The organism is Desulfocastanea catecholica, from assembly GCF_054657295.1.
The window spans coordinates 1-57,671 of sequence record NZ_BAAHYZ010000005.1 but is presented as its reverse complement, the minus strand read 5'-3'; the positions used below and the strand labels follow the sequence as shown (position 1 = coordinate 57,671).

The 57,671-nt window shown below is 54.9% G+C and carries 50 protein-coding genes and 1 pseudogene (1 of these 51 running past the window's edge); 30 read left to right on the top strand and 21 right to left on the bottom strand.

All coding sequences use genetic code 11. The features are described from left to right. From ACYQ8U_RS06155 to ACYQ8U_RS06125, 7 genes are all read left to right on the top strand, one after another. Window positions 1–1,082, top strand: the 3' portion of a protein-coding gene (locus ACYQ8U_RS06155; RefSeq protein WP_459944649.1) for a TolC family protein. It extends 268 nt beyond the left edge of the window; only the last 1,082 of its 1,350 coding nucleotides appear in the window; the start codon falls outside the window, past its left edge; its stop codon occupies window positions 1,080–1,082. Further along, window positions 1,079–2,428, top strand: coding sequence for an efflux RND transporter periplasmic adaptor subunit (locus ACYQ8U_RS06150; protein ID WP_459944648.1), 1,350 nt, complete (start codon window positions 1,079–1,081; stop codon window positions 2,426–2,428). The genes ACYQ8U_RS06155 and ACYQ8U_RS06150 overlap by 4 nt, the downstream gene beginning before the upstream one ends. Before the next feature lie 30 nt (window positions 2,429–2,458). Continuing rightward, the gene (locus ACYQ8U_RS06145; protein WP_459944647.1) at window positions 2,459–5,632 is read left to right on the top strand and encodes an efflux RND transporter permease subunit; all 3,174 of its coding nucleotides are present in this window, start codon (window positions 2,459–2,461) and stop codon (window positions 5,630–5,632) included. A gap of 48 nt (window positions 5,633–5,680) precedes the next feature. Beyond that, complete coding sequence (locus tag ACYQ8U_RS06140) at window positions 5,681–6,196, top strand: hypothetical protein (RefSeq protein ID WP_459944646.1); 516 nt, start codon at window positions 5,681–5,683, stop codon at window positions 6,194–6,196. Window positions 6,197–6,372: 176 nt separating this feature from the next. After that, entirely contained in the window at window positions 6,373–8,646 is a 2,274-nt protein-coding gene (locus ACYQ8U_RS06135) for a heavy metal translocating P-type ATPase (RefSeq protein WP_459944645.1), read from the top strand. 243 nt (window positions 8,647–8,889) lie between these two features. Beyond that, a complete protein-coding gene (locus ACYQ8U_RS06130) occupies window positions 8,890–10,596 on the top strand; it encodes an aldehyde ferredoxin oxidoreductase C-terminal domain-containing protein (RefSeq protein WP_459944644.1) in 1,707 nt (568 codons plus the stop codon). After that, a complete protein-coding gene (locus tag ACYQ8U_RS06125; RefSeq protein WP_459944643.1) occupies window positions 10,590–10,808 on the top strand; it encodes a MoaD/ThiS family protein in 219 nt (72 codons plus the stop codon). Before ACYQ8U_RS06130 ends, ACYQ8U_RS06125 begins: the two co-directional genes overlap by 7 nt. A 16-nt stretch (window positions 10,809–10,824) precedes the next feature. Here ACYQ8U_RS06125 and ACYQ8U_RS06120 read toward each other — a convergent pair whose 3' ends face one another. Further along, a complete protein-coding gene (locus ACYQ8U_RS06120) occupies window positions 10,825–10,968 on the bottom strand; it encodes a hypothetical protein (protein WP_459944642.1) in 144 nt (47 codons plus the stop codon). A 149-nt stretch (window positions 10,969–11,117) separates the two neighbouring features. On the opposite strand from ACYQ8U_RS06120, the gene ACYQ8U_RS06115 reads away from it, so the two are divergent. From ACYQ8U_RS06115 to ACYQ8U_RS06105, 3 genes are all read left to right on the top strand, one after another. Beyond that, entirely contained in the window at window positions 11,118–12,242 is a 1,125-nt protein-coding gene (locus tag ACYQ8U_RS06115) for a PQQ-dependent sugar dehydrogenase (protein WP_459944641.1), read from the top strand. A gap of 25 nt (window positions 12,243–12,267) precedes the next feature. Then, a complete protein-coding gene (locus ACYQ8U_RS06110; RefSeq protein WP_459944640.1) occupies window positions 12,268–13,065 on the top strand; it encodes a 4Fe-4S binding protein in 798 nt (265 codons plus the stop codon). A 104-nt stretch (window positions 13,066–13,169) separates the two neighbouring features. Continuing rightward, a complete protein-coding gene (locus tag ACYQ8U_RS06105) occupies window positions 13,170–13,574 on the top strand; it encodes a hypothetical protein (protein WP_459944639.1) in 405 nt (134 codons plus the stop codon). A 24-nt stretch (window positions 13,575–13,598) separates the two neighbouring features. On the opposite strand, the gene ACYQ8U_RS06100 is transcribed toward ACYQ8U_RS06105, so the two are convergent. Then, a complete protein-coding gene (locus ACYQ8U_RS06100; protein WP_459944638.1) occupies window positions 13,599–14,495 on the bottom strand; it encodes a pseudouridine synthase in 897 nt (298 codons plus the stop codon). A gap of 256 nt (window positions 14,496–14,751) precedes the next feature. Here ACYQ8U_RS06100 and ACYQ8U_RS06095 point away from each other — a divergent pair, with 256 nt between their 5' ends. The 5 genes from ACYQ8U_RS06095 to ACYQ8U_RS06075 all read left to right on the top strand — a co-directional run bounded on the left by ACYQ8U_RS06095 (window position 14,752) and on the right by ACYQ8U_RS06075 (window position 17,697). Then, window positions 14,752–15,180, top strand: coding sequence for a universal stress protein (locus ACYQ8U_RS06095; RefSeq protein WP_459944637.1), 429 nt, complete (start codon window positions 14,752–14,754; stop codon window positions 15,178–15,180). A 142-nt stretch (window positions 15,181–15,322) separates the two neighbouring features. Further along, entirely contained in the window at window positions 15,323–15,640 is a 318-nt protein-coding gene (locus ACYQ8U_RS06090) for an ArsR/SmtB family transcription factor (protein ID WP_459944636.1), read from the top strand. A 58-nt stretch (window positions 15,641–15,698) separates the two neighbouring features. Continuing rightward, entirely contained in the window at window positions 15,699–17,000 is a 1,302-nt protein-coding gene (locus tag ACYQ8U_RS06085) for a permease (RefSeq protein ID WP_459944635.1), read from the top strand. 20 nt (window positions 17,001–17,020) lie between these two features. Next, window positions 17,021–17,275, top strand: coding sequence for a thioredoxin family protein (locus ACYQ8U_RS06080; protein ID WP_459944634.1), 255 nt, complete (start codon window positions 17,021–17,023; stop codon window positions 17,273–17,275). An 83-nt stretch (window positions 17,276–17,358) separates the two neighbouring features. Beyond that, window positions 17,359–17,697: a thioredoxin family protein gene (locus ACYQ8U_RS06075; protein WP_459944812.1), complete on the top strand. Its 339-nt coding sequence runs from the start codon at window positions 17,359–17,361 to the stop codon at window positions 17,695–17,697. Window positions 17,698–17,881: 184 nt separating this feature from the next. On the opposite strand, the gene ACYQ8U_RS06070 is transcribed toward ACYQ8U_RS06075, so the two are convergent. The 3 genes from ACYQ8U_RS06070 to ACYQ8U_RS06060 all read right to left on the bottom strand — a co-directional run bounded on the left by ACYQ8U_RS06070 (window position 17,882) and on the right by ACYQ8U_RS06060 (window position 19,444). After that, window positions 17,882–18,733 carry a DUF169 domain-containing protein gene (locus tag ACYQ8U_RS06070; RefSeq protein WP_459944633.1) on the bottom strand — a complete coding sequence of 284 codons (852 nt, stop codon included), beginning with the start codon at window positions 18,731–18,733 and terminating at the stop codon, window positions 17,882–17,884. Window positions 18,734–18,911: 178 nt separating this feature from the next. Continuing rightward, entirely contained in the window at window positions 18,912–19,184 is a 273-nt protein-coding gene (locus tag ACYQ8U_RS06065) for a type II toxin-antitoxin system RelE/ParE family toxin (protein ID WP_459944632.1), read from the bottom strand. After that, entirely contained in the window at window positions 19,184–19,444 is a 261-nt protein-coding gene (locus tag ACYQ8U_RS06060; protein WP_459944631.1) for a type II toxin-antitoxin system RelB/DinJ family antitoxin, read from the bottom strand. Before ACYQ8U_RS06060 ends, ACYQ8U_RS06065 begins: the two co-directional genes overlap by 1 nt. 352 nt (window positions 19,445–19,796) lie before the next feature. On the opposite strand from ACYQ8U_RS06060, the gene ACYQ8U_RS06055 reads away from it, so the two are divergent. From ACYQ8U_RS06055 to ACYQ8U_RS06035, 5 genes are all read left to right on the top strand, one after another. Continuing rightward, the gene (locus tag ACYQ8U_RS06055; RefSeq protein ID WP_459944630.1) at window positions 19,797–21,785 is read left to right on the top strand and encodes a tetratricopeptide repeat-containing protein; all 1,989 of its coding nucleotides are present in this window, start codon (window positions 19,797–19,799) and stop codon (window positions 21,783–21,785) included. 27 nt (window positions 21,786–21,812) lie between these two features. Continuing rightward, window positions 21,813–22,658, top strand: a complete 846-nt coding sequence (locus ACYQ8U_RS06050) for a caspase family protein (RefSeq protein WP_459944629.1) — start codon at window positions 21,813–21,815, stop codon at window positions 22,656–22,658. Window positions 22,659–22,747: 89 nt separating this feature from the next. Continuing rightward, window positions 22,748–28,435 carry a CHAT domain-containing protein gene (locus ACYQ8U_RS06045; RefSeq protein WP_459944628.1) on the top strand — a complete coding sequence of 1,896 codons (5,688 nt, stop codon included), beginning with the start codon at window positions 22,748–22,750 and terminating at the stop codon, window positions 28,433–28,435. 377 nt (window positions 28,436–28,812) lie between these two features. Further along, window positions 28,813–29,556, top strand: a complete 744-nt coding sequence (locus ACYQ8U_RS06040; protein WP_459944627.1) for a hypothetical protein — start codon at window positions 28,813–28,815, stop codon at window positions 29,554–29,556. 313 nt (window positions 29,557–29,869) lie between these two features. Beyond that, window positions 29,870–30,931: a toll/interleukin-1 receptor domain-containing protein gene (locus tag ACYQ8U_RS06035; RefSeq protein ID WP_459944626.1), complete on the top strand. Its 1,062-nt coding sequence runs from the start codon at window positions 29,870–29,872 to the stop codon at window positions 30,929–30,931. 117 nt (window positions 30,932–31,048) lie between these two features. Here ACYQ8U_RS06035 and ypfJ read toward each other — a convergent pair whose 3' ends face one another. The 3 genes from ypfJ to ACYQ8U_RS06020 all read right to left on the bottom strand — a co-directional run bounded on the left by ypfJ (window position 31,049) and on the right by ACYQ8U_RS06020 (window position 34,153). After that, window positions 31,049–31,957 (bottom strand): KPN_02809 family neutral zinc metallopeptidase, encoded by a 909-nt coding sequence (gene ypfJ, locus ACYQ8U_RS06030; RefSeq protein WP_459944625.1) that lies wholly within the window; start codon window positions 31,955–31,957, stop codon window positions 31,049–31,051. Between the two features lie 105 nt (window positions 31,958–32,062). Further along, a complete protein-coding gene (locus ACYQ8U_RS06025; protein ID WP_459944624.1) occupies window positions 32,063–32,854 on the bottom strand; it encodes an SIR2 family NAD-dependent protein deacylase in 792 nt (263 codons plus the stop codon). A gap of 96 nt (window positions 32,855–32,950) precedes the next feature. Beyond that, window positions 32,951–34,153, bottom strand: a complete 1,203-nt coding sequence (locus tag ACYQ8U_RS06020; protein WP_459944623.1) for a methyltransferase domain-containing protein — start codon at window positions 34,151–34,153, stop codon at window positions 32,951–32,953. A gap of 468 nt (window positions 34,154–34,621) precedes the next feature. Here ACYQ8U_RS06020 and ACYQ8U_RS06015 point away from each other — a divergent pair, with 468 nt between their 5' ends. Continuing rightward, on the top strand, window positions 34,622–34,921 hold the full coding sequence (locus ACYQ8U_RS06015; RefSeq protein WP_459944622.1) for a hypothetical protein: 300 nt from the start codon (window positions 34,622–34,624) through the stop codon (window positions 34,919–34,921). Window positions 34,922–34,948: 27 nt separating this feature from the next. Here the strand turns inward: ACYQ8U_RS06015 and ACYQ8U_RS06010 are convergent, their stop codons facing one another. The 8 genes from ACYQ8U_RS06010 to ACYQ8U_RS05975 form a co-directional block, all read right to left on the bottom strand. Further along, complete coding sequence (locus tag ACYQ8U_RS06010; protein WP_459944621.1) at window positions 34,949–36,361, bottom strand: CDP-archaeol synthase; 1,413 nt, start codon at window positions 36,359–36,361, stop codon at window positions 34,949–34,951. A 42-nt stretch (window positions 36,362–36,403) separates the two neighbouring features. Beyond that, complete coding sequence (locus tag ACYQ8U_RS06005) at window positions 36,404–37,582, bottom strand: DUF3322 domain-containing protein (protein ID WP_459944620.1); 1,179 nt, start codon at window positions 37,580–37,582, stop codon at window positions 36,404–36,406. Further along, window positions 37,579–40,944 carry an ATP-binding protein gene (locus ACYQ8U_RS06000; protein WP_459944619.1) on the bottom strand — a complete coding sequence of 1,122 codons (3,366 nt, stop codon included), beginning with the start codon at window positions 40,942–40,944 and terminating at the stop codon, window positions 37,579–37,581. Before ACYQ8U_RS06000 ends, ACYQ8U_RS06005 begins: the two co-directional genes overlap by 4 nt. Next, the gene (locus ACYQ8U_RS05995) at window positions 40,937–41,566 is read right to left on the bottom strand and encodes a DUF4194 domain-containing protein (protein WP_459944618.1); all 630 of its coding nucleotides are present in this window, start codon (window positions 41,564–41,566) and stop codon (window positions 40,937–40,939) included. The genes ACYQ8U_RS06000 and ACYQ8U_RS05995 overlap by 8 nt, the downstream gene beginning before the upstream one ends. Before the next feature lie 5 nt (window positions 41,567–41,571). Further along, a complete protein-coding gene (locus ACYQ8U_RS05990; RefSeq protein ID WP_459944617.1) occupies window positions 41,572–43,017 on the bottom strand; it encodes a DUF3375 domain-containing protein in 1,446 nt (481 codons plus the stop codon). A gap of 8 nt (window positions 43,018–43,025) precedes the next feature. Beyond that, window positions 43,026–44,168: a hypothetical protein gene (locus ACYQ8U_RS05985; RefSeq protein WP_459944616.1), complete on the bottom strand. Its 1,143-nt coding sequence runs from the start codon at window positions 44,166–44,168 to the stop codon at window positions 43,026–43,028. 345 nt (window positions 44,169–44,513) lie between these two features. Next, the gene (locus ACYQ8U_RS05980) at window positions 44,514–44,780 is read right to left on the bottom strand and encodes a type II toxin-antitoxin system RelE family toxin (protein ID WP_459944615.1); all 267 of its coding nucleotides are present in this window, start codon (window positions 44,778–44,780) and stop codon (window positions 44,514–44,516) included. A gap of 3 nt (window positions 44,781–44,783) precedes the next feature. Then, window positions 44,784–45,035: a type II toxin-antitoxin system Phd/YefM family antitoxin gene (locus ACYQ8U_RS05975; protein WP_459944614.1), complete on the bottom strand. Its 252-nt coding sequence runs from the start codon at window positions 45,033–45,035 to the stop codon at window positions 44,784–44,786. 176 nt (window positions 45,036–45,211) lie between these two features. Here ACYQ8U_RS05975 and ACYQ8U_RS05970 point away from each other — a divergent pair, with 176 nt between their 5' ends. From ACYQ8U_RS05970 to ACYQ8U_RS05945, 6 genes are all read left to right on the top strand, one after another. Then, window positions 45,212–45,679 carry a flavodoxin family protein gene (locus ACYQ8U_RS05970; protein ID WP_459944613.1) on the top strand — a complete coding sequence of 156 codons (468 nt, stop codon included), beginning with the start codon at window positions 45,212–45,214 and terminating at the stop codon, window positions 45,677–45,679. A 36-nt stretch (window positions 45,680–45,715) separates the two neighbouring features. Next, window positions 45,716–46,120 carry an ACT domain-containing protein gene (locus tag ACYQ8U_RS05965; protein WP_459944612.1) on the top strand — a complete coding sequence of 135 codons (405 nt, stop codon included), beginning with the start codon at window positions 45,716–45,718 and terminating at the stop codon, window positions 46,118–46,120. 27 nt (window positions 46,121–46,147) lie between these two features. Beyond that, entirely contained in the window at window positions 46,148–47,398 is a 1,251-nt protein-coding gene (locus ACYQ8U_RS05960; RefSeq protein ID WP_459944611.1) for a thiolase family protein, read from the top strand. A 48-nt stretch (window positions 47,399–47,446) separates the two neighbouring features. Next, entirely contained in the window at window positions 47,447–48,622 is a 1,176-nt protein-coding gene (locus ACYQ8U_RS05955; RefSeq protein WP_459944610.1) for a YcjF family protein, read from the top strand. A gap of 4 nt (window positions 48,623–48,626) precedes the next feature. Beyond that, on the top strand, window positions 48,627–50,162 hold the full coding sequence (locus ACYQ8U_RS05950; RefSeq protein WP_459944609.1) for a GTPase family protein: 1,536 nt from the start codon (window positions 48,627–48,629) through the stop codon (window positions 50,160–50,162). Window positions 50,163–50,298: 136 nt separating this feature from the next. Beyond that, window positions 50,299–52,770, top strand: a complete 2,472-nt coding sequence (locus tag ACYQ8U_RS05945) for a bifunctional acetate--CoA ligase family protein/GNAT family N-acetyltransferase (RefSeq protein WP_459944608.1) — start codon at window positions 50,299–50,301, stop codon at window positions 52,768–52,770. Between the two features lie 29 nt (window positions 52,771–52,799). Here ACYQ8U_RS05945 and ACYQ8U_RS05940 read toward each other — a convergent pair whose 3' ends face one another. From ACYQ8U_RS05940 to scpC, 4 genes and pseudogenes are all read right to left on the bottom strand, one after another. Next, window positions 52,800–53,060 (bottom strand): acyl carrier protein, encoded by a 261-nt coding sequence (locus ACYQ8U_RS05940; RefSeq protein WP_459944607.1) that lies wholly within the window; start codon window positions 53,058–53,060, stop codon window positions 52,800–52,802. Window positions 53,061–53,153: 93 nt separating this feature from the next. After that, window positions 53,154–53,465, bottom strand: coding sequence for a DUF2442 domain-containing protein (locus ACYQ8U_RS05935; RefSeq protein WP_459944606.1), 312 nt, complete (start codon window positions 53,463–53,465; stop codon window positions 53,154–53,156). Window positions 53,466–53,498: 33 nt separating this feature from the next. After that, window positions 53,499–53,585 (bottom strand): annotated as a pseudogene (locus tag ACYQ8U_RS05930) (DUF4160 domain-containing protein); the annotation flags it as partial. An 82-nt stretch (window positions 53,586–53,667) separates the two neighbouring features. Then, the gene (gene scpC / locus ACYQ8U_RS05925) at window positions 53,668–55,161 is read right to left on the bottom strand and encodes a succinyl-CoA:acetate CoA-transferase ScpC (RefSeq protein WP_459944605.1); all 1,494 of its coding nucleotides are present in this window, start codon (window positions 55,159–55,161) and stop codon (window positions 53,668–53,670) included. A 195-nt stretch (window positions 55,162–55,356) separates the two neighbouring features. On the opposite strand from scpC, the gene ACYQ8U_RS05920 reads away from it, so the two are divergent. Continuing rightward, window positions 55,357–55,977 (top strand): type IV toxin-antitoxin system AbiEi family antitoxin domain-containing protein, encoded by a 621-nt coding sequence (locus ACYQ8U_RS05920; RefSeq protein ID WP_459944604.1) that lies wholly within the window; start codon window positions 55,357–55,359, stop codon window positions 55,975–55,977. A gap of 43 nt (window positions 55,978–56,020) precedes the next feature. On the opposite strand, the gene ACYQ8U_RS05915 is transcribed toward ACYQ8U_RS05920, so the two are convergent. After that, entirely contained in the window at window positions 56,021–56,998 is a 978-nt protein-coding gene (locus ACYQ8U_RS05915) for a helix-turn-helix transcriptional regulator (RefSeq protein ID WP_459944603.1), read from the bottom strand. Between the two features lie 103 nt (window positions 56,999–57,101). On the opposite strand from ACYQ8U_RS05915, the gene ACYQ8U_RS05910 reads away from it, so the two are divergent. Both ACYQ8U_RS05910 and ACYQ8U_RS05905 read left to right on the top strand, forming a co-directional pair. Next, window positions 57,102–57,317, top strand: a complete 216-nt coding sequence (locus ACYQ8U_RS05910; protein ID WP_459944602.1) for a hypothetical protein — start codon at window positions 57,102–57,104, stop codon at window positions 57,315–57,317. A 78-nt stretch (window positions 57,318–57,395) separates the two neighbouring features. Continuing rightward, the coding region (locus ACYQ8U_RS05905) for a helix-turn-helix domain-containing protein (protein WP_459944601.1) at window positions 57,396–57,671 on the top strand (276 nt) is incomplete at its 3' end.

Here is a 57,671-nt window from a genome sequence, read left to right as displayed (position 1 = left end):
TGCAGGACCCGGTGGTCGGCATTGCCTTACTGAGCGTTCCCGTCGACAGTTTTGCTTTTGACCAGGAGCCGATGACCCAGAAACAGCTGTTTGCCTCGCAGAGGTTTCCCTGGTTCGGCACCCTCGATCTTCGTCAGCAGGCCAGTGAACTAAAAGCCCTCGAAGCCGATTTTCAGGTGCAGGGCAAGCGACTGGAGATAGCCCGGAGCCTGGCCGGAGCCTGGTATGACCTTGGTTTTATCCATAAAAGCCGGTCGACGAATGACAACCTGAAGGCCCTGGTTACCCAGGTCCTTCGAGTCGCCGAGACCAGATATGCTACCGGCAAGGGGCTGCAGCAGGACATTCTCGCCGGCCAGGTACAGCACTCCGAGCTTATCGACGAAGGGGTAACTCTGGCGAGCCGTGAACGGGTCGTTCGTGCCGGGATCGGCCGTCTTCTCAATAGAGGTGATTTTTTCGCGGAGGATGGTCCGGTGGCCCTGGATGACCCCGGTGAGATTCCCCCCCGCGAACTACTTGGCCGGATCGCCTTACAGTTCAATCCGCTCGTTCAGGCGAGAAAGACGGCGATCGACCGGGCCAAAGTCGATGTCCAGCTGGCGGAGAAGGCCTATCTGCCGGATTTTGATCTGCGCCTCGCCTATGGCCAGCGTGAAGATCGTCCCGATTTTCTCTCGGCGACGGTGGGCATAACCGTGCCCCTCTGGCAGTCCAAACGTCAGGACAGTCAACTCGCCGCCGCTGAAAAGCGTCTCATCGCCGCGCAAAAGTCGCTGCTCGGACTCAACCAGACTCTGCCGCATACAATTGATCAGGCACTGGCGGAAATCGACGCGGCAAGAGAAAATCACCGGCTGTTTCGTGAAGCCCTGTCCCTGCAGGCGGCCCATCTGGCCGATGCCTCGCTGGCCGCGTATTCGGTCGGCAGGGTCGAGTTCAACACCATGCTTTCCGCCCGGATCCGTCTGTTACGCATTGAACTGATGGCGGAAAACTACAAGTATCAGCTCTATAAGAAAGTGGCGGAGCTGGAAGAGCTGATCGGCACGAATCTGTCTTCTCTAAAGGGGGTACAATGAACCACCTATTCACGGCATTGATTACCGCCTGTGTTCTTTTTACGACAACGTTGTCGGCGACCGCGGCAGGGCTGAAGGCGGGGGATGTCGATCCGAAAACCGGCAAAGTCATCAAGTACTGGGCCGCGCCGATGGATCCTACCTATATCCGCAATGAACCTGGAAAATCCCCCATGGGTATGGACCTGATCCCGGTGTATGAGGAGGAAGATGGCGAGAAGCTGCCTGCATCGACTATTAAAATCGATCCGGTAACTGTGCAGAATATGGGCGTCCGGACGGCGGCGGTGCAACGGATGGAACTGAAGAAATCGATCCGGGCCCTGGGCACGGTGACCTACGATGAGACAAGGATTTATGCCGTCAATCTTAAATTCGATGGCTGGATCGAGAAGTTGTATGTCGATTTCGTCGGCGAAAGCGTGACCAAGGGGCAACCCCTCTTTGAGATTTACAGTCCGGAACTGGTCACCGCCCAGGAGGAGTATCTGCTTGCCCGTGCGCAGGCGAAAAGCCTCGCGGACAGCAGCTATCCAAGTGTGCGGGAAAATGCTGCCAGGCTGCTTGGCGCAGCCCGGCAGCGTCTGCAGTACTGGGATCTTGAGAACGCGCAGATCAGGCAGCTCGAGAAAAAGGGTGAGGTGAGAAAAAATCTGACCATCTATTCCCCGGCAAACGGTGTGGTCATTAAAAAGGATGCCGTTGCCGGCCATTTTGTCAAGGCCGGCATGCACCAATATGAAATAGCCGATCTCTCCAGAGTCTGGGTCGATGTCGAGGTGTACGAATACGAGCTGCCCTTTATTCGAAAAGGGATGCCCGCCGATATGGAATTGTCCTATCTGCCGGGTAAACGGCTGCAGGGAACCGTTCTTTTTATCTATCCTTTTCTCAATCCCAAGACGCGTACGGTGAAGCTGCGGCTGGCCTTTGATAACCAGGAAGGGCTGCTGAAACCGGATATGTACGCCAATGTGTATATCGAATCGCTGATCGACCCGGCAGCGCTGGTTATTCCCCAGGAGGCGGTGATCGATTCCGGCCTGCGCAAGGTGGTCTTTGTCGCTCAGGGTGCGGGCAAATTTGCACCGCGCCCGGTAAAGCTCGGGCTGGAGGGGGAGAACAGCACGTTTCAGGTGCTGGAAGGGTTGCAGGAAGGCGACAATATCGTCACCTCGGCGCAGTTTATGTTCGATTCCGAATCCCGCTTGCGTGAAGCGATCCAGAAAATGCTCGAAGCCCGGACCGGACAGTCCACGGAACTCTCGACAGAAGATCTCGACATGAGCGATATGTCAATGGATGACAGTGATCTCGACATGAGCGATATGAAGATGGATAACTGATTGCGACACGGATGACGGGAGAGGATTGTTATGATTAAGGCAATAATTGAATATTCCCTTCGCAACAAACTTCTGGTTCTGCTGCTGACCGTCTTTGTCGTGACCGCTGGAATTCTGGCTATGTTGCGCATCCCGCTCGATGCGATCCCGGATCTGTCCGATGTCCAGGTTATCATCTTTACCGAATATGCCGGACAGGCACCCCAGGTGGTCGAGGACCAGGTCACCTATCCGCTGACGACGGCCATGCTGGCGGTTCCCTTTGCCAAGGTGGTGCGCGGCTATTCCTTTTTCGGCATGAGTTTCACCTATGTCATCTTTGAAGACGGCACGGATATGTATTGGGCGAGAAGCCGGGTGCTCGAGGCGCTGAGCTCGATGACCGGCAGGCTGCCCGGCGGGGTTTCACCGAATCTTGGACCGGATGCCACCGGCGTTGGCTGGGTTTTTCAGTATCTGGTGGAAAGCGATCGTCACGATCTGCAGCAGCTGCGTTCCATCCAGGACTGGTTTCTGCGCTATGAACTGACTAGTGTTCACGGGGTTGCCGAGGTGGCGTCGATCGGCGGTTTTGTCAAACAATACCAGGTGATCGTCGACCCCAATAAGCTGCTGGCCTATAATATTCCCCTGCAGAAGGTGCGTGCAGCCATCCAGCGTTCCAATAACGATGTCGGCGGACGGCTGGTGGAAATGGGTGAAACCGAGTTTATGGTCCGGGGACTCGGTTATATACATTCCACGGCGGATCTGGAAAATATCCCGCTTGGTGTCGATCGGGGGACACCGGTGCTGTTGAGAAATGTGGCGCGGGTGGCAATCGGCCCCGAGCTGCGCCGTGGACTGCTCGACTATAACGGCACCGGGGAGGCGGTCGGCGGGATTATCGTCATGCGTTACGGCGAGAACGCCCTGGCGGTCATTGACAGAGTCAAGGAACGCCTCGAACAGATCAAGTCCGGTCTGCCGGAGGGGGTGTCCATTCGCCCGGTGTATGACCGCTCGGCTCTGATCCTGCGGGCCATCGATAACCTGAAACGCACCCTGCTTGAAGAGATTCTTATCGTTGGCCTGGTGTGCATCGTCTTTCTCTTTCATATGCGCAGCGCCCTGGTCGGCATTATCACCCTGCCGATCGGGGTACTGATTTCTTTTATCATCATGGAACGACAGGGCATCAACGCCAATATCATGAGTCTCGGCGGCATCGCCATTGCCATCGGCGTCATGGTCGACGCGGCCATCGTCATGGTGGAAAACGTCCATAAACATCTGGAACAGGACAAGGGCAGAAAAGACCACTGGGAGATCATCCGCGAGGCCTCGATAGAGGTCGGTCCTCCCCTGTTTTTCTCGCTGCTGATCATTGCCGTCTCCTTCTTACCGGTCTTTACCCTGGAGGCCCAGGAGGGACGAATGTTTCGTCCGCTGGCCTACACCAAAACCTATGCCATGATGGGTGCCTCACTGCTGGCCATCACCCTGGTACCGGTACTCATGGGCTATATGATCCGCGGTAGAATCATGCCGGAGCACCGGAATCCGGTGAACCGTTTTCTTATCTGGATCTATCATCCGATCATCAAACTGGTCCTGAAGGCCAAACTTCTCGTGGTGCTGCTCGCCGTCGCAGCACTGGTCGCCGCCTGGATTCCCTACAGCCGGATGGGGACGGAGTTCATGCCGCCCCTCGATGAGGGGGATCTCCTGTATATGCCGACAACCCTGCCGGGTATCTCCATTACCAAGGCCCGTGAGCTGCTGCAGCAGACGGACAGGATTATCAAATCCTTCCCGGAGGTTGATAATGTGACCGGCAAAGCCGGCCGGGCCGAGACGGCAACCGATCCGGCGCCGCTGTCGATGCTGGAAACGATCATCACCCTGAAGCCGCAGTCGGAGTGGCGTGCCGGCATGACCACCGAGAAACTGGTCGATGAGATGGATAAGGCCATACAGTTTCCCGGGCTGACCAATGCCTGGACAATGCCGATCAAGACCCGGACCGACATGCTCTCGACGGGTATTAAAACTCCGGTCGGTCTGAAGCTGATGGGCGATGACCTGCAGACCCTTTCCGAGATCGGCGAACAGGTCGAGGCGGTCATCGGCGAGGTTCCGGGAACGGCCAGTGTCTATGCCGAGCGGGTCACCGGCGGGAATTTTCTCGATTATAAAATAAACCGGGAGGAGGCCGCCCGGTACGGCCTGACCGTCGGCGATGTGCAGGATGTCATTATCACCGCCATCGGCGGCATGAATGTTACCTCGACAGTCGAGGGGCTGGAGCGGTATCCGGTCAACCTGCGCTATGGCTCGGAATTGCGCGATACGCCGGAAAAACTCAAGCGCATCCTTATTCCCACGCCCGGCGGGGCACAGATTCCGATTACCCAGGTGGCGGAGATCGATATTCATAAGGGCGCTCCGTCGATCAAAAGCGAAAACGCGCGGAAAAATGCCTGGGTCTATGTGGATATAGCCGGAGGTGATGTAGGCGGGTATGTCAAACGGGCGCAGCAGGCTGTCGCCGAGAAGGTCAAGCTGCCGGCGGGGTATAGTATCGTCTGGTCCGGACAGTATGAATATATGGTCCGGGCGCAGCAGAAAATGAAGGTCGTCGTGCCGGCCACCCTGATTATCATCTTCCTGCTCCTCTACCTTAATTTTAAAAATATTACCGAGAGCCTCATCGTCATGTTGTCTGTTCCCTTTGCCCTGACCGGGGGGCTGTGGTTGATGGATTATATGGCCTATAACATGAGCGTTGCCGTGGCCGTCGGCTTTATTGCCCTGGCCGGGGTGGCGGCGGAGACCGGGGTGGTGATGCTCATCTATCTCGATATTGCCTATCGGGACTATCGGAAAAAGTACGGCGATTCCTTCTGCAGGCTGCATCTGAACATGGCCATCGAGCAAGGCGCGGCACTGCGGGTTCGACCGAAGATGATGACGGTTGTGGCGACTATGGCCGGCCTTATGCCGATTATGTGGAGCAGCGGCACGGGATCCGAGGTGATGAAACGGATTGCCACTCCCATGGTTGGCGGCATGGTCAGTGCGACTGTCCTGACCCTCGTCGTTGTTCCGGCGATTTACGGTATCTGGAAGGGCATTGGCCTGCCTAAGAATCCTCCCGACACCGAGGAGGAGAAGAACAAAACAGCAAAAGAACCGGGAGATGGTATTGCTCTCTGTGAGTAAGGACGGAGGTACACCTCTTCATTATAAAAAACAACAAAGGTGAAAATCATGAAAAGAACAATAATGATGTTTGCTCTGTGCAGTGTTTTTCTGATCGGCAATGCACTGGCCATGGATAACAAGAGCGATGAACACTCGCAGCATGGCGTTCAGGCGGCAACGGATCCGGTCAAGATGGAATCGATGGACCACGGCACGATGGATCACGGCACGAGTATGGATGGCGGAACCTTCAAACAGACGGTAATGGTTGACGGAATCCATGCCGAATTCCAGATCATGGAACTGGCCGCCATGCAGATGACCGATCCCGAGGGGCGGACCCATCATATCATGGCTTCGTTTATGAAGAATGACGAGAAGATCGTCAAGGCCGTCGGCAAAGTCAAACTCATTGCCCCGTCGGGAAAAGAGCAGCTGGCCGACCTGAAAGACTTTGGCAGCGGGGTCTTCGCCGCCAATTTCACCATTGACGAACCAGGGAAGTGGGGGGTGATCTGTCTCTTTAAAGATGCAGACGGGAAACATACTGCGAAATTCTGGTATGAGCACGGCATGAGGTAGGCAGTCCCTGCATATGGTTCATAGGTCCCCAGAGATGTAACCGTCTCCGGGGATAGGGTGCACGATAGGCACCGCATTGATTCATATGGGGAGATGTTTATCTTGAGTAGGAATCAAGGCGGTGTTTATCATCTGAATATTGACCCTTAAAATCCCTTTGCAGAATTCTCTTGATTATGGCCATAGAAAACTTTGAAGCGAATATAAAAGGAATGCATTGTGCGGCCTGTTCCAGTCGTATTGAACGAGTGGTGGGCAACCTCGCGGGGGTCAGCCGCTGCTCGGTGAATCTGGCCACGGAAAAGGCGCAGATCGCCTATGACCCGGAGGCTATTGCTGTCCCTGACATAGAACAGGCAATAGTCGGTCTTGGTTTTTCCGCCGAGGCGGCAACGGCGGACAGCGATGACTCGGCTGATGCACAGGACGCCGCTGATCGGCTGCAGGCGATGAAAAAGAGTCTTTTTCCTGCTTTTATTCTGGCACTGCTCATCATGTGTCTGTCGATGGCCCATATGATCGGCATTACCCTGCCGGACAACCTTCATCCTGCGCATGCTCCTTTTACCTATGCCACCATCCAGTTCCTGCTGCTGCTGCCCGTTCTCTACCTTGGCAGAAATTTTTATCTGAACGGTATTCCGGCACTGCTGCGCGGGGGACCGAACATGGACTCTCTGATCGCCATCGGAACCGGGGCGGCCTTTGTCTATTCCACCTGGAATCTGGTGGAAATCGGTCTGGGAATCGATGCTGTCGCCCGGGCCCATGACCTCTATTTTGAATCGGCGGCGATGTTGATTGCCCTGGTCTCTCTGGGCAAATATCTCGAGGCCAGGTCGAAGGCCAGAACCACCGATGCCATCAGACAGCTGATGCAGCTGGCCCCGGAAACGGCCACGCTGATCGACGAGAACGGCCAGCGCCTGGTGGCGGTGGCGGAGATACGGGTTGCCGACCGTATTCTCATCCGGCCCGGGGAGCGGATCCCGGTCGACGGGACAATTATCGACGGAGAATCCGCCGTTGACGAATCGATGCTCACCGGCGAGAGCATGCCGGTGGCAAAACGCCCAGGCGACACGCTTTTTGGCGGGACGCTGAACAAAAACGGGGCCTTGACCATGGAGGCCATTAAGGTCGGCCGGGACACCATGCTTGCCCGGATCGTCAAACTGGTGCAGGATGCCCAGGGGACAAAGGCGCCGATTGCCAGCCTTGCCGATCGCATCAGCCTCTATTTTGTGCCGACGGTAATCGTCATTGCCTCTGCTTCCGGCTTGAGCTGGTTCTTTATCGGTGACGCCGAGTTCAGTTTCGCCCTGCGAATTTTTATCGCCGTGCTGGTCATTGCCTGTCCCTGTGCCATGGGCCTTGCCACCCCGACCTCGATCATGGTCGGCACCGGCCGCGGGGCGCAGCTCGGTGTCCTGGTGAAGAGCGGCGAGGTACTGGAACTGGCCCAGAAGGTGAGCTGTGTGGTCTTTGACAAAACCGGTACGCTGACGCTTGGCCGCCCCGAGGTCACCGACATCCGCCCCTTTGCCGGATACGACGAAACCACGCTGTTGAGCCTTGCCGCCGGTGCCGAGAGCCGCTCGGAGCATCCTCTGGCCGAGGCGGTTATTGCCGCCGCCGAAAAAAGTGAGTGTCCCAGAGCCGAGCCGCAGTCTTTTTCGGCGACTCTCGGCCGAGGCATCGGTTCGTCTCTTCTGCTGAGTGGGAAGAGACACGATGTTCTTTTAGGCAATGTGGAATTTTTCACGGAACAGCAGATAGCGGGTTTGTCCGAACAGGTGCTGAAAGAGGCCGGGGAGTTGTCCGATATGGGCAAGACCGTGCTCTATCTGGCGGTCGACAGGACGCTGGCCGGCCTGCTGGCCATTGCCGATCCGCTGAAGGAGGAGGCAAAAATAACCATCGGTCATCTGCAGGCAATGGGCCTCAAGGTGGTCATGCTCACCGGGGACAATGAGAAGACCGCCCAGGCCGTTGCCCGTCAGGCAGGGATCGACAGGGTTGTCGCCGGTGTCCTGCCGGATAACAAGGAAGAGGAGGTTGTCCGTTTACAGCAGGCCGGGGAGGTGGTGGCCATGATCGGTGATGGTATAAATGACGCACCGGCGCTGGCCAGGGCTGATGTCGGCATGGCCATGGGCACCGGCATCGATGTTGCCATGGAGTCGGCCGATATAGTGCTGATGAACGGCCATCTGGCCGGGGTCGGCCGAGCCATTGGCCTCAGCCGGGCGACCATGCGCAATATCCGCCAGAATCTTTTCTGGGCCTTTGCCTACAATGTCGTCGGGATTCCGGTGGCGGCCGGTGTTTTGGCCATTTTCGGCGGACCAACGCTCAATCCGATGATCGGCGGTGCCGCCATGGCACTCAGTTCCGTTTCGGTGGTCACCAATGCCCTTCGCCTCAGATGGTATCAGCCTGATACATAATATTGCCGTGTCGCTCTGGGGTTAAAGGAATATGTGTGTTCTTCTTTGCTGCAGGGATAAAGCATCCGTAGCGGTGCAGTGGGTGGCCAAAAAAATCTTGACACCGCTGGAAATATAGCATACTTAAAATAGTATTCATTTATTGTATACACTATGCAGGTCGTTTGGCCGATAAGCCCAATCCTGCGGCACTGCAAAGGTATTTCCGGAAGAGCAAAACAGCTGAGAATAATGGAGAAAAGTATGTTTTCAATGTTACGAATCAATACCGCCACCGGTACGACAAAAATGGAGACCTGTGATTCTAAAGAATTTCTCCTCGGTGGCAGGACGCTGTCTTCCCATCTGGTCAGCAGCGAGGTGCCGGCGACCTGTGACGCTCTCGGCAGAAAGAATACCCTCTTTTTTTGCTCGGGGGTACTGAGCGGCACGACCGTATCCAGCTCCGATCGACTGAGCATCGGCGCGAAAAGTCCCCTTACCGGTGGTATCAAAGAGAGCAATGCCGGCGGGATTGTCGGCACGCGCATGGCGCAGCAGGGCTTGCGCTGTATTGCACTGGAAGATGCGCCCCCAGGTGATGCCGGGTGGAAGATTGTCGTCATTGGTGCGGAAAAAACCGAATTTGTCGACGGAAATTTTCTCGCCGGTAAAGGCGTTTATGAAAAATCCGATCTGCTCACCCAGAGATTCGGCGCCAAGGCCGGCTGCGTTACCATCGGGCCGACCGCCGAAAAACTGCTTTTCGCCACTGGTATTGCCTGCTCGGATCCGCACGGTGTCTGTTCACGTTACGCTGGACGAGGTGGACTTGGCGCGGTGATGGCATCTAAAAAGGTTATCGCGCTGGTGATCTTAAATGACGGTAAAGTGAAACCGACATTCGTCGACGAAGATGCCTTCAAGGACGGCACAAAGAAAATTGTCCAGTTGCTCAGGGAAAACCCGGTATCTTCGCTCTTTACCAAATACGGCACCGCGGCGATGGTCGACATCTGTCAATCCCTGAAGGTGCTGCCGACCCGGAATTTCCGGCACGGCGTGATGGAAGGGGCGGAAAAGATTAACGCCCAGACCATGTATGACACCATCAAGGAACGTGACGGCGAAGGACGGACACAACACGCCTGCATGCATCCATGTGCGATCCAGTGTTCCAATGTCTATCCCGATAAAGACGGTAAATTACTCTGTTCGCCGGTCGAGTATGAAACCATGGCCCTGATGGGTTCGAATCTCTGTCTCAAGGATCTCGACGCCATAGCAACAATGAACCGTATTGCCAATGATGCCGGGGTTGATACCCTTGACGTCGGTGCCGCCATCGGCGTGGCCATGGAAGCGGGCATCGCCGAATTCGGCGATACAACGGCGGCGATCGCCTTGATGGAGGAAGTCAGAGCGCTGACACCTCTTGGCCGCATTCTTGCCTCCGGTTGTAAGATTGCCGCCAGGGTGCTCGGCGTCCGGCATGCTCCCCATGTGCTCGGCCAGGCGATTCCGGCCTATGAACCGAGAGGCACTAAAGGCATGGCCATGACCTACCTGTCTTCTCCGATGGGCGCGGATCATACCTTCGGGTTTACCCTGCGGGATGAAGACGTGCCGACCAGCAAGGAAGGCAAGGTGGCCCTGTCAAAAAAATTCCAGGTCATCGGCTCCCGCATGGATGCGATGGGCATGTGCAATTTTGTGCGCTATTCGGTAAGAGATAACATGCAGCCCCTGCTCGATCTCATTCAATTCCGCTATGGTGTGGATATAACTGAAGGGGAATTTGATGATATCGTGAAAAAAACCCTGCGCATTGAACACCAGTTCAATACCGATGCAGGAATAACCGCCCAGGATTATCGGTTTACGGAAACTTTTTATGAGGAAGCCCAACCGGAAACCGGCGAGGTGATGGATATCACTGACGAAGAATCGGCCCTGGCCAGGAAATGGTAGCTGTCAATTTTAAATTGACCGATATCGGCAGGATAGAGATACCTCTGGGCAGACAGGAAACCCTGGCGACGGTGTTGCAGCAATGCCGTCGCCAGTCCGGTATCGACCTTGGCGATATTATTGCCGTGCGTTGCGGCAAGGTGATTACCAAAAATGACCTGGTGCAGGACGGCGATGAAATAGATGTCTTCCCGGCCATTTCCGGAGGTTGACGGGAGAATCTCCGTCTCAGAACTTCTTCTTCGTGCCGTAGGCAAACATGTTGTATTCGAGTAACTTCTTGAAGATATTTATCAGGACATCGTACCACGCGGGCTGATCCGCCCCTTTCTGCCCATGCTGTGCCGGTGCGGTGGTTTTTTCTGCGGCCATGTTCTGCTCTCCTGTTCGGGTCGTTTTTCCAGTTTACCGGGGTGACAATTATTTTCTTTACTGGCGCCGGTCAGTATAATTATTATCGTTATATCTCACAACGTATATCTCACAAGCGTTTCTTTTCGTGAATAAACGTGGAGGCTGTCATGATCAGGATACTCTTTATGTCGGTCCTGCTGAGTGTCATGGTGCTTGAGCAGGGTTTTTGCCGTCCGCTCCTTGTCGGCCGCAGTGCCGGGATGGATTTTCAGGTTGAAGAGGTTGTCAGTGGCCTGGGTGTTCCCTGGGGACTTGTCTTTCTGAGCCCGACAGAGCTCCTTTTCACCGAGAGGCAAGGCGAAATCTCCTTGCTCGATCTGTCTTCCGGCAGGAAAAAGGTGCTTCAGGGCGGCCCGAAGGTCTATAGTCAAGGGCAGGGGGGAATGCTCGATGTGGCCGTGCCAAAGGGATATGCACCCGGCGAGTGGATCTATTTCACCTACAGCAAAGAGCAGGCGGGGCAGGGAGTAACGACCCTGGCCAGGGCGCGTCTGTTGGATGATCGATTACAGGACTGGCAGGACCTCCTGGTCACCAGGTCAGCCACAAAAACCACCCGTCATTTCGGCAGCCGTATTGCCTTTGATGGTGCGGGACATCTGTTTTTCACCATTGGTGACCGGGGGGATCGCCCCAACGGGCAGGACCTGACAACCCATGCCGGTTCGATCCTCCGGGTCAATCTCGACGGGACGGTGCCGGACGACAATCCGTTCGCAAACGGCGCCGGGCTGCCGGAGATCTGGAGCTATGGCCATCGTAACCCGCAGGGCATTGTCTACGATACGCTGCATAACCGGCTGTGGAGTAATGAACATGGCCCGCGCGGTGGCGATGAGATCAATCTTATCCTTCCCGGCAAAAACTATGGCTGGCCGGTTGTCTCGCACGGGAAGGAATACTGGGGACCGGTACAGGTCGGCGAGGGGCGCACAAAAACCGGCATGGTTGATGCGGTTAAAGTGTATATCCCCTCTATTGCCCCGGGGAGTTTGCTGCTCTATTCCGGCAAAGCCTTTCCCGGCTGGCAGGGTAACCTGTTTGCCGGCGCCTTGGTTCAGCGTCATCTCAATAGAGTGGTGATCAGTGAGGACGGCGAAGCGGTGGAGGAAGAAAGGCTGCTGGCTGATCTTGAAGAACGTATTCGATGCGTAGTTGAAAGTCCTGACGGTTTGCTGTATTTTTCTACTGATTCCGGAAGAATTCTTCGACTTCGTCCGAAAAACCCATGATAAAATCAACCAACGGGAACCCCTGATGCAGATCAAAAAAATACGGCTTATTTCCTTTTCCCCGACCAGAACCTCGAAGAAGATTATTGACGCAATTGCCTCGGGCATGGGCGATATCCCTTGTGAAAATAATGACCTGACCTATCCCGATGCGGTTTCCGAGCTGCATGTTGCTGCGGACGAGCTGGCTATTATCGGTGTTCCGGTGTATGCCGGGCGGGTGGCAGCCCTGGCCGTGCAAAGACTTGCGGCGCTGCAGGGAAGTAAGAGCCCGGCGGTCATTGTGGTAACCTACGGCAACAGGGATTTCGAGGATGCCCTGATTGAACTGCGGGATATCGCCGTGCAAGCCAATTTTCTCCCCCTGGCCGCCGGAACGTTTATCGGAGAACACTCCTATTCCGGAGCGGAAATGCCTATCGCAGCCGACCGGCCTGATGATGCAGATCTGGCTGCTGCGAAAGCCTTTGGCGGACAAATCCTTGAAAAACTTCTGGCGGTCACCGATCCGGCAGACGCAGACAGCCTGAAGGTGCCGGGCAACATACCCTATAAAGAAGCCATGGGAAAAATGCCATTTACCCCCTTGGTCCTGCAGTCGGTATGCACGGAGTGTGGCGCCTGCCTGCCGGCCTGTCCGACCGGCGCAATCTCACTGACATCCGGAATACAGATAGACCAGAATCTCTGTATTTTTTGTTGTGCCTGCCTGAAAAGCTGCCCGGAGGATGCTTTACAGATAGCCGCCGAGCCCATCAAGCAGAAAGTACAGTGGCTGCATGAAAATTGTGCAGACCGCAAGGAACCGGGCCTGTATCTGTGACAGCCGGTGGAAAACCTTACCCCGGATAACTGAACCGACAGCATGGCAAACGCGACCTTTATTGCCATGATATTCCTCGTTAAAGAGGAGGAAAGGAGAGATCATTGACAGCAACTATTGAACCTTTGAAAAAAGTAACCCTGTCACTTCTTGCCGGCAGCGGCGGCAGTGAGTCGGAAAAATATAATCTGACCGGCTCCCCGGTTAATTTTCAATTTATCTACGGGGTGGCAAGTGACGGACTCTGTCCCTTCGAAGCAGCTCTGCACGATAAAGCCATAGGCGAGAACCTGGTGCTCGCCGTATCAAGTGGTGAAGCCCATGAGTTTTTCGGTCATCTGTTCTCGCCGCTGTATCGAGCGCTTGGCGTACAGATCATCCCTGAGACGATCACCTTGCACGCCGAGGTAACCGCTGTAACCGACGCCCTGAACCAGGAGATCGTCCAGTCTTTGGCAAAAGCTCTGGCCAGCGGTGGCTGCGGCGGTTCATGCGGCTGCGGCTGCTGATTGTCAGGATCCTGTCCGGGCCATTCACCGAGAAATTGCTTGCAGTGATAAACGTCTCGGGGAGGTAAAGGACATCTCCTGTCCGGTGATCGGATCGCGGAACTCGATTTTCCGCGACAGCAGCTGAAGAGGGCGGCTGAAATCGCAGGGTATTTCCGGCAGGAGTGTCGGATAATACCGGTCATTGACAATGGTAAACCCCAGGCCGCTCATATGCATGCGCAGCTGGTGCTTTTTCCCGGTCAGGGGTGAAAGTTGAAAGCGGGCCTGGGCCGCGCCGATCTCGAGCAGTCGGATCCGCGAACGGGCATTGATCGGGCCCGCACAGGTTTTCATCCTGAACCAGGGGTCTCCCGTTTCGAGCAGGTTTTCCACCAGCCATTCGGTCCGGCCGGAATCGGAGGGGAACCGGCCTATCGCTTCATAGGTTTTCCGTACCAGTCCATCCATAAACAGCTGTTGATACGCCCCCCTGGTTTCTTTGTTCACCGACATCAGTACCAGGCCGGCTGTGCCCTGATCAATGCGATTTATCGGCGAGAGGCACGGGTTGCCGGTGGTTTCCTGCAGCCTGTTGATCAGCGTTTCCCGCACGTAAGGCCCGCCGGGGGTGACGGGGAGAAAATGGGGTTTGCAGACCACCATCAGGTGCTGGTTGGTATAGAGAATCCGCTCCTGAAAAGGAATCGCCGGCTCTTGCCGTACCTCCCGGAAATAGAACAACCGCTTGTTGGGCATATACGCCGTTGTCAGGGTGACCGGCTGTCCCGCCTCGGTAAGCACCTTTCCCGTGGCAATCCGTTCTACCCATGTCTGCTCGGGGATTTTCGGGAAACGCCCGACAAGAAAGGCAAGCAGTGTCGGATATGGTTTTCCCGTGTCCGGCAGGGACACTATCGATGGACTCGCGGAAATGCTCAAAGAGTACCCCTTCCAGCTTTTTCAAATGTCTTTATAAAGTTGTTTTCCGATATCTCGCCCACCTTAGCAATACATCGCCGCCAATCCAAGCAAAAATCAATTTTCCCGTCCTCGTCTGGTCAATGCCTGCCATCTCTAACATATTTTATGCTTATTTGTTTGATTAAGCCGCCGGAGGTATTATAATTTATGCGTTGATGAGTTGTAATAGAAAGAGACACCACACACGGTCAATTCTTACAACAGGGGGCTCCTCATGAAAATTAACAAAATTCTTCTTCCTTATGACGGTTCTGAATATTCCAACAATGCCGCCAACTATGCGCTGAATCTGGCAAAAATGACTGGTGCGCATGTCACCATTGTCCATTGCTACGTATGGGGTTGGAATATGCCGGAGGTGCCGGAATTGATAATTAATGACATTAAAGCGAATATGAAGAAGGAGGCGGAAGAGATAGTAAAGAGAGCCGAGCGAATTTTCGCGCAGCAAGGCGTGGAATATGAACTTGATACCCGTATCGGAGACCCCGGTTACGTATTGACCAATCTCGCAAAATCCAAGAAATATGACTTGATAATCATGGGCTCGCAAGGCCACTCGGAGATTGGCGGCCTGTTCCTCGGCAGCGTCACGCATAAGGTGCTCAACAAGATTTACTGTCCGGTCCTCGTTGTTCCTTGACAGCTCTTCCGGGGCAGTCGGCCAGCTGAACGGCAAATGACGGGTGGAAGATGGAACATCTATCATCCATCCGTCGCTGCTCTAAAATATTCTTGACAATAACGCATGGTCGTTTTACCATATGGCCAACCTTGGGGGTGATATGACAGGAAAACAGAAAGCGATTATAGAAGCGAAAGCAAACGTATTGAAAGCTTTGGGTCATCCCACCCGATTGTGGATGGCTGAGCAGCTTGAGAATGGCGAAAAATGTGTCTGCGAACTGGCGGAATTTATCGACGCGGATTTTTCCACCATCTCCAAGCATCTTTCCGTCCTCAAGCAAGCTGGGGTCGTGACCGATGAAAAGCGCGGAAAGCAGGTATACTACAAACTGAAGGTGCCGTGCATCTTGAAATATATGTCCTGTGTTGAAGCTGTCATAAAAGCCCAGGCGGAAGAACACGCCGTTATCCTGTAATTTTTTTTACTTAAACACTTGGCTAAATGACCAAATATCAAACAGTGGAACTCTGATCATGAACTGGAAAACAGAATCGAAGTATCTCTTCTGGATCGTTGCCATTTTTATCGGTTGTTTTTATCTGCCGGTCGGCACCGAGCGTTTTGACCAGGCGGTCCTGGAAGGCTTCCATCTGGTTAAATCGTATGCCCGTGAGCATGTGCTTCTCTGCCTGGTACCGGCATTTTTTATTGCCGGCGCCATCGGCGTCTTTGTCAGTCAGGCCTCGGTTACCAAATACCTTGGTGCCGGGGCCAATAAAATCCTCGCCTATGGCGTGGCATCCGTCTCCGGTACGATCCTCGCGGTCTGTTCCTGCACTATTCTGCCTCTGTTCGCCGGGATCTATAAAATGGGCGCGGGACTTGGTCCGGCCACGGCCTTTCTCTATTCCGGTCCGGCCATCAACGCTCTGGCCATAATCCTCACCGCCCGTATACTTGGACCGCAGCTGGGCATTGCCCGCGCGGTCGGCGCAGTTATTTTCAGTGTTGTCATCGGCATGTCGATGGCCTTTATTTTCCGTAAAGAAGAGAAGAACAAACTGGCGATACAAATGGCCATGCCGGAAGAAGAAGTGGCCCGCCCCCTCTGGCAGACCAGCCTCTATTTTTTCGCCATGGTCGGCATTCTCGTCTTCGCCAACTGGGGAAAACCCGAAGAGGCAAGCGGTGTATGGGCGGCGATTTTTAACGCCAAATGGATCATCACTGCCGTATTTTCAGGGATTTTCGGCTTAATGCTCATCTTCTGGTTTAAGATGCGCGCCTGGAAGGTTGGCAGTGTCGCCTTACCGGTGGCTGTTCTGGCACTTTTTTTCCCCGACCAGCATCTTCTCACCTTTACGGTCGGCTTTATCGGTTTATCCATTATCACCAGTACCGACCAGGGCGAAAACAAAGAGTGGTTCTCGTCATCCTGGACCTTTGCCAAACAGATCCTGCCGTTGCTGCTGCTCGGGGTTTTGATTGCCGGGGTGCTTCTGGGGCGCGTGGGGCATGAAGGATTGGTTCCTTCCACGTGGGTGGCCCAGATGGTTGGCGGCAACTCCCTGTTTGCCAATTTTTTTGCTTCCTTTGCCGGCGCATTCATGTATTTCGCGACCTTGACGGAGGTGCCGATACTGCAGGGCCTTATCGGCAACGGCATGGGCAACGGTCCTGCGCTGGCCTTGCTGCTCGCTGGCCCCGCCCTGAGTCTGCCGAATATGCTGGTCATTAACTCGGTGCTGGGCTGGAAGAAAACTGCAACCTTTGTCGGGCTGGTTATCGTCATGGCGACGATAAGCGGAAAAATTTTTGGACTCTATGCGGGTTAATTTAATTTGTGGAGAAAATTATGAAGATTCATGTACTTGGACCTGGATGCGCGAAATGCAATCAACTTACCGAGGCTGTGGCAAAAGCGGCCGATGAGCTCGGCATCACACACGACATCGAGAAGGTGGCCGATTTTGACAAAATAATGTCTTTTGGCGTCATGATGACCCCGGGACTGGTGATCGGTGGCGAAGTAAAAAGCGTCGGCAGAGTGCCATCTTACGATGAGATCAAGAAGATGCTGCAGAAAGCTGTTGAGACAGAGTCGAAGTAATTTTTCAAAAATATGCAGGAGTTGACGTGAGAAGCTACCATGTAACAAGAAAAACTGTGCTGTTGATTTTCTTTGTATCCAGTGTGTATCTGTTGCTCGGCACCTCTGCCGATGCCACGGAACAAGGGGCGCTCCTACCCGTTCCGGGGATGGTGACCATGGTCGATCTGGGTGCGAAAAAATGCGTTCCCTGCAAAATGATGGCGCCAATTCTGGAAGAGCTGAAAAAAGAATACAGCGAGAGGGCGGCAATCGTCTTTATCGATGTCTGGGTGGATCCGGATGCCGGCAGGAAATTTGGCATACGGGCAATACCGACACAGATATTTTTCGATGCCGAGGGAAAAGAGGTTGGCAGGCATGAGGGATTTCTGGACAAGGCGAGCATTGTTGCAGAATTACAGAAGCTTGGTGTTGAATAATCCATGGATCATTTTTTTTAACGATCCATGCCTGGATGAGCCAGGGGCTCCTGATCCTGCCGGATTCTGTATCGGCCCTCGGTCTGTACTTTGTCGGGCTGCCGATAATGGACTCCATCGGCAGCTGATGATTATGGCCGGCGCTTGTAGATTAACGGATCAAGCCCGGAATGACGATGGTGTGTTACTCCGGATTGACGGCCGTGCTCTCCCCCCAGACCTTTCGGCTTCGCTCGATCTTCTTCTTGACCGTGGTCCAGGATTTTTTCATCAGAAACGATTCCCGGTACCGGGCCACCATCTGTTCGAACATGGCCAGGGGAACAGTCAGGGTGACTTCGTCGCCTTTGAAAAACTTCCGGGCCGAGATGTCCCATCCCCCAAGCACCGCCCGGTTTTCTCCCCGGGCCTGAAAATACATGGGCCAGGCCACCATGCTTCCGCAGGCCGCACTCCATGGCGAAACCACGCAAAGCGGGTCGCCGGTGACGAAGGCAGCCAGCTGGTGCATGCCGGCGATGGCTTCGGGGCGATCGAACACCACGATAAAAAGAGGCTGTTCTTCGTCGGTAAACTGATTCAGGGGTTTGAACACGCAGAATTTTCCCGGGGCAGGTTCCGGATCCAGGTTCTCGAAGATGTGACGCAGGCGGTCCGGAGAATCGCAGTAGTGTTCCCCCTCCATGTGGTTGGGGATTCCCGTGGACACGTAATGGATGATGGTTTCCAGCTGGGGCTTGTTGAAGCCCATCCAGAAGGCGCAACCCAAACATCCGTAGCGTTCGGCGGAAAAATACGCGGCGGTCTTTTTCTTTCTGGCCCGCCAGATGTGGCCGATGGCACAGGAAAAGTTACCGAACACGGTGGGCCAGTCCACCCGGTTGTCGATCTCGTTTTGCCGGGTGGGAAGGGGGAGGGGGTTGGGCGACAAGGCCGAGTTCGGCTCGGTGTCAGTGAAATACATGCCCATGGGCATTTCGGAAAGCCCTGCCGCAGCAAGAAAATCGTCCAGTGAATGTTTCCAGGATGTACTCATGATACCCTCCTAAAATAATTTCCTTTGAGAATTTTATAAGTAGACTGTCAATCTATGTCTGACTCAGAAATATTTATAATTTATTCGGTCATTTCTTTTATTTTCTGCGACCAATGTGTCCATCACCGGGCCCGAAGAATGAGCGCATGATGCAAAGTGCTGGCGGGCATCAGTCCAATCAAATTTGGAATAAGTCAGAGTGGGTTCCGGTACGCTCGAAAACAACGCGATCAGATTCAACCAGGTACATCAATAACCAGTCAGATTCAATATGGCATTGCCGTCGCCCTTTCCAGTGACCAATTAACTTATGATCCCGATGAATGGCATCAAGCGGTTCCTCCTCCACTAGAGAGCAGATGATTATTTTCAGTTTATCAAGATTTTTTCCTCGCTTTTTCATCCGTTTGGTGTCGCGCTCAAACTGCTTTGTGTAAACCGGTGTGAGCATTATATACCTAACTTTTTGAACATGTCGTCGGTGTCGTTACAAATGATGAGATCGCGTCCGGCATCCGTGTCGGAAAACGTTTTCTGTGTGATCTCATTGGGAATGACTACGTCAAAGGGCAAACCTTTTTTTAATTCAACTTGCTTGTAAAAAAGGGTTATTGCCTGGGTTGTAGTTAGTCCCAGCTGCTTGAATATTTGCTCGGCCTTGCCCTTTAAATCGGGTTCAATTCGAGCTCTTATCGTGGTTGTCTTTCCCATGGTTTACCTCCATTTACCTTTCTGCAAATGTAGCTCAAATGGGGTACATTGTCAATGGGTCTCATAAAAGGGGTCATCCCCTTTTATTTTTTATACAGTTTTGCAGGATGCTTTCATGGTCAGCAAAAGAATTTGCAGCATCTAACATAAAATGATAGCTTATACAGAATGTTTTTGACAAATTTTGGCTGGATGATCATTTTTTACATAAATCATTTAGAAAGCGATTACTTATCACCCTTGATTCTCACTTTTACGGGAATGTCGAAACCGGATTTGATCAGCGTTTCCCTATAACGGGAAGGAAGGCCGCGTTCTTAAGCGGCGTGGTCATGAACAAGGGGGAATACCAGTGAAGCTACACGCCTTTGTCGCTATGCCGTTCGGCAGCAAACCGGGGCCGGATGGGCAAGTGATCAATTTCAATCGGGTCTACGACGAACTGATTAAACCCGCGTTGCAGGCCGCGAGGCTCGAAGTCGTCCGCGCGGATGAAGAGGAACGCGCCGGCGACATCCGCATCGATATGTTCCAGGAACTGCTCATCGCTGATCTGGTGGTGGCTGACCTCACCCTGCCCAACCCCAATGTCTGGTACGAACTCGGCGTACGCCATGCGCTGCGGGCGCGCGGCGTGGTCATCGTCTGCGGCGGCCAGGTCACTACCGCCTTCGATCTCTATACCGACCGCAAGCTGCGCTACGGCATCAAGGACGGCGGGCCGGACACGGCGACGCTCGCCAGTGACATCCAGCGCCTGACCGAGATGGTCAAAGCGACCATGGAATCCTGGCACGGCCGCAAGGTCAGCCCGGTGTATCAGTTGTTGTCCAACCTGCAGGAGCCTGACTGGAAATCCCTGCGTATCGGGAACGTGCGCGAGTTCTGGGAGCGACACGACGCCTGGGAAGATCGAATTGTGCTTGCCCGCAAGGCAGGTCATATCGGCGACGTGCTGGTGCTGGCTGACGAAGCCCCTGTTGCCGCCTTTCGCGCCGAAGCCTGGATTCGCGCGGGGGTGGTCCTGCGCAAGGCGGGGCGCTTCGACTTTGCGCTGGAGCAGTTGGAACGGGGGTTGGAAGTGGAACCGGGCAACCTCACCGGCCTGCGCGAGAAGGGAATGTGCCTGCAGAGGTTGGCGCTGGCCCATGTCCCGGGGTGTTCCCTGGACCGTGCGCGTGAACACTATCGCAATGTGCTGGAGCAATACCCGGACGACCCGGAAACCTGGGCATTGCTTGGGCGCGTGGACAAGGATGCCTGGATCGTGGCCTGGCGCCGGCCCGACATAACACCGGAGCAGATGCGCGATGATGCAGCTTACGAAGACGCACTGCTGCGCGCCGCCATCAAGAGCTACGCCGAGGGTTACCGGCGCAACCAAAGCCACTATTACTCGGGCATCAACGCACTGACATTGATGCAGCTGTATCGTCATCTCACCGGCGAGACACGCTACGATCGGGAGATGGCCATTCTGGCAGGGGCGGTGCGTTTCTGCGCCGAATGCGAGCCCGACGAAAACCAACGCTACTGGTCGCTGGCGACCCTGGGTGATCTGGAAGTGCTGGTTGGCATACCGGACAGCGTCAAAGCTGCCTACAAGGAGGCCATCGCCAGAAACGACAAGAGCTGGTTCGACCTCGACTCCTGCCGGGCACAGCTCCTGCTCCTCAAGGATCTCGGGCTGCAGCCGGACAACGTCGACGCAGGGCTCGCAACCTTCGAGCGCGCCCTGCAAAAACTGATCAAGCCCGAAGACCAATGGCAGCCGCGCCAGGTGTTCCTGTTCAGCGGCCATATGGTGGACGCGCCAGGCCGTACTCCAGCACGCTTCCCACCGGAGAAAGAATCCATCGCCGCGCAGAAAATCGCCGAAGCCCTGCACCAGCTCGGTGCGGGTCCTGACGATCTCGCCCTCACCCAGGGCGCCTGCGGCGGCGACCTTTTGTTCACCGAAGCCTGCCTCCAGCGCGGGGTACAGGTGCACTGGCTGCAACCCTTCAGTGAGCCCGAATTCATCCAGAAATCGGTGGTACACAACTATGAGGCCTGGCGCCCGCGCTATCTCGACGCCAGAGTAAAACTGGCCGCGCCCATTCGCTCCGCCCCCGACGCACTTGGCCCCCCACCTCCTCATTCTGAGCCGGACTACCCCTACGAACGCTGCAACCTCTGGCTGCTCTATACCGCCTTCGCCCGCGGTGTAGACAAGGTAAACTTTGTCTGCCTGTGGAATGGACAAGGGGGCGATGGTCCAGGAGGCACGGCGCATATGTACAACGAAGTAAAACGACGCACAGGACGGGTAACGTGGATCGATACCCGCAATCTTCGGTAAACCAGAGGCAGCATCAAGGAGAAAGCCATGACCAAGCGCGCAGTGTTAATCGGCATCAATCGCTACAGTATCCCCGGCGCGGACCTGCGGGGGTGTGTCAACGACGTCAAGAACATGCAGGATGTACTCACCAGGTATTACGGTTTCAAGGCGGATGACATTGCCGTGCTGACTGATTTGGCGGCAACCAAGAAAGCGATGCAGGCGGCGATTGTCGATCTGTTGAACCAGGGGCAGGCGGAGGATGTGCTGTTGCTGCATTACTCAGGCCACGGTTCCAACGTGCCGGACGATGATGGCGACGAGGCAGACAACCGTGACGAAATACTGTGTCCGACCGACCTCGACTGGAAGGATCCGCTCAGGGACGACTGGCTCCGAACGACCTTCGACAAGCTGCGCCCGGGAGTGAGTCTGACCGTCATCATGGACTGTTGCCACTCCGGCACCAACACCCGTGCCCTGCTGCCGCCGGATGCGCCGATGATCCCGCGTTATCTGCCCAACCCCTGGGACATCATGGCCGAGGAGTCCGGGCGTACACTGCGCGGCAAGCTGCGCGGCGAATTGCGCACCTCCCCGCGGGCATTGCGCAAGGAATCAGATGTCGTGGTGGCCGATATTCCGGAGCTTCTCGTTACCGGGTGTCGTGATACCCAAACCTCGGCCGACGCCTACATCGGCAAGAGCTACAACGGCGCGCTCACCTACTATCTTGTCGAGGCGCTTGCAGAGGGTGAGGGGAAGATCAGCTATCGCGATCTGCACGCCAAGACGGTGGCCAAGCTTCAACAGAGCGATTACGATCAGGTGCCGCAGCTTGAAGGACGCAAGGAGCAGTTCGACCGGCAATTTCTTTCGCCGCTGGTGTGAGCTATGAGTGAAAAACGCCTGCCAAGCAGTCTTGTGGGCAGCAGAACTCAAACGTAACGCGCCTGAGGCGCACATAGGGAGAGGACGCGATGACCATCCAACTTCTCATTCCGGGGCGGAATGAACCACTGGAACCCTTTCGCGCGCGGTTACGCGGCACGGCTGAGGCCCCGCCCACTACAGATCTGCTGAATAATATAGAGGTGGTGCATGCCTTCGACCTTTCCCAGCCGGCCCGAGCAACTGCCAAAGGTGCACCACTGGTGGTGGAGGTAGAGGACGACGACATCCTGGAGATCGAGGTCGACGGTGGGTTGACGCTGTGGACATCGGCCGAGCGTTATAAGAAGAGGGTGGAGCTTTGGCATCCCGAGGCCATCTCTGACCGCGGCCTGAAACTGATGGGTTTGCCGGGGCCCAGCATTGCGGATCGCGGCGTAAAGGACTGGTTCACCGGGGCGCTGCGGGTGCTGCGCCTGAAGGCTGATGATCTTGTCGAGCAGCTGAAAGATCCCAGGAGCTGGACGGATTGTGTCAAGGACCTGGCACTTGAACAGGTGGAAAAGGCCGGCGCCTGGGCGACTGCCAAACTGCTCATGTATCTGATCGAAAAGCGGCTCACGCCCGCCCCGGGCTTGTACCGCTGGTCCTCGATGGACGCCAATGCCCCGCATGACCTCACCAAGGCTCAATTGCTGATGCCAAACGACCTGCCCAGGGACAAACCCATCCTGGTGTTTATCCACGGTACTGCTTCACGCACTCTCGGCAGCTTCGGGGCCTTTTGCGAAGGCGATGCCAGCCAGGAATGGCGCACACTGCGGGCAAGCTTCGGTGAACATATCTATGCCTTCGAACATCGCACCATGAGCGAAAGCCCCATCGACAACGCCCTCGCTCTTGCCGAGCTCTTGCCGGAAGGCGCGCAGGTTTCTCTGGTCACCCACTCTCGAGGCGGCCAGGTGGGGGATCTGCTCTGTCTGGACGTGGCCGATTTTGACGATGCCCGCATCGATCGTTTCAAACGTCCCGGCTCGAAATTTGATGAGGCCGACCGCCATGACAGGAAGCAACTCAAACGTCTGCGCGACCAGCTGCAACAGAAACGCCCGCGCATCATGCGTGTTGTCCGCGTGGCCTGCCCGGCGCGTGGCACCCTGCTGGCCTCGGACAACATTGACGAATTTCTTTCACTGCTGACCAATCTCATCGGCTACATCCCGGGCGTCGGTCAATCGCCGGTCTACGAGGTCATCAAGCGCGTGACATTACAGGTGGTGCGGGATCGCACCGACCCGGCACTGATCCCTGGTATCGAGGCGATGATGCCGGAGTCACCCCTGGTAGCCCTGGTGAATGGTGCCACCGGCGCGGGGGGAGAACTGGCGGTAATCGCCGGGGACATCGAGGGCGGCAACTGGTTAAAGCGCATTGCCGTGTTCGTCAGCGACCGCTTCATCTATGAGCAGCGTGACAACGATCTCGTGGTCAACACCGATTCGATGTTCTACGGTGCACGGCGTGCGGAGGAATATTACCTCTTCGATCAGGGCTCCGACGTCAGCCACTTCAATTATTTCCAGAACGCGCGCACCCGTATCAAGCTCGCTCAATGGTTGTTGGCCTCTGCCGGACAGCCGCCAGAAGGGTTCACACCGTTTGAGCCGGAGCATGTTCAGCCGGTGCCCATGCAGCGCGCATTGCAGATTCGCGCGGATGTACCCAGGCCGGCGGTGTTTGTGCTGCCGGGGATCATGGGATCGCAATTGGAGCGCAAGAACCACCGCGTCTGGCTGGATTACCCGGATTTGATGGTGGGCGGCTTAGGCAAGATCGAGGACATTCACGACAGCACCATCAAGGTCACTGGTCTGCTGGGTGAATACTACGACCAACTCTGTACTTATCTTGCGGGTAGCCATCAAGTGTTGCCTTTTGCCTACGACTGGCGCAAGTCCATCCGTGACGCCGCCGCCGCCTTGGGCAAAGAGGTCCGCACGGTACTGAAGAAGACGTCCCAGCCGGTGCGCTTCATCGCCCACAGTATGGGTGGTCTGGTGGTTCGCCGCTTTATTGCCGATCATGCGGGTTTATGGGATGAGGTCTGTGCTCGACCGGGGAGCCGAGTCGTCATGCTGGGCACGCCGAACCGCGGGTCTTATTCCATGGTCGAGAGCCTGCTTGGCGCCGCCGAGACTGTGCGTCAGCTTGCCTTGCTCGACCTGGCACATGACCTTCAGCGGGTGGTCGACATCATTGGTGGTTTCCAGGGGGCATTGGAATTATTGCCCCAGAATTCATTGTCTCGGCAAGGGGAGGACGCGGCGGCTGACTGGTTTACCGAGGAGACCTGGAAGGTGCTTAAAAAAGCGAATGGAAATTGTGCCGCCGTGCCTACCGCCAGGATGCTGGCGGATGCACAGAATTCCGTGGCTTCGTTACCTGAAAATATTCCTCATGCTGACCGCGTGGTCTACGTGGCGGGCAGTGCGCCCATGACGCCCTGTGGTGCAAAGGTCGACGAACATGGCCGCGTGGTCCTGTCATCGACTGGTGCAGGCGATGGTCGGGTAACGCACGAAGCAGGCAAACTGCCGGGTGTGGTGACATGGTATATGGCCGCTGAACACGGTGAACTTGCTGCTCATAAACCGGCGTTCCCGGCGTTGGTAGAACTGCTCGAACAAGGCAAGACGACCAAGCTGTCGTCCACGCCTCCCAGCCTGGCACGTGGCGAGATCAGGGATTTACCCTACACGCCGCAACCGGTGCTGTACCCCACGCGAGGCGAACTTATCGCAGGCTTGATGGGGAAACCCGTGCGGGCTTACCGCCGACGCGAACCGGTGAGTCTCAGCGTCTGGGTCACCCATGGAGATCTGCGTTACGCCACCTATCCGGTCATGGTGGGCCATTATCTCGGCGACACCATCGTCGCTGCCGAAAGTTACCTGGACAGCAAACTCGACCACGCGCTGTCGCAACGTTATCAACTTGGCGTCTATCCCGGGGCTCTGGGGACAACCGCCATCGTGCAGCGCCCGACGAGCGAGCTGGATATACGCCTGGGCATTCCGCGTGGGGCGATCGTGATTGGCCTCGGGCGGATGGGTGAACTGGGAACAGGTGCACTGGAAAACACCGTACGTGAAGGCGCATTGCAATATGCACTGCAAACGTATCACAGCGCACCTCGTGCAATCAAAGAGGACAAAACGCTGGAGATTGGACTCAGCACCTTGCTGCTCGGCGCCAATTCGGCATCCAAAATTACGGTGGAGGACTCGGTTACAGTCCTGATGCGCGCGGTTGCGCAGGCAAATTCCAAGTTGGCCAGGACGCACATCCCGGTGCGTATCAAGCAGCTTGAAATCATCGAGCTATTCATCGATGCAGCAACGCAGGCGGCGCATGCCGCACGCGAACTCGCCTCCGCGGTTGCTCAGTCTTTGCACGTGCGTATCGATGCACAGCCAGAGTTGGTGGTCGGCCGCAATGGCCGCACCCGGCGTTCGCTCAGGTCTGTACCAGGACAGTGGCGGCGCTGGTCGGTGACGGCTGAATCCGTTCCACACACAACGACGCGACTGCCCGCGTTACCGAAAGCGATGGCCGAGCGCTTCAAGGCCAGCTTGTCCGATGTCAGCCAGCTGGATGAGCCGACCTGGCGCGTCGTGCTGGACTGCGCCTTCGCTGACAGCACCGACCGCGAACAACCGCATCTCGCCTTGCGCTATGTCGCCACCGCAGACCGGGCCCGTACCGAAGTGAGCGTGCAGCAACGTCAGCCCGAGCTGATCGACAGGTTTGTGCAACTCTCGGTACGAGATACCCAGTTCCGGCTGGGGACAGCCCGCACCCTGTGCGAATTGCTGCTGCCTAACCAGATAAAAGACAGTATCGGGCAGACCACACGCCTTGTGCTCGAGGTCGATGCCGAGACGGCCAACTATCCCTGGGAGCTGATGGTGGATGAGGGCGAGCCGCTCTGCGTGAAACTCGGATTCGTGCGGCAATTGCGGACGGGGCATTATCGGATGCAGATTCGATCCGCCACATCCAAGTGGGCCTATGTCGTTGGCGACCCTGTGACCTCGGCCACCATCCCCTCCTTGCCGGGGGCACGCGCCGAGGGACGGCTGGTTAAAGATTTGCTGGCAAGCAAGAACTACAGCGTGGAGTACAACTCTGAGCGGCACAACGCCCTTGATGTGTTCAACCGGCTTTTTGCACAACCCTATCGCATCCTGCACCTGGCGGGGCACGGCTACTACGAGGCCTCAACCACGGCGGGTCGACCGGCGCGCAGCGGCATGGTGCTGGAAGGGGGCTTGTATCTCACCGCCGTTGAAATCGCCCAGATGCGTCATATCCCCGATCTGGTTTTTCTCAACTGCTGTCATTTGGCGAAAATGGGCCCCGAGGCCAAAGAGACCAACCCGGTCGCTTATAACAAACTTGCCGCCAGCCTATCGCGTGAACTGATCGAGATGGGGGTGCGGGCCGTGGTCGCTGCCGGCTGGGCTGTGGACGATAACGCGGCAAACGAATTCGCCAAGTCCTTCTACACGGCCATGCTCTATGGCGCGACCTTCGGCAACGCATTGCAAAAAGCACGTAAAGAAACCTGGAACCAATTCCGAGACCGCAATAACACCTGGGGTGCCTACCAGGCCTATGGTGATCCCGATTTCCGCCTCAACACCGACGAAACAGCTGGCGAAAAAGTTGATGGCCAGCCGTATGCATCGGCGGAAGAAGTACTCTATGACTTAGGTTCGATACGGATAACGTCACAGGATATTTCGAATGCAGAAACAAAAGAGATGAAGCAGCAAATGAAAACATCCTTACTGCAAGAGCTGGCAGACCTGAAAGACAAATGCTCGGCTGCGTGGCTTGCCCAGGGAGCTGTGTCATCTCGATTTGCCCGGGCCTATGGCGAGCTGGGTGAGTTTGAAATCGCCATCGAGTATTACCGGAAAGCTTTGAGCGCAGACGGGGAAGACAGCGGTGTACTCATCTCGGCCGCCGAACAGCTTGCCAATCTTCAAGCCCGCTTGGGGGGAGATCAAGACGCCCCTAATCCCGAATTAATCAAAGAGGCCATTGAACGTCTCCAGCATCTGCTTGCAATTGGCAGCACCCTTGAGCGCCTGGCCTTGTTGGGCAGTGCCTATAAACGTCTGGCTCAGGTAAAAGCAGATCGCGAAGGTATTATCGCAGCGCTCAAACAATCGGCCGCCTATTACAAAGAAGCGGCCGAAACCGGGGTCCAGCGGGGTCAGTTCGATCCCTACCACGGCCTGAACTGGATCATCCTTGAGACCCTCCTGGGCAACACACTGCCCGATGCCGAATCCTGGTTGGCACGCTGCGAAGCAGTTGCCGTCGAACGTTATGCCGCCTCACGCAAACTGTGGGATGCCGTCGCCTCGCCCGATGCCGACATCGTCCGTCGCCTGCTGCGAGGTGATCTGAAAGCCGAAGCCGTCGCCTCCATTATCGCCGGTTATCACGAGGTGTTTGTCACCGCCCAGGCTACACCGCGCGAACAGGACTCGGTGGTAGGGCAGCTAAAATTTATTAAGAACATGCTCAAACAGCTGGGAGGTGACGACGCCACTGTCAAAACGATCGATGACATTCTGAAAGGACTGGCTGGGGAGAAAGAGGAAAAAACGTCCACGACCGCAGTCGAATTGCCACGCTCAAAACCAAAAGGTGAGCCAGAAGGCAAGAGTGGGCGGAAAAAACGGACACAACAGAAGACCTAACAATGATCAGCCGAATCGTGCCAGGTATCTCTTCACCTGCCGCGCATGCGATGATGGTGTGGTGCTTGCACAGCCTATTTGCGACAAACCCAACGTCAGTGTATCAGGCCGTCATTGAGGTTGGTCGTCAATAATGGATACGAAGATTTACTGACATCTTTGCCGCATGGCACACCTAGAAACGTGCCAGCACAGCACCAAGGACTTGTATCATATGAAGTTCTCCAAAATTGTATGTCTTTTCATTGTGGATGACATGCAGAGAAGTCTAAAACAACAATTACCGACCACAACGTTGGATACCGACCGGGCGTAAGGCTGCCCGGACGGGTTAACGGCGCAGCTGTTAGACCTAAAGCGACACAGGAGGACAAAAGATGTATCCAAAGGATTTTTTCCAAACACACGATGTAAAGACTAAAAAAGGCCAGTGTTTCGTCTTGATGCCCTTCATGGAAGCGATGAACGATATCTTCGAAACAATTCGTGAAGCAGTCGAGAGCCATGAACTGAACTTCACGTGCATGCGCGCAAAGGATCTAACCGGCGGTGGCTACATTCTTGACGACATCCTTAAAGGAATTGAAGAATCTGAAATAGTGATAGCCGATCTTACTACAAGCAATCCAAATGTATTCTACGAAGTTGGGATAGCGCACACTCGTAAGGACAAGGAGAAGATAATTCTCCTGACCCAGAACATTGATACTGTGCCTTTCGACCTCCGGCCCTTTCGTTGCATCATGTACCGCCAAAGTATCGGAGGAGCCAAAGAGCTTCAGCGCGAGCTGGTTCGGGCAATTATTGACATTGTCAAGGGCTTCTTCCGCTTCTCACTGAGAGACGGCGAGGAGTGGAAAACTCCCAAGATGCTGTTTGGCAAGGACAATTGCCTCTACGGCGTACGTGTTCACGACTCAGCCATTGGTGGTGACGCAGCCAAGTTCATGCTGAGCATGACACGCAAAATCGCAGGAGAGCCGATTGAGCAAATTAAGAATACTGGGCATGGGATAGGCATAGGCGGTACGGTTAAGGTACCATACATTCCTTGGAAAATTACGCTTGAATCGGTTCGTGATGACCTTGCCTTTTTTAGCCTTTCTCAAGAGCCAGACTGAAGTTAGGTGTATCTATAATGACAGCTATGAAAGGGATCATAGAGAACCTGCGGTTACCTAATTTTTTCTGCACCTGACCGGTGTTCCGCGGTCGCTCCACACAGTCAGGTGAGAAAATCGTTCTCGGCACTGCATCGCCGAGAATCGCGGTGCTGACTACGTCGAGCACCTTGCCCCGGCGCTTTGCGCCAGAACCAGGCGCTTCACTTGACGTCGAGAACGTATGAGGCGCTGGAGCGGCAAGTTTGTTGGCGGCGCAAGTGAGTGCCGAGATTATGCGTATGACCTTTTGTCCAGAACTTGGAGGTGCTTTATGAAAGACATCAATGTACTTGATCGTACAATCTTCGTCAGTTATGCACACGAAGATAGAGAAAGGATCAAGCCGATAGTCTCATACCTTGCTGAGACCGGATTTTCAATCTGGTGGGATCAGCAAATTCCACCTGGTTCGAACTTTCGGTACGTCATCCAGGAAGCTCTGGAAAGTGCTGCATGTGCAGTTGTGTTTTGGACGAACAACTCAATCAAGAGTGATTTTATTTGGTCTGAAGTACAAAAAGCGAAAGACAGAGGCGTTTTAGTTCCTGTGAAGTTAGACGAAGATGCTGATATACCTCTCGGATTCTCCGAAATGCATCACATAGAATTATTTGGCTCCATCACAACGAAGTCATCTGGTGTTAAGAAGCTGATCCACAGCCTGAAGCAGTTACTAAGGATGCCGACAAAGCAGGAGGGGTACGCCGGGACCTTAAAAGAAAACGATTGGGTTGTTTCACAGACGGATTCAGCAACATCTGAGCTGAAGAATCTGGTTTCGCAAATTGGAGATATCAGTAAAATAATTTTGTTGGATGATCAGTCTAATAAAGCTATCCGGGGGGCCTTGGCGGAAGTAGAGAAAACCTATAAGTCGGTGTTGAAGGCGATCCAAGAATTTATCGAACCCGCTCTTGGTGTGGATCGAGTTGACGCGAAATCTTATGCGAAATTAGCAAGGCGATCCCTTGCAACTGACATTCGCAATGGTAGAGGTCATTGCAAGCGAATACTTGCCTATTATGCCACAGTGGGTGGTATGCGTGAAAAGCTAACTGCGGAAAAGAGTGAAAAAGAGTTGGCTGAAATAGACAGCATCTTTGGCAGATTAGGTTCAGCAGATGGCGATCTTTTTGAACAACTGGAGGAGATTGGGAGGGTTCTTACAAACGAGTCTAGAGTAATTGTTGGACTTCTTGCAAGCGGGCAAGAGAAACAAGGAAGAGAAAGGATTATTGCTGCCAATGAGAAGTTGACCTCTCTGGAAGATGATTTAGATAGGGCAATGTCGGAACTCCAGCAATTACAGGAAGCGCTCGGTTATGCAAATTAGATTTCGCATGTTGAGCGAATATGCATAATGGCACAAATTCAGCCGACGCCAAATAGAGAATATGATGGCCAGATACAAGCTCAATTCCTATGCCCAAGGCCAATTCATTCCAGTCTTTTAGAAATTGTTAAAGGTGTCACAACTTTCCATGTTGCCATTTTCGAAACCACTTTTGAACCATTTTACACGTTGTGCCGCACTGCCATGGGTAAATGAATCCGGGCTTACATAGCCTTGTGACTGTTTTTGTAGAGTGTCATCACCGATGGCGCTGGCAGCAGTCAGACCTTCTTCTAGATCACCTGCTTCGAGTAATTGTCGGGTGCGGTTGGCATGATTGGCCCAGACGCCTGCCAGGCAGTCGGCTTGCAGCTCCTGCCGCACGGAGAGCTCGTTGGCTTTCGTCTTGCTGAGTTTGGCTTGGGCCGCATGGACTTGACTGGAGATACCCAGCAGGTTTTGAACATGGTGACCGACTTCGTGGGCAATGACATAGGCCTGGGCAAAGTCGCCCGGGGCCTTGAAACGGTTTTTCAACTGATCATAAAAACCGAGGTCGATATAGACCTGTTGATCACTTGGACAATAAAATGGTCCCATGGCTGATTGGGACATTCCGCAAGCGGATTTTACTGCATCACGAAACAGCACCAGGCGTGGCGGCTGATAGACTATTCCCCTTTCTCGAAACAAGACGGTCCAGGTGTCTTCGGTATCGGCCAGGACGACTGAAATGAAGTCTACCAATTCTTTTTCTTCCGCCGTTTCTTGAATTGCTTCTGAAGACACACCGCCTGTGGAATCTGGTTGCAGACCAAGGCCACGCAAGATAAAGCCGAGGTCTCCGGTAAACAAACCGTAGGCGCCTACACACAATAGCAGTATGACAGTACCCTTGAAGCCCAGAAATTGGAATATCACGGAAAGAAGGCGCCAATTACCACTGCTGCCGCCTCCGAGTCCAGATACACGTTCACCACGACGATCTTCCACATTGTTACTTTTACGATTTCCACGCCATCGCATAATTATTTCCCCAATGTATAAGAATTTCTCCTATCAGAGATGAAGTGTTAGAAAACAGCTCTTGCCATTATGGGAATCTATTGTTCTCTGACCCGTTTTTGCTCATCAACTTTTGAACAGTGCATGTACACTTTGTCCAAACAAGGGCAGGGTTGATGTCAGATCACCTTCAAAAAAATAGTCGGCAACCGGAGTCGTTTTGGTGTATCCGGGAAAGGAGAGCGCCTGTTCCCGGTTGAATTCGTAGATAAGACCGCCTCGCTCCTTCACCAGCATCGGTAGTCCAGCGGCAGGGTATACCTTGGCCGACGTACCGATGACCAGCAGCAGGTCGCAATTAACCATAAGCTCTTCGATTTCCTCCAGATTCCTGACTACCTCGCCAAACAGTACAACGTTCGGTTTAAGGGGAAAATGGCAACGTGCGCACATCGGAATGTCTTTCATTGTGTAATGGCTTTCCGTAACCTGGATAATTGTATGGCATTGAAGACATTGCAGATGTTGGTGATCACCGTGGATTTCCAGCACATTTTTACTGCCTGCGGCCTGATGCAAATTGTCGACGTTCTGGGTCACCAACCCTTGCAGAAGACCTTTCTCTTCTAATTCAGCCAGTACCTTGTGCGCCTGATTCGGCTTTTTACCAAGGAGGCCTTTGCCAAGCGTACGGTAGAGCTTCCATGCCTTTTCCGGGTTTTTATGGAACACATCGAGGGTGGCATATTCATCCGGGGAAAAGATTGTCCATACACCGCCGGGACTACGGAAATCGGCGATACCACTGTTGACCGAAATACCTGCACCGGTGAGCGCAGCAGGACAGGCTGCTCTGCAGAATTTTTCCGCTGCTTCTTCGAGGTATGCAGTATTTTTATGGGGAATGATGGTTTTCATAAAGTTCCACACTCCTTTGTCTGTGGGCAGGGGATGTATGGTGGCATCAAATAGTCTGGGTTCCTTGTTCTTTAATTTTTATAATTACACTTTTTTTCAGAGCTTTTCACCCCAAACAGCAAAAATCGGGTCCGAGGTAAAAGTGCTCGCGTTGTGTCTATCGTCATATGGCCGTGGATAGCCGCGTATCGATTCGGTATGCAGCTTGATCAACCCCTTTTGCCGACGAAAAAGGTTGAGAACATAGCCCTGTCGTTCAAAGGGGTGCAGGTCCGGCCATATTTCAATTTCCTTGCCGGGAAACCATCGGTCGGAAATGACCACGACGGCAACGCCTCCCGGTCGTAAAACCCGCTCAATTTCAGCCATTACGACACAAGGTCTGGTCAGATATTCAATGGAAACCGTGCAGAGTACCGCGTCAAAGGTATTGTCGCCGAACGGCAGGGGAGAAACTGCATTCAGGTCTTGCAGCACATAGGTCAACAAGGCCTTGTTCCGCTGCATTTCTTCTTTATTGAGTCCGAGGCCGGTAACAGCATAGTCCCGGGCGTTGCCCGGCAGGTGAGATTCCATGCTGCTCATCAGATCGAGTATCTGCATCCCCGGTTGCAGCAGCCTGCCATACATGTCGCGCACATGCCTTCGCGCCGTATCATCGAGATGCTGCACTAAACGGGGCGTTCTGTAAAACTCTGCATCGACCTCGGTATTGGCCCGATGAAAAGGATAGGCGCCATACATGCTCATCTCGGCTTTTTCAGTCGGAATCTGCATGCCCGGGCCATTTTGACAGATAAGGTCGGCAATATCGGTCAGAGAACCTCCCCGCTGCACGGCAATTTCCTGTACATCAAGAATCTGTGCTGCAACCGTAAGTGCATAGCGGGCCAGAGGATGATTGGTATCCGCCAGCAGGCTTGTCTCCGTCGCCCCGATGATTCTAAAGGGAGTGGTATCACCGGGAAAACAGTTCAGTTGTTTCCAGGCAAGATCCTGGGGATAATATCTGCCGACAACCGGTGTGACAGTATCTGCAGCCCTGTCCTTGGCGAAATCTTTTTTCCTTATGTGCCGCACATGCGTCGTGCTGTACGGCGGGACAAGCACACCCGCGGCGAACTGCTCGACATATTTTTCACCAATACCGAGCGCCATTATCCCGTCATGCATGTTACCTGGGAAAAAATCCCGCCAGAAATCGATTTTTCCGGCATAGACCCTGTCCCGATGTGATGCATAAGGGCTCTGCCACTGTACCGAAAATTCAACTATTGCTCGTTTTGTTGTGGTATTCATCAGTTCCTCTCTTGAGTAACCCCTTGGGTAAAAGTGGTTTGGCGAAAGATTGGTTTATTGCAAAAAAAACATCTTTAAAACACTATACTAATGCGGCTTGTCGGAGACACAACAGTAAGTAAAGAGGAGTTTAATGGTAGCTTGAACTATGAATAATTTCATGTTTGCAGGGTCATGCTGCTATCAGCAATCGTGCCTTTCCGGACTTTATCCGTTTTTGCTGGACGATTTTGAAAAATGCAAAGAAGAAAAAGTCAATAAAAATCAGCTAATCGTTTGCCGTTAACCGGAAAAGGCGGTATGATTTATGTATTGTCAGCGATTATTTTGTCGAAAGGACTTGACAGAACTCCCGACACAACAATTCTCGATTCACCTCAGCAAATTTCTTCGGGTACTGTGCTATATAACGGCAGATGGCGAAAGGAATGAGACGTATCATCCAAATAACAGAGGAGGGATACCATCATGAAAAGCCCCGTTGCTTTCCTTGTACCAGTCTTAGGATGTCTGTTAGGATGTATGGTTTTATCGGCGACGATCTGCGTCGCAGATGAGGCCGACCGGCAACTGTTGCCTGAATCCTTTCTGTCTCAAGACAAACAGCAGCAAAGAAACATTTCCCTATCGCCGATGACTCAACAGGAGAGCATCAGTGCAGATTCCACCAACGACAGCATGGCCCAGGAGGACAGTTCCCGGCAGATAGAGGCCAGGATGCTGGAGGGGGAGTTGCGTAAATTGTTGTTGCTGAGCTGCCCAAGGTGACCATCCAGGAAGCTGTCCGAGAATGCATCAGGGTGCAACGCCTCTGCGGAGGGTGATACGAGTTATTTCTCCGGGGCAATTAAAGCGGAGAGGAACGCCGGAAGGACCGGCACCGCGGCTGGTATATCCAATCATGTCCGCATGGTGCCAGCGTCCGGAGGCAGTAAATCGCGGCGCTCTGCTGTTGGTTATAAGAGGCTGCCCGGATGGCAGGCAGATCTGCCCGCCGTGGGTATGGCCGCACAGGTAGAGGCTAGCCCGGTATGCCCAGGCGGTTGTATAGACTTCAGGCGAATGGGCCAGCAGAATGGTGAAAGCATCCTTTGGTACCCGGCGAAACGCCTGGCTGAAATCCTCGGTTTGATAGTAGTGCGGATCATCGACCCCGACCACCCAGATGGTCTCCGTCTGTTCCTCCTTTTCTTTGCTCAGTTCCCAGGATTCGTTGACGAGCATGACGATCCCGGCCTCTTCAAAATCCGGGAGCATTTCAATGCAGTCATGGTTGCCGAGAACCCCGAGCATGCCCTGCTGCGCCTGGACATGACCAAGGAGTCGACGCAACTCTCTGAGACAAGGCGCCATCGGGCCATAGGTCTTCATTCTGATATCTCCGCCGACAAGACAAAGATCCACCTTAACGCCCTCGAGTCGCTCGATAAGTTTATCCGTCAAGCCCTCCAGTCCGTCTAAATGGAGGTCCGTCAAAAACAGAATTGTGTATCCGTCAAATGCTTCCGGTAGCGCGGGAAACCAGAAAGTCTCTTCCTCCACCTTCACCTGCAGACCATTATGCCGCCCTTTTTCACGGAGTCCGGCCAATGTAAAAAGCCAGGTATACAACACCTGATAGGTGAGCAGATTGCTCAGGTTAAGCAGTGTCTGCCAGCGGGAAAGCGGCATATGACAGGATCGCCACTGACGCCAGCGAACGGTGGAACGGAGCGTGCGCGGATAATTTTCCGGCGCCGGACGGTAGGTGAGGGCGCTCCACCAGGCAGAGCCCAGATGGGCCACGCCAATAAACAAACCGACGATTATAACAATCTGACCAAACCCGAGATTGAGAACAGTGCTCAGATAAAGAGTCGGCAGCAGGGACTCGAACACCTGGTCAAGAGCGACCACGCTCTCCCCGGATGCCAGGGCCAGCCGGCGTTTGATGAAGCTGGACAGTAGATCTCCGAGCATCGCCAGCAAAGCGGCCATGGCGGCCACCTGCCATGCCACACCCAGCAGGGAAAAGACGGCGGTTCCACCGAGCAGGCTGACCAGAATACCGCCGACCGTTTTATGCGCACCAAAAATCGGCCGTCCATCAAGCCAGAGCCTGCCGACGTCAAGCGGCCTCTTAAACCGCTGTCCTCTGAAAAAACAGGCCAGCGGCGGCAGGAAATTGACCCATAACAGGAAGCAGACAATCTTGACTATGGCCGGCATCTTTTTCTCCTTGTACACATAGAGGCCATGAACAGCGGCCGATCAACCCTGAAGACAAACCATCTTTTCCACCCATTGAAAGCCTATCCGTTCCTGCTCAAGACGCAGCCGAACCGCCAGCCGATCAAAGCGCAGATCATCGTAGACCAGCTGCTCCATGGCGGTCAGTCTGGACAGCTCGCCTCGATTCTGCTGCGGCTCCTCGCCCCAGTGCGGTTGATGGGCCAGGAGGGTGTCCCGGTCCATGAGGAAGGAATGCGTCGCCGGGAGAAGACTGCGCAGCTGGTCCAGTATAGCAAAGCCGTGGGTGTCGATATCGCCCCAGTAGTGCACGGTGCAGCTGTGCAGCCAGGCCGCCTCGGCGAAGATGCCGAAACCGTAACCGGCGCCAAAGATGACCATGCTGCGGGCAACCTCCGGGAAGGCGAGAAAGTTGATCTCGTTCTCGGTGATATAGACGCGTTCGACCGGCAGCGCGAGGCGGGCAAAGCTATCGGCGGTAACGGTGATATCCTGATCGACCGCCCCGGGCAGCAGCGACAAGGCTGGGTCGAGAAGGCGAAAACGGACGCGTTCCGGTTTGCCGCGAAAGCCGTAGCGCCTGCAGAAGCCGGTGACACCGCGGCCGCTTTCGGTAATGGTGTCCGCGGGCAAGACCCGATCGAACAGCTCGGTCAGCACGCCGCGATGGCTCTCGATAAATTTGCTGTGCACCCCGGGAATGTCCACCTGGCGTAGATAGATGCCGGGGCGTCGATGGTGCTCCAGCCAGCAGACAATATCCAGCAGTCGCGGCCAGTCGTCGGCCAGGGCCAGCCCGTGCAGGGGGCGTTTGATCAGCCAGGCAAGCAGCTGCGGATATCGCTGCCTGGTCAGCGCAATCACCGAGGCAAACTGCTTCGCCTCGCGGCGTCTGCCGATCAGTGCCAGGCAATCGTCCAGGCTGTCGACCCAGATCTCGGCGGGGACGGCATTCGCCCCCAGGGTGCGATGCCTGATGTCGCGCCAGACCAGGCGATACTGTTTTGCCTCGCCATCCAGGCGGCTGATCCAGGCGCGAACCTCACTAAAACGTTCGGCCATTTCCGTCGAAGTCGGCTTTTTCAAAATCATGCGCCGGGGAAAGAGCTCCTCGCCGCCGGCCAGTGATGCGAGAATGGTCCCCTTATCCCACAATTTGCCCAGTTGGCGAGCAATGTCCGACGGTGTCGTCCAGCTCATGGATGCTCCGCCTCTTTCTCATGACGATATTCCTCGATGGTCAGATTACGCAGAGTCGATGCCTGCCCGTCGGCATTGTGCACAAAGCCGACACCGGAGACGAAGGGCTCGATGACATGGATCTTCTGCAGGGGGGTGACGATGAGCAGCTGCAGGTTGAGCTGGGCAAACAGCTGCAGGCCGTACTGGGCGGATTCATCCGAGCCGCGGCCGAAGGCCTCGTCGATGACCACGAAGCGGAAGGATCGCGAGCGCACCGCCCCCCATTCCAGGCCGAACTGGTAAGCAAGACTTGCGGCCAGCACGGTGTAGGCGAGTTTTTCCTTCTGGCCCCCGGACTTGCCGCCGGAGTCGGCGTAATGTTCAAATTCGCTGTCATCCTCACGCCACCGCTCACTGGCGGCAAAGGAAAACCAGTTGCGCACATCGGTCACCTTGGCCGTCCAGCGCCTATCCATCTCCGATCGTCCTTCACGGCCGCGAAACCGTTCGATGATCTGTCGCACCTGAAGGAATTTTGCCTCGGAATACTGCGCATCGTCGGAGCCGGTGAGGCTGCCTTCGGTGCAGGCGCGCAGCTCCTCGCGGAACAGGCGGACGTCGGCATCGATCACCGGTGTCGCCTCGAGGACAATATATCGCCCCGGATTATAATCGATGCGGGTCAGCGACTCGTTGATGCGGCCGATACGTTCCTTGATGGTCTCCTGCTCCCGCGCCAGCTGTGACTGGAAGTTGGCCACCTCGCGGATGGTGTTTTCGTTGAGCAGCTCCTTGAACCGCGCCTCGAAACGGGGCAGGTCATCGGCCTGCAGTTGCTGGAGCATGGTGCGGTAGTCGGCCGCGGCCTCCACCGAAACATCCACCTCCCGGGTCTCCAGATCATATTTGCTGCTGTAGGTGCGCATGGCATCGATGATCTTGTCGCGCAGCCGGGCAATCTTCCCATCCTCGCTGTCGATTGCCTTCTGCAGCCAGGTGCGCATTTCCTGTTCCCGGTTGTCGCAGGACTCGATTGTCAGCTGCTGCTCGCCCAGCGCCTGGTCGCGCAGCGATTCGAGGCGAGGAAAATAGCCGGCCGATTCCGGCGGGGAGCTGTCCACAACGGCGCGGGTCTGCAGCTGCAGTGCCGCCGCATCACTTGCTTTCTGTTCGGTTTTCGCGCAGTTGCTGCGGTGCAGGTCGAGCTGTTGTTCGATCTTGTGCAGATTGTGTTCCGTCTCCTGCAGCTGGCCGGTGAGCATCTTGAGGATATCGGAGGTTGTCTCCAGCCGGTCTCGCTCATCTTGCAGCCTGGCGATCTTTATCGCCGACGGCTGCCAGTCCAGTTCGGCAAAGTCCCGATACTCTTCAAGTTTAGAGAGAATGTCCAGACGGAACTTGGCCGCTTTCTGCCGCTCCTGCAGTTTGGCAATGACCGTGCCGATGCCGGCCAGCCGCGTCTGCAGCAACCGCGCTTTTTCCTCCAGGGCGGCTATCTTGGCCTCATTGCTCCAGCCGAGCACATAGCGGCTGCGATCGTCCAGCCGGTGACGATCATCCTTTTCATGCCGTTCGCCCCGCGCCTTGATCTGCCCGGCCCGGGTGATGGCCCGGGTCTCCCGGCGAAACTGCTCCTGGTCGGCACAGCAGGCCAGATCAAAGCGCCGATAGACCTCGCTCTCCAACCAGTTAAAAAACGGCGAATCGGGTTTGATGGCCAGCTTATTGACCAGGGAGTCGGGATGCAGATCCGGCTGCTCGGCCTGGCGTTTTGGCCGTACCCGGTAATAGACCAGCCGCCCCTTGAGGTTGTTGGTATCGACCCACCCGGCCACCTGGCTATACTGCTGCTCCGGCACGAGAAGCGACAGGCCGAAGCCGTGCAGCAGGCGCTCGACGGCGCCTTCCCAGTCGCGCTCTTCCTCGCGCACCCGGAGGAGTTCCCCGATAAAGGGCATCTCTTTTTCGGCAAGACCGAGGTCGGTGCACAGGGTGCGGCGGATGGTGATCTGCTTTTCGTCGATATTGGAGCGTCGGGCCCGCAGGCCACGGATTTCCTTGATCAGCTCGTCGTGCTCCTCGCGCTTGAGGCGAAATTCCACCCCGGCCTCATTCAATTCGTTCTGGATCCGGGCCTCAGCCTCCGCTTCGTCTTCGAGCATGGCTGCACATTTTTGCCGCAGAACGAGAAAGGCGCCAACGCTGTCGGCGGCAAACAGCTCCAGGGATTCCATCAGTTCGCCATAGCGCTCGAATCGACGCTTTTTTCGCTGCAGCTCCTCCTCACACCGGCGTATCTCCTCGCCGATATGCTCGATGCGGTCGCCGCCGTTTTCGGCGATGCTGCGCCGAAGTTGCCGTTCCCGGCCCTGCATCGTCTGGCGCTGGTCGACCAGCCCGTCTATCCTCGCCTTGTGGCGTTTCAGCTCTTCCTCAAGTCTGCCGAGCCGCTGCTGCAGCAGCTCGAGTTTGAGACCGGCAAACCACGGACGCAGGGCCTCCCGGCAACCTCGCAGCTGATGGACGGACTGCTCCAGTTCGCCGTGGCGGTCGCAGTCGGCGACCAGCGGCTCAAGCATCTCCACCTGGTCCTTGGCCTTGAGGACCGCCTCGTGCGCCCGGTTGAGATCATCGAAATGGCCGATCAGCGCGTCGATGCGGGGGACGACCTCAAAGGGCTCGAGCATGTGGGTTCGGACAAATCCGGTCAGGTTGCCGACCGATTTGAGTGAGACGGTCTGATGAAAGAGATCCAGCGCCTGCTCGTTGTCGATGCCGAAGCGCCGGCGGAACCAGGCGCCGTAGGGCGGGAAGCTTTCAAATATCTGCACGCCGTCGCCGCGCAGCCGTTTTTTCAGGTTGGCGATATCCGTACCGAACCCGCCGAAATCCTGCTTGATGCCGAGTTGGCGCTCGCAGCCGACATAGAACCGCGTCGGCTGTCCCTGGCCATCTTTCAGCCAGAAGACCTGGGCCAGGGTCACCGTCTTGCCGAAACCGCTGTTGCGGAAAACACCGAGGATGACGGAATAGCTGTTGTAATCGCGCAGGGCCACCGGCTTGACACTGCCTCCCGCCTCGGTTCGTTCCGATTTATAGTGGCCGAGCACATACGAGCGCAGGGTTCGTTCGCGCATGTCGCCGCCCGCCGCCTTGTTATAGGCGACGCGCTGGGCGGGGACGAGCAGGGTGGTTACGGCATCGACCAGGGTCGACTTGCCCGAGCCGATATCACCGGTGAGCAGGCTGTTTTTGCCGTCGAGCTCCAGCGTCCACACCCGCTTATCGAAGGTGCCCCAGTTCAACACCTCCAGGCGCATCAACCGAAAGCCGGCCAGCCGGTCGTCGCCGGCAAAATCAAGGGACAGGGGCTCAGCCATTCGACTCTCCTCCCTTTCGCGCAAGCTCCTGCCGGTACACCGCCAGCCGCTCATCGAACTCGGTCAGCCATTGGGCATCGACAAAGGCCTTCAGGATGCGCCGCACTTCAAACATCTGTTTCTGGCCGCGCAAGGGACGAAGAAAGCCCATTTTGGCGACCTTGTTGAGATGGCTGTCCACCTGGTCGATCAATTTGGCCTCGTTGCTGCCGGCAGGCAGAAACACCCGGAGCAGTTCGGCAATCTCATCGCGGGAAAGAATCAGCCGCGTCTCGCCGCCGGTGGCATCGAATTCAGCCAGCTTCTTGCGCAGCAGTGCCAGCAGCAGGCTGACCGGAAAGGCGAGGGGCTGCCGCCGCACCAGGCGGGGAATTGCCGTTTCCGGTTTCTCCACGTCATCCGGCCGGGAGCGCAGAAAGGCATAGCCTTCGGCCTCGTCAAGAACCAGCTCCAGGCCGAGAACCGCCACGTAATCGCGTACCGCCGCCTGCAGGTTGAGCAGGGCATGCCACACCTCGGCCTTCTCTTCCTGTTCCAGCACGCCGCGCAGCAGCGAGACGACGACCACCGACAGATCGTTGTTATGTTCAGCGGCGGTTTCGCGGAGTTCCGGTTCGGTCATATCAGTTATTTCCTTGCAAAAATAATGCGCGGCAGGCGGACGCGGCGATAGCTGCCATCCTCCAGTTGCCACTCGATGGACTCGATACTCTCCTCGTCGACCGCCGTATTCGGACGTCCGCTGGCCAGCTGCAGGTAGGCGAGCAGCTCGGACAGGCCGAGATGCAAAGGATGCAGCGCCACCAGCTCGGCCAGGCTGATCTGTGATCGCTCCTGCAGCGCCTGGCGGATATGGCGGGAGAGTTCCGCCCGGTCGACGACCACCTGGTTAAAAAGCGAGCTCAGATCGGCATCCGTCTCTCCCTCTTCCAGGTCGAGATCGACAATTCGCGGCTTCACCGGCGGCCGGTACAGGGGCCGCTCCAGCGGCAGTTCGACCGTGGCGGCGGCCTCGGCCAGCTCGATGAAGTCGCCGGTCGGCGCATTCTCGCGTACGGCCAGCGCGCCGGCTTCGATATTGTGCAGGATATCCATGATGCGACGGTTTTCCAGCCAGGCCTGGTCGTCGAGAAAGCGACGCAGCTGCTGTGACAGGCGGGCGACGGTGCGCTGGGTATGCTCGCCCGCCTCCAGCCAGTCGTAGTGCACCCGGCGTAAACGCGGTTCGGGCCCCATTGCCGCCACCGGCGGCAGGGTCAGGACCTGCTCCAGCAGCCGACTCAGTTCCTCCTGGCGGCTTTGCGACATGAGGAAGTCCCAGAACGCCCTGAAGCTCTTGCCCTGGTCGGAATCGGCGATGGTGTCGCGCTGGCCCATGATCTCCTCGAGCAGCTCTCCCTTGGCGCCGTCCCACAGGGCGATGCGCTCGCGCACCTGTCGGTCGAGGCTGCGAAAGTTATGCTCTACCTCGCGAAAGTCGGCGAGCAGGTCTCTTGCCAGCTGGAGAAACTGCTGAAAACGGTCCTTTAGGGCGGTATCGTTTAACAGGGAAATATGCCCGTCCCGGATGCGTTCCATCTCGGCATCTATCTCATCTCGTCGCCGGAGCAGCTCGGCGGTTCGTGCTTCGGGGTCGGCTTCGCTGCCCTCGCTCATCTGCCTGAGCAGGGCAAAGAGGGTCAGCAGCCGTGACTCGGTGCCGACAAAAGCACGCTCGGTAAGACTTGCCAACCAGGCGATGGCTTTTTCGCTCCCCGAGGTCAGGTCGAAATGGGGTTCATCGGAACCGGGCGGGTAATACTTGCGCAGCCAGCCTTTCTCGTTGTCCGCCCAGTCGTTGAGGTATTCCGAGGCGCGCCTGGGGAAAACCTCCGGGCCGTAGGTTTCCCGCAGCGAAAACAGTTCGTCTTCCAGGGCCTCGGCCAGATCCGCCTGGCCGATCAGCCGAACGTTCGGCTCGATAAACACCCGGTGCAGAAAGCTCGCCAGAAGCGGCGCGTGATCAGAACGCAGCAGTCGCCAGGCCGGGTGCGTCCGGCGCAATTGATCAAGACCGGCATAATCAAGGCTCACATCTATACCTATCGAAGTCCGGCCTTCTCCAGGCGATTAATAAAGGCCTTGCGTCGGCTATGTTCGGTCATGAATTTCTTGAATTCCTTGCGGAACGTATCCGAGTCACCCTGCAGTTCGTAGGCGTCGCGCAGGTTGACAAGCACCTCGCAGGCGCTGTCATAGCCGCTGGCACAGGTTCTTTCGGCCTCTTCACGGGCCTTTTTCCAGAAAGTGGCGGCGTTTTTGGCCACATGGGTGAGCAGGGCTTCCATTGTCTTCTTTTGTGCCGCTGCGGTTTTTCTCTGTGCCTCCGCCTGTCTGGCCAGTCGTACAGCCTTGGCCTGTTCGGCCTGCTGCCAGAGCACCTCGACAGTGCGACATGTCGCTGTCTGGTCCTGCGGCTTTGCCTGGGATCGCCAGGCGGTAAAGCTGCGCTTCAAGGTTCTTTCCGCCTGCGCTCCCTGCCCGGTCAGCATCTGGTGCAGGTATTGCCGAATTTCTTCGCGGGGCAGCTCTTCCAGCCATACATCGAGTGTTGCCGCCGTCAGCTCGTCGCTCGATTCCACCCGGCTGCCGATCCCCGCACCGGCCAGCAGATCCGGGTCAACGGCAAGAAATTCTGCCAGGGCCTGCTGCGCCGCAGTCAGTTTGCCCAGATCAGCCAGGGCCATCGGTTCCCGTTCTTCGTCTCTGTCCTCGACTGTCACGGCCTGCAGCCAACCGATATACAGGCTCCGCAAGTCGCCTCGCAACAGCTCTTCACGTAAAGGCGCCAGCCGGGCCATCCAGCTGCCTCCATCTTCATCCTCATAATCCTCGTAATTTTCATTCTCAGCAAGTGACCAGGTCAGCAGCCAGTTGTCGCCCACCGGTTCCACATCGAGATAGTCCTCCACGGCAAAGGCCTGCAGGGTCTGTTCGTCGATAACGTCCTGCGGCAGACGCAGCATCAGGGATGCCGTGCCGAAGTTGGAGAGGTAGACATGCGCATCGAAGTAATGCTGCATGAGGTTGCGCGGTGTTGCCTGCAAATCGCCATAGTTGTACACATTGATAAAGCTGACCGGCGTGATCTCCGCCCGGGAGGAAATCCCCCGCAGCTCCTTCATTTGAACAGCACTCAGCGGTCTGTCGATAGCTCGAAAATCATAATATTGATATTCACTCATTGTGGATTCCTGGTAAACTTGTCAGTTGAAACAACATTTTCCACCCGAAAGGATATAACATCTGCTCTTCCTTCCGCAAGACATACTTCACACAAATAAGAGGGCTTAAGCTTGCCGCATAAGCTGCGGCTGAGATGGGTGAGCTATTGAAAATAGATTTTTAGCTCACAAAACGCAGTATAGTGATTTATAAATGGAGGTTTTATACATCACTGATAGGCATCTTTTAAGTGAAGACCTTAACGATTTCACTCCTGAAATCCTGACATCTGGTTCAATATGGCGCTGGAGCGTCGAGGGCTACACTCCCACGCTGGAGCGTAGGAGCGATGGGCTAAAATGTTATCACAAATTACGGTAAATGTCTTTTCTATGACCAATCTTAATAACCAGAATCATTATAAGATCGTCATGAATTTCATATATTATCCGGTAATTACCGTACCTGACTTTGTGAAAATCATTGTCCCCACTCATTTTGGTAGTGGCAGGGTCCTCCGGCAAGTTAGAACTGATTTCTTCAATTTTGCTTTTAATTTTTACCAGATCCTTCTGTGGAACATTTGTTACATTTTTCCAAACGGAGGGACGAAACTCTACGGTATATGCCATGTGTTAAAGACCCAATTCTTTCCAAAACTCATCGGCGGAAATGTTCTCTCCAGGTTCTTCAAGAGCTTTTTTGGCATCTTTAATGTCAATATAATCTTCTATTTTCTCAAGCAACTGAAGCTCTTCGATAGAGATCAACGCAGCAATTTCCTGTCCTCGTCTGGTCAAAACAATTGGTTCTTTGCCGTAAGCAACTGTGTTGACAATATCTGCAAAATTCTTTCTGGCATCAGCGGTTGTGATGGTTTTATGCATAGCACACCTCCTTGTGTACGTTTTGTACATATCGTACAAGAAAGACCTGTGAAAATCAAACAAATAAATATATATAATTATAACATAATGCTATATTGGTACTGTTTGTTGCACGTTACTTATTCGCAAATGTTATCAGCAGGCTGTGGTTAAACTGGAAGATTCAGCAAATGAAAATGGAAACAAATAAAAAGAACATCCTGGTTATCTATCATTCCCAGGGCGGCACGATGAAACGCATGGCCGACAGGTTTGCCAAAGGCGCACAAAAAGAGAAAAACGTTACTGTCACCTATAAAAAAGCGGCGGAGGCGACCCTGGACGATTTGCTGCATTGCCATGGTATCGCCATCGGCTCTCCTGAATATTTCGGGACGATGGCAGGGATGATCAAGGATTTTTTTGATCGGACCTATGAGGGGGCAATGGAGAGGACCGTGGGGCTGCCTTTTGTTGTTTTTGTCTGTGCCGGCAACGACGGTCGAGGTGCTATTGCGCAGATCGAGAGACTTGCCGCCGGCTACAAATGGAAAAAAGTACAGGAACATATGCGGATCGTCGGTTCGCCGACCGAGGAGGCTCTCGCCAGCCTGGAAGAGTTGGGCCAGACTCTTGCGGCAGGCGTCGATTTCGGCATTTTCTGACTGTCGAAAGCAATAATTCCACCCCTTGAACCTGTCATGAACCCGGTCACCGACCTTACCCTTCTGCTCCGGACAATGGAGCCCGTGCTGCATCCGGGCACCTTTGTTTTTGCTTCCCTTGGAGCCGGGGTGACGGTAGATCCGGCGCTGGTGCTTGCCTCCATCCAGGAGCCGGAAGGCGTGTCGGTGGTCATGCGTGAAAGTGATGCCCAGAGGTACAATCTCCGCATACTGTTTCGCTGTGCCTGGATTACCTTGTCGGTACATTCCGATCTCCAGGCAATAGGCTTGACTGCGGCCTTTGCCACGGCCTTGGCCGATGCGGCTATCAGTTGTAATGTTGTCGCCGGTGCATACCATGACCACATTTTCGTGCCGAGTCAGGCGGCGGAAAAAGCCATGCACGTGCTCCGTTCACTGCAAAAAAACCCATTAAAATAAACACCTTCATTTAAAAGGATTTGAACTATGAAAGACGTTGTTATTGTATCCGGCTGTAGAACCGCTGTCGGCGCATTCGGCGGCACCCTGCGGGATTTGAACGGCGCCATCCTGGCCGGTGTCACCATGAAAGAGGCGGTCCGGCGGGCCGGGATCGATCCGGTATTGATCGATGATATCCGCTATGGCTGCTGCATGGAATCCGCCGACACCCTCAATGTCACCCGGGTCGGCTCGCTTCTCGCCGGTATCCCCGACACCGTTCCCGCCGTGACCATCAATCGCGTGTGCATCTCCGGCATGGAGGCGGTCATCTCCGGCATGGCGATGATCCAGGCCGGGATGGCCGATATCATCCTCGCCGGCGGCACCGAGCATATGTCCAGCGTGCCCTATTCGGTGCCGGCCGCACGATGGGGCTGCCGCCTCCAGGACCAGTCCTTTGTCGATGACCTGATCCACGCCCTGCATTGCGGCTCCCGTATCATCCCCCATCCCGAAGACGGCCCGGTGGATGCCACGCAACCCCCGCTGAGCATGTTCGTCGGCAAACCGTATATCATGGGCCATACGGCGGAATTTGTTGCCCAATACCTTGGCATAACCAGACAAGAGATGGACGAAGTCGCCCTGCGCAGTCACAATAACGTCGAACGGGCCTCCCAGGACGGCTCCTTTGCCGACGAGATTGTTCCGGTGGAAGTCCCGCAGAGAAAGAAAGCGCCCTTGCTCTTTGACAAGGACGAACATTTCCGGCCCGGCATGACCATGGATATCCTCCGCAAACTGCCCCTGGCCTTTGTCCCGGAAATCGGCACGGTGACCGCCGGGAACTCCAGTGGTATCAACGACGGCTCCACCGGCATGGTCATTATGTCGGCCGACAGGGCGAAGGAACTCGGCGTGCAGCCGATAGCCAGGATCAAGGCCGTGGCCCGGGGTGCCTGTCATCCGTCGATCATGGGCTTGTCGCCGGTCCCGGCAGTCCATAACCTGCTGAAGTCTTCCGGTTTAACCCTACGGGATTTTGAGCTGATCGAGGTCAACGAGGCCTTTGCCGCGCAGTATCTCGGCTGCGAAAAAGAGCTGGGCCTGAACCGCGAGATCACCAACGTCAACGGCTCGGGCATCGGTCTCGGCCATCCGGTCGGCTCAACCGGCGCGCGGATCATGGTCACCCTGATGTATGCCATGAAGAATCGCGGTAAATCTCTCGGCCTGGCAACGCTGTGCGGCGGCGGAGGCGTTTCCATGGCCTGCGCCATCGAGATGCTCTAAAAAAGCAGACGTATACTCAGCTGTGAGGAAATTTCTTAGGCGAATAGAATGCATACCATCGGCACCTGGACATGGAAAAAACTGGGCAATGCGCTGTTTACCCCTAAAGTTAAGGACGTAGATGCCAAAATAAACGCGGTCAGGCAACGCCTGCCGGTTCCTGTCTTTTGGTTACTAGGTAAAACGCAATCAGGAAAAACGTCAATAATACGGGCATTAACCGGGGATGATGCGGTTGAAATCGGTAACGGTTTTCAGGCGTGTACGAAGAGGTCGCGATTTTACGATTTCCCGTCGGCCAGCCATCCGATGCTCCGCTTTCTTGATACCCGAGGCTTAGGTGAAACGGCGTATAATCCGAGTGAAGATTTGGCATGGTGTGCCAATCAGGCACACTTATTGATTGTCGTGCTGCGGGCTCTGGATATGAATCAGGCGGAGGTGCTTGAAGCCGTGTTCGCTATCCATAAGCAGCATCCGAGCTGGCCGATCATTGTCGTACAAACCACCTTGCACGAAGGTTATGCAACTATCGACACGGAACATATCCAGCCCTATCCTTATCACAAGACACCGTTTCCACCGCAGGTGCCACATGCCCTGGCACAGGTTTTACTGCATCAACGCGACTGGTTCAAGGGGTTGAAAGTGCATTTCGTACCCGTTGATTTCACGCTCCCCGAAGATGGGTACGAACCGACCGATTATGGTTTGAGCGCCCTGTGGGACGCCATTGAGACGGTGCTGCCGCTGGGCGTGATAGGTCTGTTGCGGGGCACTGAACAACATAAAGAGTTGCTTGACTTTCATGCCCGGGAGGCCCACCCGCATCTTATTGGTTACGCATTGCTTAATGTCTGCATGGGGGCGATACCGCTGGCTGGTCTGCCTTTGGTTCTTGGGGTGCAAGCCAAGTTGTTTCATAGTATTGCCTCCATTTATGACCTGGAGTTGACCCGCAGGCTGTATGCCGAATTTACCACGCTGATCGGCACTGGTGTCAGCATGGGGCTGCTGGGACGGGAAATGCTGAAACTTATCCCGGTGTACGGCTGGGCGGTGGCCGGTGTGTATTCCGGGGCGATGACCTATGCCTTGGGTAAAGCTTTTTGTGTGTATTTATATGGTGTTAAACGAGGTGCCATGCCGGACCAGGAGAGCTTGAGACAGACATACAACGAAGCGTTTAACCATGCTCGACAATTTCTCAAAACTAGGAAATAAGCTTATGGCTGTGTCCTTAACCCGATTTGGCATAATCGTGTCCGCGGTCTTTATATTGCCGTGGCTGGTATTGATAGTCCTGGGGTTTCACTGGTTATGGCAGCACGGCTGGCTCTATCAAGGCATAGGTATTGTTTCGGCGAATTTTGTGCTGGTTTATTGCCTGGTGCGCTGGCGTCAGCGTACGACAAAGCCGATATTTGTCAAGCCGTTTGCCATTTTGCCCAATCCCAACTGGTCGGATAAAGCCCAGGTAATTTGGCAAGAACTTGAACCGATAACCGTGCGCTGGCAGACAGAAGCCAATGTATGGACCGACACCAGCAAAGCCTTACAGCTGACCAATGAAGTATTGACGCTGGTTGCACGACACTTTCATGCCGATTCGAAGTACCCTGTTTTAGAATTTCCGCTGCCATATTTACTCCGGTTGATCGTTTTGGTGTGTGACGATATTCAGCATGAGATATTGGATAAAATTCCGGGGAGCCATGCGGTACGGGTTGGTGATTTGCTGCGCGCCAGGCACCATCTTCATTCCTTTAATAATCTTAAATCAATAGCCAGGGTCTGGAATTGGCTGTTCAATTGGCCGGGCGCAGCGATGGCCGAGGCTCGCGGCGTATTGTTCAACAAAGGAATCAATACCGTCACCAGCGAAATATCGAACCGTCTGATAGGCGCCTACATTAAAAAACTCGGCTATTATGCTATTCAATTCTATAGTGGGCAATTGACCCTGGATGATATTGTTCCAACGGAGCGCTTAAGCCCTGCCTCCAAAAAAAATATCGCCGAAAGCCAGCAGCGGGAACAATCTCTTGAGCCGCTCCGGTTCCTGGTTGTAGGCCAGGTAAGCAGCGGCAAGTCCAGCTTAATCAATGCGCTGTTTGGCGAAATAAAAAGCGCGTCAGGATTCCTGCCCACTACTTCGGACATCATGCCTTACGTTCTCGAACGCGATGGTCTGCAGCAGGCGATCATACTGGACAGTGCCGGTTATGGCGGGGTGATGCACGACCAGGTCCCTGCCGCATTACAACGAGAATGGGCGAAAGTTGATGTTATTATAATCGTTTGCAATGCAGTACAGGCGGCCCGACATGCGGATGCACAGCAGTTGGATGCGATCCGTCAGTACTTTCAGCAAGCACGTAAAAACCAGGCTCTGCCGGTTATTATTGCGGTGGCGACACATATCGACCGATTACGGCCCGTGCGTGAATGGCAGCCACCTTACCAGATTCAGCAACCGGATAACGCCAAGGCACACAGCATCCGGCAGGCGTGTATGTCGATCGCGACAGAGCTGGGCCTTTCCCCAGACTGCGTCGTCCCGGTGTGCCTCGCCCCTGGAAGTCCGCCATACAATATCGAAGACGGAGTATTGCCGCTGATACATGAACATCTCAATGCTGCGCAGCGGGTTCGATATTTGCGTTGTCTGCGTCAGCAGCAAGCGGAGAGTTATTGGCGGCACTGGCGTAAGCAGGCCTTGAAAGCTGGACAAATCATTCTTGATGGAGTGGTAAAAACCTGAAAATTCGGATCAAGACCATCGCTACGCTGTGGTTCTTGATTGTCAGTCAATATTTCTTAAGATCCCAAAGAGGCGAGTACGGTAAATGTAAAGAGTTGTCAGAGACAACCTGAGCTCATTCCTGGGAGACGCAGCTATGACGATAAGAAACCTCAATTTTTTCTTTACCCCAACTTCGATTGCCCTGATTGGAGCCGATCGGTCGCCGGGAACGCTTGCAGGCGTGCTGACCGCTAATCTGAGAGGTGGCGGATTCAAGGGAGAGATCTTTGCGGTGTCCACCTCTGCCGATATTGCCGGTCTTCCTCAAACCCCGGAGCTGGCGGTGATTGCCTCGCCACCGGAGACGGTGCCGCAACTGATTGCCGAACTAGGCCAGCGGGGTACCAAAGCCGCGCTGGTTGTTAGCTCCGGATTTTCGCACAGCAACGACGCCAACCACCAAAGCCTGCGCAGCGCCATGCTGGCAGCGGCCAGGCCGTATCTGCTGCGCATTATCGGCACCACCAGCCTTGGGATCATGGTCCCGAAAATAGGTCTCAATGCAAGTACCAGCCATATCCAGCCCTTAGCTGGAAATCTTGCCTTTGTCTCCCAGTCGGGAGCCGTGCTGACGACCGTGCTGGACTGGGCCACCTCGCGGAAAATCGGCTTTTCGCATTGTGTATCGCTGGGCGACATGACCGATGTCGACTGCGGTGATATGCTCGATTATCTGGCCAACGATTACCAGACCCATGCAATCCTGCTGTACATTGAAACAATTACCGGAGCCAGAAAGTTCCTGTCCGCCGCCCGGGCTGCCGCCCGCAATAAACCGGTGATCGTCGTCAAGGCAGGCCGATATGCCGAAACAATCCCGGCGTCGGCTGTCCATGCCGGGAACATGGCCGGAGCCGATGGTGTCTATGATGCGGTCTTTAGACGGGCGGGAATGCTGCGGGTCAGAGATCTGCAGGCCTTGTTTGATGCTGCCCAGACTCTGACCATGACCAGACAGGTGACAGGGTGTCGCCTGGCCATTGTCACCAATGGCGGCGGCGTCGGGGTGATGGCCGCGGACACCTTGATCTATCGGAACGGACACCTGGCCGTACTCGGGCAGCAGACGCTGGATAATCTCAAGCAGGTCCTGCCGTCCACCTGGCCCCATGGCAATCCGGTCGATATTGTCGGCGATGCACCGGACAGCTGCTATGGTGACGCCCTGCAGGTTCTTGACCATGATGAACAGACGGATGGTGTCCTGCTGCTGCATTGTCCGACGGCGCTGATTTCGTCAACCGCCGCCGCGCAGGCGGTGATCGATGCGCTTCGAACCAGAAAGTCACCATTTCAACAAAAGATGGTCTTGACCTGCTGGCTCGGGGAGGAATCCGTCGAAGAAGCCCGACGAATCTTTACTGAAAACCACATTCCCACCTATGCAACACCCACCGAGGCGGTACGGGGATTCATGCAGGTAGTGCGCTACCGCAAGAGTCAGGAAATGTTGATGGAAACACCTCCGAGTATTCCCGAGACATTCACCCCGGATACCGCCAGGGCCAGGCAGCTGGTCGCCGAGGCCCTGGCGGAAGATCGTTTCTGGCTGACCGGGCCAGAAAGCAGGGCGCTCCTGACCGCCTACGCCATTTCCTGTGTGGAAGCCGATGCAGCGGCCGCCGCCAAGTCCCACCGTCCCCATGCCCATGAACTGACTGTCGGCATGACGGAAGATGCCCTGTTCGGCCCGTTGATCCAGGTCGGCCATGGTGGGGTTGCCGCCGAGGTGATTGGCGACAGGGCCTTTGCTCTGCCCCCGCTCAATATGCAGCTGGCCCATGAGGTGCTGGCGCGCACGAGAATATATACCCTTTTGCAGGATTACCCGGGCATGCCGGGGGCGGATCTGGACACTATTGCCCTGACTCTGATGAAAATATCGCAGCTGGTTTGTGATATTGCCGAGATTGCCGAGCTGCATATCAATCCGCTGCTGGCCGATGACCAGGGGGTACTGGCCCTCGATGCTCGCGTCAAGGTGGTCAAGGCCAGCGGTGCAGCAGTCGATCGGCTGGCAATCCGGCCCTATCCCAAAGAACTGGAGGAAACCCTGCGCCTGCCGGATGGGCAGACTTTGCTGATCCGCCCGATCCGTCCGGAAGACGAACCGGCATATCAGAAGATCTTTGCCGGCCTAACCCCGGAAGAGATCCGCCTGCGCTTCCTGCATCCGATGAATACCATGTCGCACAGCCTGGCTGCCCGCCTGACGCAGATAGATTATGACCGGGAAATGTCCCTGGTAGTGGAAGGGAAAGATCAGGCAGGGGAAACAGAACTGTACGGCGTGGTGCAGATCAGTGCCGACCCGGACAAAGAGCGGGCGGAATATGCTATCCTGCTCCGGCACGATATGACCGGCCTGGGGCTCGGCCCCATGCTTCTGCGCCGCATCATCGATTATGCCCGCGCTCAGGGCATTGGGGAACTGTTCGGCGAGGTTCTCAATGACAATAAACCAATGCTCAAGCTGTGTCGAGTTTTTGGCTTTAAGGTCGCGTCAGACAGAGAAGATCCTGGGATAATGCAGGTTACCCTGCAGCTTAGTTCAGATAAACAATGAATCTCCAGGAGGCTGTCCGGGAATGTTGTTTACTCATCGCTCGGGCTTTTCCCCAGGTAGGCAATGCAGCCGTTCAGGGTCGTCAGTTGCGGGTAGTCGAGCTCCGGGATTTTAATATGCAGCGCTTGCTGGAGCTGTTCAATAAGGTTGACAAAATCGACGGAATCTAGATCAAATTGATCACGAAAGCGAACATCCGGCTGCAGACTTTCAAGATCCGCCTCGGGGGCGATGTTGCCGATGGTTTGCCGGACAAGTCTTTCTATTTCAGCTATTTCTGCAGGTTGCATAATTTTTTTTCAATTGAGGTAATAACATTCTCCCAAAACACTGTCGCCAAAAAGTGCTTTCTGGGGACTGAACGTACAACTCAGCCGCCGAGTTTACGAGGTCGGCTGAGGAGATATGTTTGCTGAAAAATCTTGCTGTGGATTCATCCAATCCGGCAGAGGGGAGTTCGTTGCCTCAGAATAGAGTGTTTCCGGAGCAATATCTACTTCATCGCCCCATGTCAGCACGCCGAGATCCTCATTAATTCTAAAATTCTTAAAAAATTCTATACTCTTAAACTTCTCAAATACACCACCTTCGCTCAGATATTTTGAAAAGTCGACAATTCCAGACGCACCGTCCTCAAATGTTACTTCAATTTTATATCCGCCTTTATAATTTGCTGAGATTACATCCCTAAGCATGACTTCTCCTCCCTTATTTCAAAGGTTCAATTCGGCATACCGTGCATGAAAATGCGGCGGGTTGTGATCATCGAAAAACATGGCGATAATTATACCATAAAATCGACTTATCTCAGGCATTTAATTTTCCTTTCTAATTCAGCGAACGTGCTGTTCCGTCGCACGGGGCAGCTGACGCTCAAAAAAATCCGAGGCAAATAATCTATTTAACATGCATATCACCGCATTCAAGAAAACGCTGATGCATGAAAAACGCCTTCTCGAGGATATGCGGCTCATGTCCTCCCCGCTCCCGGACTGCCCGTTGATAATAGTCCCATAACTGATCCCGGAACTCGGGATGGGCACACTTTTTTATCACCTGTTCGGCTACCTGCCGCGGGGTCAATGGACGGGTATCGACCAGGCCGTATTCGGTGACCACCACGTCCACCGAATGCTCGGAGTGATCGACATGCGAGACCATGGGCACGATGGCCGAGATCAAGCTGCCCTTGGCGGTAGAGGGGGTGACAATAATGCTCAGCCCCCCGTTGCGCAGGTAATCCCCGGACCCGCCGATACCGTTCATCAACTGGGTGCCCATGACATGGGTGGAATTGACCTGGCCGTACATGTCGACTTCGATGGCCGTATTGATGGCGATAACTCCCAGGCGGCGGATCACTTCCGGCGAATTGGAAATTTCCACCGGCCGCAGGACAATTTTGTCACGGTAGCGGTAGATTTCGTTGAAGAACCGGTCCCTGGCCTTTTCCGATAAGGTCATGGCCGAGCCGGAAGCCGCGCGAACCTTGCCCAGATCAATAAGGTCAAGGACGCTGTCCTGGAGCACCTCGGAATAAATATCGATGGATTCGAAATGCTTGTCTTCGATGAAGCCGGATAAAACGGCATTGGCCACGTCGCCAACCCCCGCCTGCCAGGGGAGCGAAGCCGGCATGCGACCCTTAATGATTTCATGCCCGACAAAGTCGAGGATATATTCGGCGATACGGGTGGAGATGGCGTTCGACGGCATAAATATTGGACAGTGATCCTGCTCGGCGCTGAACAGGATGGCCACCACCCGGCTGGGATCCATTTCGATAAAGGGTTTGCCGATCCTATCCCCTGCCCGATAAATGGGGATAGGCATGCGGTACGGCGGATCCTCCGGTATGAAGATGTCGTGGATGCCCTCCAGTTGCGGCGAGTGCGCGGAAATTTCGATGATAATCTTGGCCGCTTCCCGCACATAGGTGGGCGTATTGCCGACAGACATGGTGGGGATCAAATTCCCTTTTTCGGTAATTGCCGCCGCCTCGACCACCGCCACGTCACAGCTGCCCCATTGGCCTGCCCGCACCTTGGCCGACAGTTGGGAAAGATGATCATCCTTGAAGGCGATCTTGCCCTGGTTGATTTTTTCCCGCATGAATTTATCACTCATGTAGGGACGTCGTGAGGCCAGAAGGTCGGCCCGGGCCAGTATTCCGTCAACCATGTCCCCGGTCGATGCCCCGGCAAACAGGTTGATCTTGAATTTTTCGCCGTGTTCAGCGCGCTTCACCAGTTCCTGCGGGATCAGCTTGGGATAGCCGGCGGTAAAACCGGAAATAAAAAGGTTGGTGCCGTCCTGAATATGCCTGGCGGCAGTAGCCGGATCGGTTATCTTGTCCTGCAAGGGCTTGTAGCGCACCCGATCGGTCAGCATTGCCTTATCTCCTTGATTGCTCTTTTCCTGTGTTATTCTACGTGCTCAATCTCGAATTTTTAACATGCGAGTTAACCTTGTCAATCTTTTCTTCAGCAACATCTGGTGGATCTTTACGTTGAAAAAAGACTTGCATCAAAAATCTAGGTGGATAATAATCTATACACTTGTATTTAAGTATAAAGAATATTATCCATGAAACAACTCAAAAACAAAAGCAGCACGCTGAGCAAAGCGAAGCAGATTATCCGGCAACATGGGGGAGTCATCCGCACTGCAAAGGCCATTCAAGCCGGTATCCATCCGCGAACACTCTATCAACTCAGGGATGACGATCAGCTTGAGCAACTATCCCGAGGCGTATATCGACTTACAGATCAGGAAGCGGTGTCGGATCCTGATCTGGTTATTGTTGCTACCCGCATTCCCAGGGCGGTCATCTGCCTGGTGTCCGCGCTTTCCTTCCATGAAATAACGACCCAGATCCCGCACATTGTTTCTATCGCCCTCCCCAGAGGATCCGATACCCCCAGGCTGGATTATCCACCGATTTCAATTCATCGCTTTTCAAAGGAAGCAATGTCGGCGGGTATTACAGTACAGCAGATAGATAATATTCCCGTCAGGGTTTACAGTCCTGAAAAAACCCTGGTGGATTGTTTTAAATTCCGCAATAAAATCGGCATGGACGTAGTGCTTGAAGCACTCAGACTTTACCAAGCCAGAAAAAAGTTTCAGCCCGATGAGATACTCAAATTTGCAAGAATATGCCGGGTGGAAAAAATAATGCGCCCCTATCTGGAAATGAGCACATGAAACCATCCGCGAATGTCGATCGCGCCTGGTCCTTGGACCTGATCTAATTGTTGCCTCCATATAAAACAGCCATACTGCCAACCTCCGCCCTGATCTCCGCAGCAAGCTTTTCCGGCTCAAGCACCCGCGCTTCCTTGCCCCAGGACAACACCCACCGCTTCAACTCCAGCATATGGTTGACCGTCAGCGAGAGGACAAGCGATTGGTCACCATTGTAGGCGATCTTCTGGCTGGGGTGCCATGTCCGTTCGAGAATATAGGGGACCACCCTGGGCGAGAACCAGATCTTGACCTGTTCTTCGGCCGTGCCCCAGTGCACGCCAAAGCGGCTTCTGGTGATCTGGTGAAAGTTGAAGGTCTGCGGAATGACATATTGTTCCTGAAGTATCGAGGCCTGGTTTATCCTGGACAGGCTGAAGGTACGGATCGTGTCGCGCAGATGGCAGTGGCCGATGACATACCAGTCGCCATCATAGCGGATGGCGTGATAGGGATCCAGTTCCCGGTTGGTCGGGCTCTGTCCGGGCGGCTGGTATTCGATCTTCAGTCTGTGCAGCGTCCGCAGGCTCTTGAACACGGTTTGCCAGATATCGTGGCGGATCGTCGTGCCGGGGGGAGGGAAGACAGTGAATCTGTTGTTTTCATTCGGCGCTTTCAGCGCGGTCTTGTCCGGCAGCGAGTCCTGGATTTTCTTGAAGACCGAAGTGAGACTGTCAAAGTAGGGCGTTCCCTCATGCTGCAGCAGCAGTTCTTCGGCCAGATAGATGGCGAAGAGATCACTCTCCTTGATGGACAGGGCCGGTAGTTTGAAATTTACTTCCGTGTAATAATAGCCCCGCTGCCGGGCGGCATACTCTAAAGGTGCCTCCAGCTGGTAGCGCATATAGTCCAGGTCGCGCTGGATGGTTTTCCTGCTCACTTCCCATTCCTCGGCCAGACTCGCGCAATTTGGGTACCGTCCTTCGCCGATTTTACGGTCGATAAATAACAGCCTGCTGTGCTGCGGCTTGTATTTGCTCATGGCCCCATCCCTTTTTTTTGCTCGGTCATTATTAGTCCTATCGGTCATAGTATCTTAGAAAGCGGCGTAGAGTCAAAGAATCCTTCATCATCTGGAGAACGATATGGAATTATTCCTCTTTCTACTGATTGTCATCTGCATTGTGTATCGGCTCTCCCGACGCAACACGCATCAGTACGACAGGAGGAAGCAACCTGTCAGCGAGCAGGCTGCAGACAGGAAAGATAAAGATGATTTTGCCGGTGGCTCAATCGGGGCATTTTTTCTGCTGGAAGAGATCGTTGATCAGGGTGTTGGTCGGCAGGAACCCCTAGTATAACGTTTCATAAAAATATTGACATATAATTCTTGAGCTGTCATACATGAGGAACTATCCCTTTCAGAGGAGGTTTCAACTATGGCACGCACAAGCAAACGACCAAAGATTGAGTTGACCGAAGACCAAAAGCAAGAACTTGAAAAAATTTCACGAAGCAGAACAGCACCCACCAGAGAAGTTGAGCGTGCTGCAATTATTCTTCGATACTCTGAAGGAGAAAGCATCGTGTCCATCCAAAAGGGCTTGGGTGTGAGCAGGCCAACGATCTATAAATGTATAGACAAGGCCATTGCTGCAGGGCCAGAGCGTGGCTTGAAGGATATGCCGCATTCGCCGAAAGAACCAATAATCACC

Bases quoted from the DNA above. Each gene is read 5' to 3' on its own strand.
- ACYQ8U_RS06150 (WP_459944648.1), top strand. From the start codon at position 1,079: ATGAACCACCTATTCACGGCATTGATTACCGCCTGTGTTCTTTTTACG.
- ACYQ8U_RS06145 (WP_459944647.1), top strand. From the start codon at position 2,459: ATGATTAAGGCAATAATTGAATATTCCCTTCGCAACAAACTTCTGGTT.
- ACYQ8U_RS06140 (WP_459944646.1), top strand. From the start codon at position 5,681: ATGAAAAGAACAATAATGATGTTTGCTCTGTGCAGTGTTTTTCTGATC.
- ACYQ8U_RS06135 (WP_459944645.1), top strand. From the start codon at position 6,373: ATGGCCATAGAAAACTTTGAAGCGAATATAAAAGGAATGCATTGTGCG.
- ACYQ8U_RS06130 (WP_459944644.1), top strand. From the start codon at position 8,890: ATGTTTTCAATGTTACGAATCAATACCGCCACCGGTACGACAAAAATG.
- ACYQ8U_RS06125 (WP_459944643.1), top strand. From the start codon at position 10,590: ATGGTAGCTGTCAATTTTAAATTGACCGATATCGGCAGGATAGAGATA.
- ACYQ8U_RS06120 (WP_459944642.1), bottom strand. From the start codon at position 10,968: ATGGCCGCAGAAAAAACCACCGCACCGGCACAGCATGGGCAGAAAGGG.
- ACYQ8U_RS06115 (WP_459944641.1), top strand. From the start codon at position 11,118: ATGATCAGGATACTCTTTATGTCGGTCCTGCTGAGTGTCATGGTGCTT.
- ACYQ8U_RS06110 (WP_459944640.1), top strand. From the start codon at position 12,268: ATGCAGATCAAAAAAATACGGCTTATTTCCTTTTCCCCGACCAGAACC.
- ACYQ8U_RS06095 (WP_459944637.1), top strand. From the start codon at position 14,752: ATGAAAATTAACAAAATTCTTCTTCCTTATGACGGTTCTGAATATTCC.
- ACYQ8U_RS06090 (WP_459944636.1), top strand. From the start codon at position 15,323: ATGACAGGAAAACAGAAAGCGATTATAGAAGCGAAAGCAAACGTATTG.
- ACYQ8U_RS06085 (WP_459944635.1), top strand. From the start codon at position 15,699: ATGAACTGGAAAACAGAATCGAAGTATCTCTTCTGGATCGTTGCCATT.
- ACYQ8U_RS06080 (WP_459944634.1), top strand. From the start codon at position 17,021: ATGAAGATTCATGTACTTGGACCTGGATGCGCGAAATGCAATCAACTT.
- ACYQ8U_RS06070 (WP_459944633.1), bottom strand. From the start codon at position 18,733: ATGAGTACATCCTGGAAACATTCACTGGACGATTTTCTTGCTGCGGCA.
- ACYQ8U_RS06065 (WP_459944632.1), bottom strand. From the start codon at position 19,184: ATGCTCACACCGGTTTACACAAAGCAGTTTGAGCGCGACACCAAACGG.
- ACYQ8U_RS06060 (WP_459944631.1), bottom strand. From the start codon at position 19,444: ATGGGAAAGACAACCACGATAAGAGCTCGAATTGAACCCGATTTAAAG.
- ACYQ8U_RS06050 (WP_459944629.1), top strand. From the start codon at position 21,813: ATGACCAAGCGCGCAGTGTTAATCGGCATCAATCGCTACAGTATCCCC.
- ACYQ8U_RS06045 (WP_459944628.1), top strand. From the start codon at position 22,748: ATGACCATCCAACTTCTCATTCCGGGGCGGAATGAACCACTGGAACCC.
- ACYQ8U_RS06040 (WP_459944627.1), top strand. From the start codon at position 28,813: ATGTATCCAAAGGATTTTTTCCAAACACACGATGTAAAGACTAAAAAA.
- ACYQ8U_RS06035 (WP_459944626.1), top strand. From the start codon at position 29,870: ATGAAAGACATCAATGTACTTGATCGTACAATCTTCGTCAGTTATGCA.
- ypfJ (WP_459944625.1), bottom strand. From the start codon at position 31,957: ATGCGATGGCGTGGAAATCGTAAAAGTAACAATGTGGAAGATCGTCGT.
- ACYQ8U_RS06025 (WP_459944624.1), bottom strand. From the start codon at position 32,854: ATGAAAACCATCATTCCCCATAAAAATACTGCATACCTCGAAGAAGCA.
- ACYQ8U_RS06020 (WP_459944623.1), bottom strand. From the start codon at position 34,153: ATGAATACCACAACAAAACGAGCAATAGTTGAATTTTCGGTACAGTGG.
- ACYQ8U_RS06015 (WP_459944622.1), top strand. From the start codon at position 34,622: ATGAAAAGCCCCGTTGCTTTCCTTGTACCAGTCTTAGGATGTCTGTTA.
- ACYQ8U_RS06010 (WP_459944621.1), bottom strand. From the start codon at position 36,361: ATGCCGGCCATAGTCAAGATTGTCTGCTTCCTGTTATGGGTCAATTTC.
- ACYQ8U_RS06005 (WP_459944620.1), bottom strand. From the start codon at position 37,582: ATGAGCTGGACGACACCGTCGGACATTGCTCGCCAACTGGGCAAATTG.
- ACYQ8U_RS06000 (WP_459944619.1), bottom strand. From the start codon at position 40,944: ATGGCTGAGCCCCTGTCCCTTGATTTTGCCGGCGACGACCGGCTGGCC.
- ACYQ8U_RS05995 (WP_459944618.1), bottom strand. From the start codon at position 41,566: ATGACCGAACCGGAACTCCGCGAAACCGCCGCTGAACATAACAACGAT.
- ACYQ8U_RS05985 (WP_459944616.1), bottom strand. From the start codon at position 44,168: ATGAGTGAATATCAATATTATGATTTTCGAGCTATCGACAGACCGCTG.
- ACYQ8U_RS05980 (WP_459944615.1), bottom strand. From the start codon at position 44,780: ATGGCATATACCGTAGAGTTTCGTCCCTCCGTTTGGAAAAATGTAACA.
- ACYQ8U_RS05975 (WP_459944614.1), bottom strand. From the start codon at position 45,035: ATGCATAAAACCATCACAACCGCTGATGCCAGAAAGAATTTTGCAGAT.
- ACYQ8U_RS05970 (WP_459944613.1), top strand. From the start codon at position 45,212: ATGGAAACAAATAAAAAGAACATCCTGGTTATCTATCATTCCCAGGGC.
- ACYQ8U_RS05965 (WP_459944612.1), top strand. From the start codon at position 45,716: ATGAACCCGGTCACCGACCTTACCCTTCTGCTCCGGACAATGGAGCCC.
- ACYQ8U_RS05960 (WP_459944611.1), top strand. From the start codon at position 46,148: ATGAAAGACGTTGTTATTGTATCCGGCTGTAGAACCGCTGTCGGCGCA.
- ACYQ8U_RS05955 (WP_459944610.1), top strand. From the start codon at position 47,447: ATGCATACCATCGGCACCTGGACATGGAAAAAACTGGGCAATGCGCTG.
- ACYQ8U_RS05950 (WP_459944609.1), top strand. From the start codon at position 48,627: ATGGCTGTGTCCTTAACCCGATTTGGCATAATCGTGTCCGCGGTCTTT.
- ACYQ8U_RS05945 (WP_459944608.1), top strand. From the start codon at position 50,299: ATGACGATAAGAAACCTCAATTTTTTCTTTACCCCAACTTCGATTGCC.
- ACYQ8U_RS05940 (WP_459944607.1), bottom strand. From the start codon at position 53,060: ATGCAACCTGCAGAAATAGCTGAAATAGAAAGACTTGTCCGGCAAACC.
- ACYQ8U_RS05935 (WP_459944606.1), bottom strand. From the start codon at position 53,465: ATGCTTAGGGATGTAATCTCAGCAAATTATAAAGGCGGATATAAAATT.
- scpC (WP_459944605.1), bottom strand. From the start codon at position 55,161: ATGCTGACCGATCGGGTGCGCTACAAGCCCTTGCAGGACAAGATAACC.
- ACYQ8U_RS05920 (WP_459944604.1), top strand. From the start codon at position 55,357: ATGAAACAACTCAAAAACAAAAGCAGCACGCTGAGCAAAGCGAAGCAG.
- ACYQ8U_RS05915 (WP_459944603.1), bottom strand. From the start codon at position 56,998: ATGAGCAAATACAAGCCGCAGCACAGCAGGCTGTTATTTATCGACCGT.
- ACYQ8U_RS05910 (WP_459944602.1), top strand. From the start codon at position 57,102: ATGGAATTATTCCTCTTTCTACTGATTGTCATCTGCATTGTGTATCGG.